Genomic DNA, 54,881 nt, shown 5'->3' on the forward strand with positions numbered 1-54,881 from the left:
CGACAAGATGCCCGCCGGTACCTGACCCGAGCCCCGGCACGGCTGCCACCGGACAGATCCTTGGGGTCAGGGGGTCTGTCCGCTTCCGCCCGCGCGGAACCCCAGAGCACAAGCAGCCGACCTTCCTGCAAAGAGCACCAAGATGACTACCGACGCCAGGTCCGACACCAAGCCCGAAGCGGAGGGGAATCCACCCGACGGTGCCAGCAGTCGTCCTTGGCTGGGTGCGCTGGCCATCGTCATGGTGGGAACCTTCATCACCGTCCTCGACTACTTCATCACCAACATCGCCGTGCCCACCATCGAAGCCGATCTGGGCGCCAATCCCGCCCAGACACTGCCGGATCTGAGCCCGTGGCCGTTATGCGCGATCACCGTGGTGAGCCACGGTGACATCGCCCACCGGGTCGCGTCTTCACCGCCGCCTCGTCATCGACCTCGTCCGGGTCGCGCGGCGCCCGCTTCCCGCCGGGCAGCTCCGGCAGCTGGAAGGAGTAGTGGCCAAGCATGTTCACGTGGTGGCGGACGAACGGCGAGAGCCGGGCGACGTCCTTCTCACGGACATCGAAGCCGTCCGCCTTCGGCTTCGCCACGGCGGCGTCCAGGTAGCGGGCGGTGAACAGCACCAGCGCGTTCAGCACGAGGCCGAGGGCGCCGATCTGGCCTTATCCGAACTTGGCGCGCTGACCGCCTGGGGCCGTCTCTCAGCCGACAGGTCGCTCGCTGAGAGTAGCGACCGAATTTCCTTGAGGATCGGTGGCCTCCCGGGCGTGTCGCCGAGCCGGTTCTCGCGAGGGTGCCCGACGAGGACGTCGCTGGCGCCTTGGAAAATGCTCCGCATGGACGATGCTGTCACGCTGCTTCGGCGAGCGACTGGTCTACTCCCCGAGGGCGCCCGGGCCGAAAACGGTGTGACGGGTGACGACGTGCGCGACTATCAACGGCACCAGGAGTGGGAGCTCGTCCTCGAACTCCTGATGGAGATCGCGGACGAGCAGCCGGTTTCCTTGCGATTCTGGTCGCTACTCGGGGACGCAGCCCGCCAGATGATGCTGGAGCACAGTGCCGACTGGTGCGAGTGGCGGGCCTGGGAGATGCAGCACGGCACCCTCCGGGCCAGGCTGAGCCTGCTGAGCACGAAGGAGGGCGGACGTCAGACCGCCTTCTCCGGGCAGGGGCAGCTGCGGCCGCTCTGGGACATCGGCAACCGGGCGCCCGATGGCGGACGGTCGGTGAACGTAGCGCGACTGTGGGTGGAGGGTGCGCCCGGCCTGGTACCGGGAGAGAGTGCGACGGTCCGTTTGGCGCCACTGAGCCCCGAACAATGGCGCCATGTGCGGCCGGACGATGTGATCACCATGCACGAGGGCAGGCCGGTTGTCGGCACGGCCGTGATCATCGAGGTCACACCGCCTTTCGTCGCTGGGCACGAGGGAGATCTGTAGGCGCGATCTGCAGGGTGTCCGAGCCGCGCGGAGGGTTGCGGGTCAGTCCGGGCTGGTCGCGTAGCGCCCGCAGATGGGAAGATGACCGGCATGACGATCAACAGAAAGGCCCATGCCGCGTAGTCGGCCAGGGCGCGTCCGGGCCGAGTTGCCGCGCCGGCGCCGGAAGCATGACGACAGCACGGCCATCCGTGGCCTCTCCTCGGCCGCACTCGCCGAGGTTCGACGGATCGAGCGTCAGAAGAAGTACCTGTGGCCGGGCTCGATCGGGTCGGCGATGGTGCGCTGGCAGAGCTTTGTCCACCAGCCGAATCGACGGTTGTGGGAGTACGAGAGCGATGGCTGCACGGAGTGGGCCTGTTGCGGTGATCCGTGGCGGGCCCGAGAGTTCCTCGAAGCGGTGATGCTGGCGATGTCCCGCCGCCGGTCGCGCGAACTTCGCAGCCTCGTTGAGGCTTTGGACCGACGGTACTGATGCGAGGCGGCACCGCCGTCACTGCTGGGCATCAAGACGTCCGGCACTGCTGCGGAAGTCGGGCATGCCGAGGTGGACGGTGGTGTGTCGGGCTGCGAGGTCGCGCATGGCGGGGAGTTTCCGCTCGGCGGCGAGGCTGGCCTCGATCGCGGCGACCTCGCCGAGCCAGCTTTGTTCCCTGGCCTCCTGGAGCCGGTCGAGCAGGTTCGTGTGGATTTCCTCCAGGCGGGGCATCTGTTCGGGATCGGGCCGCAGGACGGGGCAGCGGATGCAGGCGTGTTCGTGGACGCAGGGAGTACCGAAGTCGCGTGCGCAGACGCCGAGGGCGACCTTCCGCAGCTCGAAGTGGTCCAGGAAGTCCTGCCATTCCTGCGCGGTGGGTTCGCGGTACTCCTCGCCGGGTCGCAGCGACCGGCGGCGGGCGATGAAGGACCGGTGGTGGTTGATGACGTCCTCGGGAGAGATCGCGGCATAGCCGAGAGTCGTGTCGACCATCCGATGGCCACAGATGCGGGCGGCGATGTGAGGCGGCAGGCCGGAGCGGAGGGCATCGGTCACGAAGATTCTCCGGAAGTCGTGCGGTGTGTAGCGCAGCTGCTCATCGCCGGGCCCGGTCAGCCCGCTGGCGGAGAGGGCGTCGTTGAGGCAGGTGTAGATGTAGTTGCGCGGGATCGTCCGGTCTTCTGGGCCGCAGCGGCGCTGGAAGAGGAACGGCATCGGTGCACTCCAGAGTCGTTCCAGGCTGTCGTGGGCGGAGACCTGCGCGACCGCGACGCGTTCTGGGACCGTCGCGGCCGACTACTCGGCCGCGGGCCGGATCTCAGCGGCGATTCCGGCGTCGATGTCGATCGCATCACTCTGCGCATGTGTGGCCGCGTACCGCTTCAACGCCGCCTCGACCCGCGCCACCGAGCTCGCGCCATGGCCTGCGGGCCGCATCACCGCGCTTGGCGACGCCGTCCACGCGACACCACCCACCGCCGGGATGGGGGCCGGCGCGGCAATCCGCGATGCTGTCGCCCGGCTGCGTCATCGATGATCAATGTCGGCGTAAGCCGCGCGGCTCAGTCCTCGCGGCCGCCGTCATCGTCGTCCAGCTCTACCGCGTCCGGGGCGCGCAGAGGCCGCAGGCCCTCACGCGGGGACGGGAGGCGGTGAAGCTGTACCGGCCGAGCACGTTCGGGGTGCGGTGCTTGAGCGGGGACAGCGGGGGCGAATCTTTCGCGTGAAGGGTGCGGGAGGTCACCTGCCGCGTTTCAGGCGTACGACGACCGGGGCGCCGAAGGGATCGCCGGACTGGTTGACCTGGACGTGTCCGGCGCCCAGCCACTCGTCGGTGCCGGGCACCCGGTGGATCTCCTTCAGCCACAGCGACTGGTTCGACTCCTTGCGGGCACCGGTCGACACGGGCAGGCGGTGGCGCTTGATCTTCACACACCGGCCGTCGTCGGTCAGGTACCAGTTGCCGTCGAGGAACAGGCCCTCGTCGTCCTGACCCACCGGGGTACGCAGAGCGCACCCGCCGGGCACAGGATCCTGTTCGACCCACTTCGAGCCGTCCCAGCGCAGTCGGATGGACTCGTCCGCGGGTTCGTTCTCGACCTCTCCGTGGTTGAAGCCGTTGTTGCCGTATGCGCGCACCTCACCACTGTCGAGCGCGAAGACCTGGGTGAGGCCGGCGCTGGGCTCCGGCGGGATCGGCTCCTCGAAGCGGGCTTGTGGAGTCTCCACCGACTTCCAGGACGTGCCGTCCCAGTGCATCGAGGCGGGCTGGCTGTAGCGCTCGCCGTAGCTCAGTTCGGTGCCCGGCCCGGTCGAGCGGCTGCCGACTGCCCAGACGTCGTCGGGACCGACCACGGCGAGGTCGGAGGAGCCGTACGGCAGGCGGGTCGTGGTCCAGCGGGTGCCGTCCCAGTGCTGGGCGGTCTGCTCGCCGCCGAGGGCCCAGATGTCGTCCGGGCCCGAGGCCTCGAAGTTGCCGACATTGCCTGGCGGGGGGCTCGGTACCGCGGACCAGCGGGTGCCGTCCCAGCTTCTCCAGCGGTTCACGGCGGTGCCGCCTTCAGAGGTCTGCGGCCGCAGCCACAGCACTTTCTGACCGACCTCTTCGAGCAAGGGCGGGTAGACGCCGGCGTCGAGAGCTTCGGGAAGGGGTTCGCGTTTCCACTGCCTACCGTCGTAGTGCAGCAGGTGGGGGTTGGACTTGCCGTTGTTCTCGGTCCCGACCGCCCAGATGTCGTCCTCGGCCAGGGCAGCGACATCGACGAGCTCTCCACTGAAGTCCGCGATGTGCTCGAACTCCCAAGTGAGGGAGACTGCAGGGGCCTTCGGCGCGGCGTCCTTGCCGCCGGAGCCCGCCGTGTCGGCGGAGGCCGTGGTCCGGGAGCCGGTCGGATCGGAGTCCGTTCCGCACCCCGCAGCCGTGACCACAATGGCCAGCACGGCCATGGCCGCAATGCCCGTGTGCCTGATTCCCGCAGCTCTGCACATGATCGCTCCCCATTGCCGCTCCTCCTCGGAGCGGCTCTCAGCGAGCGGCAGCGTACCCCGGCCAACCGGTGCCGCATGCTGCGGCGGGGGACGGCCAGGCCGCCGACCCGCCGGATGCTTCCTGCTGACCAGCCCCCGTCCCGGGCGCGAGGACGCACAGCGCGCCTTCCACGCGGCCCTCCGCCCACGAGGGAACCCCACCCGACCAGGAGGCTTCCGGCTCGGCCATGTCGTGGCCGCCGACAGCCTCGCCAGTCAACTACGGGCTGTGAGTGTCAGGCTCGGCTACCAGTCGGTCGGTATCAGCTGCTCATGCCGCCGGCGAAGGGCGTCATCTGCCAGTGGTCGACCGCCGGCTTGAGGTACTCCATCAGTTCGGGAAGCTGCGGGACCAGGGTGAGGGTGGCGATGACCCGCAGCATGCCCAGGGCGTTGACGAAGGCGAGGACCTCCCCGTCGAGCCGCCTCGTGCCGTTGCGTCGTGCGCCGCGGTTGTAGGCGGCTTCGTGTTCGGGCCCGAGAGCGGCCAGGTCCCACTCGACGGGCCCTAGGGTGACCAGTTCGAAGTCGGCGTAGAGGTCGCCGTCCACCCCGTTGAAGATGTTCGCGGGCGGGGAGTCGCCGTGGATGGGTTGGAGGTCGACGCCGGGGAACCGAGCCTCGAAGGAGCTGCGTGAGCGTACGAGGGGTTCGAGGAACCGCCATTCGCGGCGGGCCCGGTCGAGCTCGGCCGCTCCGATCAGGTCGGGATGCTGGTCGAGCAGGGCGAGGCCATCCGCGATGAACCGCGGGTCGGCCGCGGACAGGAACTCCAGGCGGCGGCCCGGGTAGGCGCGCAGTACCGCATGCAGGTCGGCGACGCTCTCGGCGTTCGCGACGTAGTCGGGCTCCTCGTCCCGGGCCTCCTCGACGAACGACCAGAACGTCATCGAGAACCCGTCGCGCCGCACGGGTTCGCGCGGCACGAGCGGGCTGGGCGCGATGACCGGGATCTTCTGGTCGGCCAACCACCGTGTGACATCCAGCTCGTCCTGCTGGCGACGCGCGAGGGCGGCCAGGTCGTCCGGGCGGGGCAGGACGGTGGGAATCCGGGCCACGACCGGCGAGGGGGCCAGGTGGACGACGACCGAGAAGACGTCGTGGAGCACCGTGGGCTCGGTGACGGTCAGGCCAAGCTCACACCCGGCCGCGACGGCTGCCTCGACGGCGGCGGAGGTGCGGTCGGCGCGCTGTTGTGGTGTCAGGAAGGTGGTCATGGATCCCTTGTCCCAGTGGATTGATGGATGTCAGGCGATTCAGGGCGGGCCGGACCGGGTCAGCGCCTGCGGCCGGCGTGCAGTTCCAGCCGCTCGGCTTCGAAGCGCGCACGGAAGTCGCGATCGTGCGAGACCGCGACCACCGCCCCTGGGTACGCCGCGAGCGCCGCCTGAAGGTCCTCGACCAGGTCGAGTGCGAGGTGGTTGGTCGGCTCGTCGAGGACGAGGAGGTCCGCGGGCCGGGTCACCAGGGTCGCGATCTGCAGCCGTCGCTGCTGTCCCACGGACAGTGCGGCGACCGGGACGTGCAGGTCCTGTTCACGGAACAGGCCCAGGGACAGGAGCTGTTCGGCGTACTCGTCCGGCAGCCCGGGCCGCCCGGTGGCGAACGCGGCGAGCAGCGTCAGCCGCGTGGCGTGCGCGGGCAGTTCCTGAGTGAGGTAGCCGATCCGGGCGGGGCGGCGCGCCGTGCCCGCGTCCGGCAGCAGGTCGCCCGCCAGGACGCGAAGCAGCGTCGTCTTGCCCGCGCCGTTCTCGCCCGTGACAAGGAGGCGCCCTCCGGGCTTGATCGCCAGGAGCCCGTCCAGGCGCAGCCGTTCCCCGACGCGTACGTTGTCGAGCTCGGCGAGGGTGCCCTGGACCGGGCCGCCGGCTGCCGACGGCAGCGCCGTCGTGAACCTGAGCGGTACCGGCGGCTCCGCCACCGGGTTGCGCCGCAGCCGATCCAGGCGCTCCCGCACCGAGCGCACCTGCCCGCCGAGCTTCGCCTCGCTGGAGCGGCGGTGCTTGCCGAAGCCCTGCTTCGGGTCGCGGCTGGTGGTGGCCAGCCTCCTGCCTGCGGCCTCCAGCAGTTCCTGTGTGCGGGCCACCTCCTCGACCCAGTCCGCGTACCGCTGTTGCGCTCGGCGCCGGGCGGCGGCCTTCGCGGCACGGTAGCCGACCCAGCCGTCGCCGTACCTGCGCACGGTGCACTCGTCCCGGTCGACCTCCAGGATCGTGGTGGCGATGCGGTCCAGGAAGCCGCGGTCGTGGGTGACCGCGACGACGGTGCCGCGATGTGCGCGCAGGTGTTCCTGCAGCCAGCGCACGGCCGCCGCGTCGAGGTGGTTCGTCGGTTCGTCCAGGAGCAGCAGTTCGGGGCCGGCGGCCAGGACGCAGGCGAGCGCGAGGCGCGACTGCTCGCCGCCGGACAGTGAGCCGAGCAGGCGCTCCCGGGGGAACCGGGCCAGCCCGAGCCCGTGCATGGCGGCATCCACACGGGCGTCCGCCTCGTATCCGCCGCGTTCCTCGTAAGCGATCAACAGCTCGCCGTACGCGGCAAGTTCCTCGTCCGACGCGTCGGCGAGGGACTCCTCTGCGGCACGGAGCCTTCGCTCCATATCGCGCAGTTCGCTCAGCGCAAGGTCGACGGCGTCCTGCACGGTGCGGTCCACATCGAGGTCGAGGGCCTGGGCGAGGTGGCCGGTTCCGCCGGGAAAACGTACGGTGACCTCCCCGGCGTCCGGCGTCTCGGCCGTGGCGAGCAGCCGCAGCAGGGTGGACTTGCCGGAGCCGTTCTCACCAATGACGGCGGCCTTCTCGCCCGGCCGGACGGTGAAGGAGACCTGGTCGAGGATGGTCCGGGTGCCGTAGGACTTGGTGACGGACTTGACAGACAGCTGCGCCACCGCGGGGACGGTGGTGGGCAGGGCGGTATGAGCGCGGTCGCGCATAGGACTTTCCCTGGGCATACGAAGGGTCTACGGGCAGCAGAAACGGCGGCAGGGGCCGTGCCCGGACTCAGACGAAGAAGAGGAATGCCATGCCCTCACCATAACAAGACGAACCGTCTCGCTTCAATTCGCGCGGGCGCGAAGTCCGTGAGCCGCAGCACCCCGCCCGTCCGGGGACGGTGCGACGTGGGCAGCCCAACGCAGCGGGTACGAGGTGTGACGACGGCCGCCGAACGCCCGGCCCGGTGGCCGTCGGTCGTGCGTACGGTGCCCTACGCGTTGCCCCTGTAGGCATCACATCCAGCAGACGTGACGCCACGGGTCCGTTTCAGCGCCTTCCCGGGAACAGTCCGTGAAGGCGCTCATGACCGGCGTGGAGACGTGCCACGTCAGCTGCCCGGACACCGAACCCAGCCTCTGGCGTTGTACCGACCTCGGCGGTGTAACCAAGGCCGGCCGGGCCAGGCAGCGTCGCGTACACGCGCGCCCGGACGCCCGGCTCTCCAGGCACGCACCGCACGCGGGCGACACCGGAAGTCATCCACAGCGCATCCAGGTCCGCCAGCGCCGCCTGGGCGGTCACCTCATCAGCGGCGGTGATGTCGAGCACCAACAGGCCGGGCTCACCAAGGTGCTGCTCGTCGATTCGATCGTCCATGCGAGCGCGGACGTCGCCAGAGACCGGGCCTGGCTCGATCAGGACGGCCGGCGTGGTGCGACGTGACCGTTATCGCCTGGCGGGTCGGCGTCTGGTCCGGCAGGGTGCCGGGGTGATGAGCGATGAGTACGAGATGTCATACGCCCACCCCGACTCTGTCGAGGGCCTGCTGCAACGGGGGCGTGGGCTGGGCGCGGTCCGAGCGCTCCGGGACCCGCAGGGGTCCGCCGTGCTCGTCCTGGATGGGGTCCGCCGTGACTGGCGATGGGAGGGGACCGACGATCGGTCTGTGTACCTGGCGCGTCTGGTCCAGGACCTGGGGCTGTCCCCAAAACCAGTCTTGGACCAGCTCGCGGGGGACCAGGAGGCTTGCTTGCGGGCCTGCGAGGTACTGGAGCTGCTGGCTCTCGCCGGATCGGATCAGGCCCGGGAGGGGCTTCGGGCGTATATCCGGGAAGGTGAGCACTGGGCCCGTGTACTGGAGTCGGTATCAGCCGGCTGGCCGCCAGAGTGGTGGGAAGACCTCGGCGACATCGCCCGCGCTCGGATCAGCAAAGAAGCAGAGCTTCCGTGGTACTTCGAGCCGTGGGGGCGGTTCGGGATCGAGGTGCACAGTCGCCCGTCCGTTCCGCGGCCATCACTGGCAGGACTCAGCGCCGAAGAGCTCTTCTCCCTGCTCGTCGACAACCGCACTGACGACAACACGAAGGTCGACGCACTGCGTGCACTGAACCAAGAGCCCACTGAGGAACTGATCCCTCTGGTTCCCTCATTGGGCACCCTGGACGGGCGCCGGCCCTTGCCCCTGCTCAGGCGGGCCGTCGAACGCCTCGGCGCCGCCGCGGTACCGGCTGCGCACGGCTGGGCGCAGGACGGACGCCCCTGGCTGGCCCAACTGGGGGCGGACGTCCTGGCCGACCATCCCGGCCCCGAGGCATTGCCCGGACTCGTGAAGGAGCTCGCCGAGCAATGGGCGGCGCGGGCCTGGTGCGGTCCCGACCGGACGGCCCGCCGCCTGGCTCGGTTCGGGCCCGACGCTGCCGGAGCGGTGCCCCACTTGCGGCGCTTCTGGCTGCGCACCCCGCACTCAATCGAGCGGGCCGCGTACCTGGAGGCACTCGCAGCCATCGACCGGAACGGTCTGGACTTCGCGTACACCGAGTCCCTCTGGGACTGTGAGGAGAGCGCACGGCTACTGGGCATCGCCTCGGCACCCGCAAGCGCGGAGGCCATGGAACGGATCGCGGCACTGCGCGATGACCCGATGGAGACGCCCGAAGTGCGAACCGCGGCTCTAGCACGACTGGTGGCCCTTACGAGCCCACATCTGTCCTGACGTGTCCCCTACGAGCCCGCATCTGTCCTGACCCAGCAGGCATGGAAGAGAACAGCTGCCTCGGGAAGCTGACCCAGTGCATCGACCGCCACAACGAGGATCCCGGCCTCGTCCAGGACGAGGTCCTGACGGTCGGTCGACTGCTGGTCGGCCGACACCCGCTTGTAGACCAGGTTGGCCATGCCGCTCCTCGTTCTGGTGGTCGCATTCGACTCTGGCTGTCAGCAAACCCTGTCATCAGCCACCATCGGATGTGATTGGATCCGCGCCGCCGACGGGCCCCGAAGAGTCCGGGTCCATTGGACGTGTACGGCGCCTGTCGTCATTCGTTCGTTTGCCGGCACCACACCAACATCTGTCCGGCAAGGCCCCTGGAAGCGCGGCCATTTCGGTGGATCACACCTGCCAGCACGGACCGGGCGCCGTCGGAACGCCGACGAGCGACGCCTGGCTCACGCTGCGGCGTAGTCGGCGAGTGAAGGCTCCAACAGGCCGAAGGCGCTGTCCGCCTCCGCGATGACAGTGGCGGAGATTCGGGCGTTGTCCTGGCCGGTGAGGGTGAGTTCCTGGATGCGCTGGAACAGGGTGCGGTGCACGGCGGCGAGCAGGGCGGCGGCGGTGCGGGGGGTGATGTCGCCGCGGGGTGCGCCGGTGGCGTCGGCCAAGGCGTCGGCCAAGGCGGCCTCTCGCAGGTCGTGCAGGTCGCGCAGTCGGGCGGAGAGGGTAGGGCTGTCGGCGATCATGCGGGCGAAGTCGGGGCCGGAGAACCCGGCGACCGGGTCGGCAGCAGCGGCCGCGTCGGCGAAGGCGCGGCGCAGGGCCGACAGGGCCGACTCGCCGGCCTGACGGCCGGTCACCGTACCGGCCAGGGAGGCGGTGAAGGCGTCCTGGTGGTCCAGGGCCAGGTCCTCCTTGCGCGGGAAGTAGTTCGTCACCGTCTTCTTCGCCACCCGTGCGGCGGCGGCGATCTCGGCGATGGTGGTCCGCTCGAAACCCTGGGCGAGGAACAAGCCGGTGGCGACGTCCGAGATGAGCTGCCGGGTCTCCTGCTTCTTGGATTCCCGCAGGCCGGTAGGGGGTGTGGACGAGATGGCATCAGTAGTCATGGAGCAATCTTACCCTCGTGGCATTTTTATGTTGACACCCTCAAGGGGGTCAGGTTAAGTTTACGTCCGTCGTAAATTTTCTACGGAGCGAAGAACGGATGTGTCCATGCTCGAACCCCGCCCTGTCGCCCTTCGGATCGCGCCCATCGATATCGGCCCGGTCCTGGCCGGGCGCGGCAACCGCGCCCCGGCTCTGCCCCGTGGCAATCAGCGTCCCGCCCACGCTCTTGCCGCACCTGGTCGGTGGGTCCCCCCGAAGGCCCGCAATCTGCCGCGCCGCTCCGGCTACTGACCTGCACTCACCCCACACCCGCACCCCCACCCGGAATCCAATGAGGAGAAGCGCCTTGCAGATCACCGCGTCCACCGTCTCGCTCACCGTCGACGATGTCGCCGCGTCCCAGCGGTTCTTCACCACCCACCTCGGCTACGCCGAGCAGGCCGCCGCCGACGGATTCGCCTCCCTGTCGCGCGGCGACGCCGCGATGGACATCGTCCTGCTCGCACGCGGCACCGAAGTGCTGCCGGCCGACCAGCGTGACCAGCACGCCTCCGGCCTGATCCTCGCCTTCACCGCCACCGGCATCGAGATCGAGGAGAAGCGGCTGCGCGCCGAGGGCGTTGAGATCACCATGCCGCTGCGCGAGGAGCCCTGGGGCGAGCGCCTTTTCCAGGTCACCGACCCCAACGGCGTGATCGTCCAGTTCGTCGAGTGGGTCACCCCGTCCGCACCCGAGAACGCCTGAGGTCCCACCGCACCGGGCCAAGTCGGTCCGAGCCACGCCCCGGCAACGCCCAACCCGGACCGTGTGCGACGTCGACATCCCGCAGCCCCGCAAAGGACCCCGGCCTTGTCACCTGATCCGACCACCGTTCACCCGCTGCCCGCACACGAGCGCGTGGTGTTCCTCAAGCCACTGGTCACCTCGCCGAACATCGCCGTGGGCGAGGTACACGTACTACGACGATCCGGACGGTGCCACGGACTTCGAGCAACGCAACGTCCTCTACGCCTACGGGCCGGAGCGCCTCACCATCGGCAACTACTGCGCGATCGCCACCGGAACCACATTCCTGATGGCCGGCGCCGAGCATCCGGCGATGGGGGTGTCCACGTACCCGTTCACCATGTTCGGTGGCCGGTGGGCCGAGCAGACCCTGGACATCGTCACCGCCATGCCCAGCCGCGGCGACACGGTCGTCGGCAACGACGTCTGGTTCGGGTGCCGGGCGACTGTGATGCCCGGCGTACGGATCGGCGACGGCGCCATCATCGGGGCCGGCGCCATGGTCACCGCCGACGTTCCGCCCTACACGATCGTCGGTGGCAACCCGGCAAGACCGATCCGACAGCGCTTCACCGACGCCGACATCGAGCGGCTGCTGCGCGCCGCGTGGTGGGACTGGCCCGCCGACCTGGTCACCGAGCACGCCCGCACCATCATGGCCGGAACCCCGGCCGACATCGAACGCATCGCCACCGAGCACGGATTGGGGAAGCCCCTTTGAGTCATGTGACCCAGGTGTCCATCGAAGAGCACACGGTGGCCGCCAGCGAGGCCGGACCCTACGCCCTCACCACGGGACCAGACGGCGCACTGTGGTTCACCCTCGTCCACAGCGGCCAGATCGGCCGGCTCGTCCCCGGCGAGGAGCCGACGAGCCACCGGCTCGACCCCACCTGCGGGCCCACCGTCATCACACCCGGCCCCGACGGCGCGCTGTGGTTCACCGAGTACCGGGCGGACCGGATCGGGCGGATCACCACCGACGGCGTCATCGACACATTCGGCGTGCCCACGCCCGGCTGCGGACCGTTCGGCATCGCGGCGGGACCCGACGGCGCGCTGTGGTTCACCGAGACCGCCGCCGACCGCATCGGCCGCATCACCGTCGACGGCAGCGTCACCGAGTTTCCCCTCCCCGTCACCGGCGCGTTCCCGTCCGCGATCACCGCCGGCGGAGACGGCGGGATGTGGTTCACCCTCAACCAGGCCAACGCCATCGGCCGGATCGACATGAACGGCGCGGTCACCCTCCACTCCCTGCCGACGCAGGAGGCGGCGCCGGTGGGCATCGCCGCGGGCCGCGACGGAACACTGTGGTTCGTCGAGATCGCCGCCGGTCAGATCGGCCGGATCACTCCCGACGGGCAGATCACCGAGTTCCCGCTGCCCAACCGCGCCGCCCGACCGCACGCCGTCACCGTCGACGGACAGGGCGCAGCATGGTTCACCGAATGGGGCGGCAACCGCGTCGGCACGATCACCCCAGACGGCTCCGTCACCGTCCACGACCTGCCCACCCCCCACTCCGAACCACACGGCATCACCGTCGGCCCCGACGGCGCCCTGTGGACCGCGCTGGAGATCGGCGTACTCGCCCGCATCGCTCCGGCGGACGGCACCGCCTGAACGGGCTGCCCCCTTTACACACCATCAGCAGCGACCGCCCGTACGGCGGTCGGAGAGGAACCTCCATGAAATACGCGCTCGTGATCTTCGAAACCGACGAGTCACGCCGCCGGATCCAGGCCGACCGGGCCGCATACCGCAAGGAATACGAAGGCTGGATCGGCAGCCTCGCCGCGGCCGGGAAACTGGTCGGCGGTGAAGCCCTGGAGACGGAGCACACCGCTCCCGCGACCGTGCGCACCACCGCCGACGGGACAACGACGGTGACCGACGGACCCGCGACCGGCGAGGAGACTCTCGGAGGCTGGTTCATCGTCGAGGTGGCCAACCGCGCGGAAGCCGTCGAACTGGCCAGGAGCCTCCCCACCCCGGAGACCGTCGAGGTCCGCCCGATCCTCGAATCCGCCTGAACAACACGGAGGACCGGACCGGCCCGACGGCACAGCGCCCGCCCGCGGGTACGCCGCTGTCGTGCCGCCCGGCTCCGCCCTATCACGCAGCCTGGCCGTAGCCGTGTGAACGGCCTCGCAGCACGCGCACCCCATGGTGCTGGAGCCTGCTACCCGTGCGGTGGCCACAGCCGCGGCCTGTCCATGCCGGCGGCAGCCGGAAGTCAGCGCGATGGGAACGGGGCCAGACAACGATCCCACTCGTCCGCCGCCTGGCGCAGGCCAACGGCGGTGGCCTTGATCTCGATGACGTACTCGTCCGAGCACTCATCACCATCCCGCCATGGGGGCGCCGCCTCCTGAGAGAGATGGACTCGAACGAAGCCAGAGCCAGTGTGGCTGAAGGACAGCACGGGCTCCAGGAAGTAGAGGTCCGACTGTGGGTCCGCCAGCGTTGCTCCACCGACTGCGCGCAGCCACGGCGAGATCTGGCGGGCCTCATCGGTCAGGAGGCAGGGGTCAGTGAAGGACCAACTGCCCTCGGGCGTGGACACCTCACCATCGATGACCAGCCAGTTGTCGTCATACTGGTCGCCGCTGACCACCGGGAACTGATAGCGCAGCGGACGCAGCTTGATGCGATGTTCGTGATCAGCCAGTAGCACCGCTCAAGGATGCCAGGCAGTATCCCGCACCACTAAAGGAATTAGACGGCAGGCCAAGCGCGCGACGTCACAGCCGCCCTTGCCCTCGCCGTATCCGGTAGGGACGGCTTGGGGCACCAGAGCTTGGTGGTGCACACGAAGCCCAGGGTGCGGAGCCCCTCCGCCTGGCAGAGGCGATCGGAGGCGTCACCTACCGGGAAGGCCGAGCTCGGCTACCTGTCAGTGACGCGGCTGGAGACGTTGGGGCGGGTGGCTTCCTGGGGTGGCAAGAAGGGCAACGATCGTGACCACAGCCGGCAGTCCCGGCAACCGTCGCCCCCTGGCCCCGACGGCCCTCGGAACTCTCCCCACTGCAACCAGTCCCACCACTCCCATCAGCTGGCCCGTGAGTGGGCGCGGCCAGCTGCTCGCACCGGTGTCGGACACAGACACAGCGAGTGCACTGTGTGACGACGGCCGCCGAACGCCCAGCCCGGTGGCCGTCAGGCATGCGGACGCGTGCACTACCCGCCGCCCCGGTAAGCGTCACATCCAGCAAGCGTGACGCCACGGGTCCGTTTCAGCGCTTTCCCGGGAACAGGCCGCGAAGACTCTCATGACCGGCGTGGAGACGTGCCACGTCAGCTGCCCGGACACCGAACCCAGCCTCTGGCGTTGTACCGGCCTCGGCGGCGTAGCCAAGGCCGGCCGGGTGACGCAGGGCCGCGTACACGCGCGCCCGGACGCCCGGCTCTCCAGGCACGCACCGCACGCGGGCGACACCGGAAGTCATCCACAGCGCATCCAGATCCGCCAGCGCCGCCCGGGCGGTCGCCTCATCAGCGGCGGTGATGTCGAGCACCAACAGGCCGGGCTCACCAAGGTGCTGCTCGTCGATTCGATCGTCCATGCCTCCCCCCACGACGCCGCAGCGATCCGCGGTTCGCCGTCTCCTGCAGCACCACCCCTGCGGGTGACTGAGGCACCAGGTCCTGGACGAGTTCTGGGCCCGGCCGCGGAGTGGCCAACCGGTCCCCACGTCCGGATCCTCGTCACGCCGGGCAGCGGCGACGGCTGCGGTGACGCTCAAGCTCGCGGGCGAGACCCGGGGCCGGTGGCGGTGAACGGCCGCATCAGGCCGCCAGCCTCTGTGACACGTTCCTGCGCCTGTGGACCACGCCAGGGCGAGCCCCCACGAAACTCGCCTACTCCCCCACCCCGACCGGATGCCCCACCAGATGACGCATCCTCACCAGAGGGTCAGCCATACGTTGAAGAGAACATAGAGCGCTCCGAGGGAGAGCGGTGCCAGAGCCGCAGCGGCCAAACGCAACGTGTTGTGGCGTCGCCGCCACGGCAGAACCCAGCTGACCAGTAGTAGTCCTGCGGGGACCACAAGCCCGTACTCGCAGCACACCTTGAAGATGAGCGAGAAGGTCGGCTCGTTGTGTTTGCTGTGGCACTCGTTGCCGCACAGGGTGGAAGTGATGATGACGAGCCAGCCGAGCACAAATGCCCCAGCCAGAGTCACGCCGGTCGAGATCGCCGGAAGGATGATCGCCCGAGGATCACGGTCGTCCTCCGCTGGACGTCCCGGCTCGGCTCGGCTCCGTACGGAACGGCATCTTCTCCATGACGGCAGCCAACCTTCCCCCGCGCCCGTGCGCATGAGTCCGGGTACTCAACCTCGCACACCACCGGCACCCTGACCTCGGTCCTAACAGCCCACGTACGGGCGACGTGCCCTTGCCGGCGGGTGTTCGTGCCCGCTGAGCTGCAGTTCTGCGGGCGTGTGGATGTGGAACGAGTAGACGGGCGCAGGTAGTGTCCCGCGTGCGACCCGGCCGCGACGGAAGATCGTTGCCATGCGCGTCAGTGAGCGGACATCAAGCAGAACATGCATGTCATGGTCAGGTCATGAAGAAGATCACGGCACTCCTGTCGCCAGTCGCAGCAGCAACGATCCTCATCGCCGGAGCCGCCGCGCCCGCGAACGCGGCACCGTGGTGGAACAAGAAGGAAAGGTGCGGCGCCGTCGACCCCGACGGTCGCCAGATACCGACCCGCATAGGCAACGCCGAACTGGGCTGGAACCACTTCACCGGCCGGCACAACATCCGCAAGTGCGACCTGCTCAACATCCCCCTCGGAGGTCCAGTCGACAAGAAGAACGGGGCCAACCTGGAGTACTGGGGCGTCGCCACCAACCGCCAATACGGAACCGTGAAGATCGTGGTCGTCGTCCGGCACGCACGCAAGACGGACGACGGGCGATATGACGCCGGGAAGGGCAATACGATCGGCGTGATCACCGCATACTGCAAGGGCATGCAGAAGTGCCCGAACTGGGTGAATCAGTGACCTACGAGCACGAAGAAATCGTGGAGCAACAGGCCGACACCACGAGCCTGCTGCTCCACCACGTCTACGCACCCCTCGTCGAGGACCAGCACGTACGGGGCGTCCTGCCCGCGCCTGACGCGACCGACGCCGTGCGCGTCGTCCTCGGCGACAAGGACGAGTACGCCCCCGACCAGCTCACCGCCTACGAGATCCCCCTCCGCACAGGCGACGAACTGCGCACACCCCACGACGTCGCCGCCCTCCTGCGCACCGTCCACACAGGAACCCGCATCTACCCCCGCGACAGAGTCAGCACCGTCATGGGAATGACCCTGTTCACCGTGGACCCAGCGACCGTGGACCCAGCCGCCTTCACCAACGACGACTGGACCCACACGCTCCTGCGCAGCCTGGCTCAACCTTCCACCGAGGAACGCCCACAGACCCAACTGTGCGGCTTCCTGTTCCTGGCCCCAGACCGGCTCCGTCTCTACCTCGACACCGAGGAGACCCCGCCAGGGATCACAGCCGCCGACGTACGCCCCGGCAGCGCCCTCACCGCACTGCTGGCCGCCCTGCCGTCACTGCTCGACGAACAGCGGCTCACCACGACCGGCACCGACGACCCGCACTGCTCACGCATCGTCGACCTCACCAACTGGTGACCACGAGCCACAAAGGGGCCTCGTCGCCGGTGATGACGGCCGCCGCCGAGGCCCCGCGCTGGGGGCCCGACAGCAAGTGACGACACTTCCACCACCCGGTCGTCGGCCCGCTCACCCTCAATTACGAGTCCCTCACCCTGCCCGCCGACCCGGACCAGCGGCTGAGTGTCTACACCGCCGAAGCAGGCTCCAGCTCCGAAGAGGCGCTTCGGCTACTGGCCGCGTGGATACGGCAGCCCGAGACCTCGCACGGGCAGCACGCAGATCTTGAGAAGTCATCTCGTTCGGCGGAGTCAGTAGGCTCTGGCCGGGGTGGGGATCGCTGAGCGGCTGGTCCTGCTTGCAACACGTCTCGAGATGTGGCGCTCAACCACCATACGGGGATGACTCGTGCGCGAGGTGGAGCGGCAGAGGTGGAGGACCGGCCGGCCTTTCCGGCTCGTGTGACGCGGCGGCGCGGCTTTACGAGACGGTTTCGGGCGCACGGAGACACGCCCGCCTGGTCGCGGTACTCGTGGCGCTTGCGCGGGCCGTCACGTGGGGAACCGCTCCGGGCGGAAGTCCGCGAGCAGTTCATTTCGCTTGCCGCTGAGGATCTCCGAAGCAAGCAGCCGGCCGATCACCGGCCCGAGGGTGATGCCGCTGTGGGATACGGCCTCGTAGTAGCCCGGAACGGACGGCACCGCTCCCACCGAGGGGAATCCGTCGCCTGGGATGGCCCGGTGGGCTACCCGTGTCTGTGCGATGCGGGCGTTGCCGAGTTCGCGGACGACCTGCCGCGCCGATTCGTGGAGCAGCCGTGCGAGTTGCGCCGGGTCTTCGCCCGTGTCGATGAGTGCGTCGATCTCGCGGCTGTGGAGGACTACCGAAGCGTCTCCGTCAGGACGGATCTCGATGTGCGGCGCGTGCATGGCCCGGTGAACCGGGACCTGAGCGCAGTCGATCCGGGTGACGGCTCCGGGTTCCCGGCGCATCGGCAAGTGCCGTGCGATGAGCTCGGCGACGTGGGAGGCGCTGGGGCCTGCTGCGTTCACGACGATGTTGACGTCGAGACGGCTCCCATCCGACAGAGCCACCTTCTGGATGCTCCCGTCGGTGCCTGTGCCGATGTCACAGACCGCGGTGCCGGACCGGAGCTCGGCGCCGGATGCAACGGCCTGGCCGACCAGGCGGCTGACGAGATGATGTCCGTGCACCCAGGCTTCGTCGGGGTGGAACACGACTGGAACCTCACGGGGCATCGTGAGAGCAGGTTCGAGGCGGCGGCATACCTCGGCCCCCGTGTACACCTCAGTCCGGTAGTCCCAGTTGGCCAGCTGTTCGGCCGTCTTCAGGAGCTTCGTCTCTGCTGCGGGATCGTCCGCCCAGCGCAGGTGGCCGCTTGGATACCACCATGAGTCTGGCCCGATGGTCCTGGCAAGCTCACGGTGCGCTGCCATGCCCGCGACGTTCAGGTCGAAGTAGGACTTGCGCGTGGTCTTGTTGCTGGCGTTGACCCAGGAGAAAGACCAGTTGGTGACGCCTTCGCCCGGCTGGCCCGCGTCGATGAAGACCACCTTGGCGCCGTGCCGGGACAGGTGCCAGCCCACGCTGGCTCCGAGGATCCCCACTCCGATGACAGCGACACGTTCCGGCCGCTTCACGGACCCGGTCCTCACGAACGACCCCTTCCCAGATCACGGGCGAACTCAACTCCCGTTTCTAGCATGCGGGCATGTGGAACGGTGAGCACTATGAGGTCAGCTCATTTGGTGAGCCTGCCGCACCAGCTGGCCGGACCCGCTCGAGCCGGGGAATCCGCCGCGAACAGCCCATCCCGCCCAGGACCGGCCGGACGCCCCTGGACCGTCGCCATGGCCTGGGCAGTGATGTCGCTGCCCAGGCCAGGCCTGACCAAGCCGGTGTCGGGTCAGTCGGGAAGGAGGCCGGCGGTGCTCTCCAGGACGGCCATGGCACTGGACAGTTTCATCGCGGCCTGGGTCCAGGCGAGGGAGCGCGGCCCGTCCAGTACCTCTCCCGCCACCTCGTCACCGCGGTGCGCGGGCAGGTCGTGCAGGAACGACGCTTCGGGCCACCGGCGCATGAGCGCCGGGTCCACGTGGAAGGGACGGAACACCTCCCGCCACGCCGGGTCCGCTTTGCTGGTTCCGGTGGTCTGCCACCGGGTGGTGTAGACGACGTCCACCTGGTCGGGCAGGTCGGCCAGGTCGTGTGACTCGGCCAGCGAGGCTCCTGTGCCGTCGGCCAGCCGCCGGGCGTGCGTCAGCGTGTCGGCCGGGAGGCCGTACCCCGGCGGCGTGAGGAACGTGGCGTGGGCGCCGGGCACCGTGGCGATGCCGTACGCGAGGGCGGTGGCCGTGTTGTTCCCTTCGCCGATGTACAGCACCCGGATTCCGCTGAGATCGCCGTGGGCGAGGGTGAGCGTGGCGAGGTCGCACACGCCTTGGGTCGGGTGCTCCTCGGCCGCCATCGCGTTGATCACCGGCAGGCCGCCCGCACGGGAGAGCTCCCGCAGCTCGGCGACGGGGCTAGCGGTGCGTACGACGAGCAGGTCCAGCATGGCCCCGAACACGCGCCCGGTGTCACCGACCGACTCCCCGGTGTTGAGCTGGAGGTCGTGCGGACCGTAGGCGATCGGGGTGCCGCCGAGCCGTGCGGCACCCACCTGGAACGCGGTCCGCGTGCGCGTGGAAGTACAGCTGAACAGGAGACCGACGACGCGCTCGCGCAGGGGCCGGTCGTGCGCCTGCCGATTGTGGAAGAGCTCGACCGACCTCGCGACGAGCTTGCGCAGGGCGGCGGGCTCCAGGTCCGTGAGCGAGAACAGCCCGCGCTCGTGTGCTGGGCCTGGTCGGCCGTAGAGGTCGTTCACAGGGTCTCTCCCTTTGTCAAGGCACGTCCTTCAGGCGCCAAGGCGCCTCCGTCAGGCGTGCGAGCACATCCGTCAGGTCTGAGGGAACATCCGTCAGTACAAACGCAGCCGCTGTCCGAGCCCGCGGCGCACGGCGACCTGGTGCACGGCGTCCAGCAGGGCGACATCCAGGATCGCCATGCCGAAGGGGTTGCTGATGACATGGCCGTCACGAGGCCGAACGGCCGGCACCTGACCGGTCAGCACCTGGCCGAGGGTCCCGTTCACCACGCGCGCGGTGCCGTCCGCGCCGGTGGCGGCATGGCCGACTCCGGGCTCGATGCCGGCTGCGCCGACCAGCCCGTCCCGCAGCAGGGCCCCCAGGACTCGCCGGGGGTTGTCCGCCACCAGGGAGATGTCGTCCACGTAGAGGGCCTCGGCCTTCAGGAAGGCATCGGGCAGCAGGTCGGCGAGGGACACATGAGCGACGAAGGTGCCCGGCTCGAGCCACTCGGCGGGCAGATACCCGGCGTCCGCGGTCGTCGTGGTCACGATGACCTGTGCGGCTCCCACGGCCGCCCGCGCGCTCGGCGCGATGTGCGGCACCAGCTGCGGGCAGTGCCGTGTGAGCCACTGCGCCAGGCGCTCGGCACGCGCGGGATCGGTGTCGTACAGGTGCACGGTCTTCGCCTGTGGGAAGGCGGTACCGAGCATCTCGAGGTGGAGGCGGGCCAGCGTGCCGCAGCCGACGACGCTGAGCGTGTCCCACTCCACCGGTCCGAGGTGGCGCAGGCTCACCATGGTGTACCCGGCGGTGCGCGCGGCGCTGAGCCAGCCGGCCTCGGCGAGCACGACAGGGCGGGCCGTTTGGTGGTCGAAGAGCAGACTGATGCCGGCCGCGCGCTCCATGCCGAGTCCGGGATTGCTGGTGGCCGCGTTGATGAGCTTCACGCCGCGCACCGGAGTCTCGCCGTCGGCCTCCACCGCCCCCAGCATGGCCAGCGAACGGCAGTAGGCGCCCGCCTCGTTGGTCCAGGGCAGGTACCCCTCCGGCGGCATGCGGATGGCGCCCTCGGCGTGGTGCCGGAGGGCCCGGGCGATCGTGTCGCACACGTCCACGTCGCTCGCGCACGCCAGCATGGCCGCGCGGTCGAGAAAGAGCAGCTCTTCGGTCACGTGCCGCACTCCTTTGGCTCATGGGTCCGCACGGTGTCGCGTGCGCCGGTCGGCAGGCGGGGGTCCTTCGACGTGTGGTCGCTCACGGGCTCGGCTCGCCGAGGAGCGAACCGGCGGAGGCGGCCCTGGGCGGCCGTAGGAGTGGTGCGGAGACGACGTCCACCTCGTCGCCGGCGTCCCGGTCGCCGATCCCCTGGCCGCGCCGCCAGGTTCCGGAGTACACGGTCTCCTCGTAGCGGTCGGCGCCGTCCGGGCACACGCACGCCGCCGCCGTTCGCCCGGGGTCGCTACGGAAGAGGCGCAGCGCCGCCGCGACGAGCGCCCCAGAACTCGCTCCGATACCAAGGCCCGTCTGCTCGCGCAGCCACAGGCAGGTCCGCACGGCCTCCTGGGGCGTGACGTAGAGCGTCGGACGGTGCCCTTGAGGCAGGAAGGACGAGGTGCAGCTCGCTCCGATCCCGGAGAGCACTCGCCTGCCCGGGGCACCGCCGAGGGCGGCCGACCCGTTGACATCGACGCCGATCAGTTCCCAGTCGGGCTCGGCCCCGGAGAGGTAGCTGCGGAACCCGGCGAGCGTGCCGCCCGTGGAGACCGCGACGAGGACACTCATGGGGGCACCTGAGGTCTGACGGTGCAGTTCGGGTGCCGTCCAACGGGCATGGGCGGCTGGATTGGCGGGGTTCGTGTACTGGTCGGTCCAGACGAGCCGGGGGTCGTGGCGCAGTCGGTCCCGTATGTACTTCAGGCGGTTGAGCAGGTACCCGCCGGCGTGATCGGGGATATCCACGCTCACCACCCTGGCTCCCAGGGCCCGGATGTCACGGACCAGCGAGCCGCTGACGCGTGGGTCCACCACCGCCGTGAAGGGAACCCGGCGCGACGCCGCGATGGCGGCCAGGGCCAGACCGAGGTTGCCGGAGGTCGACTCGATGACCCCGGCCTGCGCATCGATACGCAGGGCGACGTCCTGCCACAGCGCCAGAGCGGTACGGCCCTTGATCGATCCGTACGGGTTGTACGCCTCGAGCTTCAGCCACAGGGTCCGCGGCACGCCGTCGATCCGGAGACGGACGGGAACAGCGGGGGTGGGTGCCCAGTCGAAGGCAGCACACGTTGGGCGCCGCGGGTCCGTTAAAGCGCTCTCCTCGTGCCGGCCGGACGTGGACATGGCCGCTCCTTGCTGCCGTTCGCGGTCTGGGGCGAATCGAATGCCGGTGGCACCCGAACGCGCTCGGGTTCGAGCATCTCAGCGCGCCGCCACGCGGTCATCAGCGTGAATTCGCCTTGGTGGGCCGGGTAGTGATGACCGGAAATCATGGTCCCGCGGACGGTGGCCCCTCCCCCGCCCTTGACGAAAGCAGAATGAGCCGGACACACACCGAAACGGCGAATTTCTCACCATGAACGCATTACTCGCCGAGGCCAAACCTCCTGCACCGCGAGGGAAACGGGCACCCACTGGTGCCGGCCGGCCGAAGCCAGGCCGATCTTGACCGCGATTTCACGCCAATGGGGCCTGGCTGACCACATGTTGCTTCTTCTGCCCCACTGACCCCGTCCGTCAGGCTGCCGACGGCGCCGGCCGTGCCGCAGAACATGCCCTGCGAATCGCCTCTGAGCAGTTCAACCGTGCCGGACGCCGCCTTCTCCGCCACGGCTGCGCGGCCCGCCTCGGCCATGACGCCGTGGCGGTCGAGCGGTGCGAGAAAATTTCCGGCACACGGCCGCCGTCTTCCGTCCCGCCAATTCGGTCTGATGTCATTCGACGGGGTTTTCCTCTCGGGTCCGGCCTGTTCGCGGTTTAGCATGAGGAGCTCGGTCCTGACACCTCTCCATAGCTCGGTCCTAACACATCTCCATAGCTCGGTCCTGACACATCTCCATAGGAGGTCTGGTGGGCGTCCCGCTGTCGAACGACGCGACACACCTCACCGCAGAGTCGGCCACTGACGAACGCCAAGGGCGCGGCGCCGGAGCGCCCCACGCGCCATCACCTGAACCGGACGCCCCCACGCTGCGGGTGTCCGCCTATCACCATCTCCGCCCGGCGGACCGGGTTCCGCCGGGACGGCCCCACGTGTTCTTCGACCCGGTGGACACCGAGATCGGTGTGTGGGCGACCACCGACCTCATCCGCCCCGGCTGCACCGTCCTCGACCTCGGCTCGGGCAGCGGCGCGGCGGCCGCGGCGATGGCCAGGGCGGGCGCCCACCGGGTGCACGGCGTCGACATCTCCGACGACAGCCTGACGTGGGCGAACGAGCACCACGCCGGGGCGGACGGCGACAGCCGTGTGTCCTTCGGCCGCGCCGACTACACCGCGCTCTCATCCGCCGAACTCCTCGAGACCTGCCCGTTCTCCGCACCGCCGAGCGTGATCACCAGCAATCCGCCCTACGTGCCGCTGCCCTCCCATGAGGAGGCGAGCAGAACGTCCATCGACGGGGGAAGCGACGGCCTTCGACTCGTCAGGTATGTGGTCGGGCACGCGGAGGCCCTGCGGTCCGACCTCGCGATCACCATCGGCAGCTACACATCGCCGCGCCGTGCGGCGGCCCTGCTGCACGACCACGGCTTCCGGCTCTGCGCCCTCACGCTCGGCGCGCTGCGCCTGGGGGACCACACCCGCGACAACATCGCCAGGGTCCGTGAGTTGGAGGCCAACGGCGAGGGTCCCCTGTTGAGACTCGACGACGGCACCCCCTACTACCTCGTCCTCGGGCTGTCCTGCCGCCGTCAGGACCGCGCACCGGCCGCCGCGGCCCTCCCACCGGACGACCTGCTGCCGCTGCTTCAGACGGCCTGCCGCTCGCGGACACCGATGCTGGAAGCACTGGACACCGACCCACTCCGGGGGCGCGTTCCCGTGCGCATCGTGAACCTGCCCGACGACCCCCGGCGCCGCCATGTCTGATCCGGCGCCACAGGGTGCCACCGGCTCGTGGACCCCGAGCCGACCGCTGTCGGTGGGGGTCGAGGAAGAGTTCTTCGTGGCGGACGCGAAGACTCACGAGCTGTGCGACATCACGCCCTTGCTCGACTCGATGGCGGGGAACGGCAGCCGGCACGGCACCGAGGACTACGGTACGGAGCTGCGATCCTGCATAATCGAAAGTCGTACCGCGATCTGCTGGAGCATGTCCGGGCTCCGGGCCGAGCTCCGGACCCGGCGCGACGCCCTGGTGCGGGCCGCCACGGAGGCAGGGTGCGCGATCGTCGCCGCCGGTACCTACCCGTCCGGTGACTGGCGGCAGGTGGGTTTCACGCCCCAACCCCGGTACGACCACATCGCCGGCACCTACGCACGGCTCGCCGCCGAGCATCTGGTCTGTGCCTGCCACGTCCATGTCGGGGTGGAGGATCGCGACACGGCTGTGGCGGTGATCAACCGGGTGCGCCCATGGCTTCCCGCGCTGTTGGCGCTGGCAGCGAGTTCACCGTTCTGGACAGCCGAGGACACCGGCTACGCGAGCTACCGGACCATACTCTGGGCGCGCTGGCCGATGGCGGGCATCCCGCCGACCCTGTCCTCCTACGCCGACCACCGCGCCCGGGTGCGCCGGTTCATCGACATCGGCATCAGCGCCGACGCCGGTCAGCTCTTCTGGGACGTCCGACCGGGCACCCGCTACGACACCGTGGAGTTCCGCATCGCCGACGCCTGCACCACGGTCGACGAAGCCGTTCTCCAGGCCGGGCTGTCCCGGGCGCTGGTCCACCGCTGCCTGACCGAGATCGCACGCGGCGAACCGGCTCCGCCGGCGGACCCCGAGCTGCTGGTGATCGCCAAGTGGCGAGCGGCCAGGTTCGGGCTCAGCGGAGAGCTGGTCGACCCCCTGGCGGCCGAACTCGTCCCGGCCGCCGTGCTCGTGGACCGGTTCCTCGACCACGTGCGAGGCCCGCTCACGGACGCCGGCGACTGGGCCGAGACCACCGGCCTGGTGAACCGAGCATTCCGTCGGGGCAACTCCGCCGACCGCCAGCGTCGCGCCCTCACCCGCAGCCGCCGCGTCGCCGACGTGGTCGAGCTGCTGATCACCGAGACCATGGCCACCGAGTCCCGCTGAGGGATCACGAGCAAGGAGGAAACGCCATGCCGAACCTGCCCGAATGTGTGATCACCGCCTACCCGGACGGGCCGCTCCTGGTACGCGGTGCACACAGCATCGTCGACGTCGACGGCAACGAGATCGAGGTCACCCAGCCGATAGTCGCACTGTGCCGCTGCGGACACTCCGGCCAGAAGCCGTGGTGCGACAGCACGCACAAGCTGACCCGCTTCCGTGACCCGGCCCACCGCCGCCGACGCGACTCGGACTAGAAGGTGTCCGGTGGTCTCCTTGGCGACCACCGGACACCCCTGACCTGCTCTACCCGCTCTACCCGCTCAGCCCACTGAGGACGTCCCGGCCGCACGGTCGGGCGTCCGCAGGGAGGCATCGCCGTCCGCCCAGCGGTTGAGCAGGTACTCGGCGGACATGCCGTCGAGGCCGGTCCACGCCGACGCGCCGAAGAGCACTTCCGCCGCGAGGGAGGGGTCCTGCTCCAGCACGGCGCCGACCAGGTCGTGCAGAGCGATCATGTCGTGCACGGAGTCGGCGATCACGTGCTCGTCGAAGAAGCCGGTGGCCTGCGGGCCGAGGCCGAGCCTGCGCATTCCCTCCGCGACCTGCTTGTTCGCCAGCGCCGAGGTCATCTCCGCGACCGCGAGATGGCCCGCCAGGGCTCCGCGCAGCCGCCGGTGCAGCCCGAACATCGACATGATGTTGACCGTCGCCAGGATCGGGCCGGGGATGCGGTCCAGATAGGCGCCGTAGCGGCCGTCCAGGCCCAGCGCGTCCATGGTGTTCCGGTAGAGCACCGCATGTATGCGCTCGGCCCGTCCGCTGCCGAACTCGTCGAACTCGATCTCCAGCAGGGCCGTTTTGGCCTTGCCCGTCATGCGGGGAATGCCCCAGGCGTGCGGATCGGCCTCCTTGAGCTGATACGCGGAGCGCTGCATGACGTAGTCGCGCATCTCCGCCAGGCCGGCGTCGTCGCGAAGGTAGCGCGACAGCGGCGGCCCGGACTGGTTGGCGATCCCCGTCAGGGCAGCCACGACGTCCGGCTCGTCCATCGCTTCGGAACCGCCGAACCGCTCCCGGAGCGCGGCCTCGAACCTCTCCTCCAGCCGTCCGCGAAGCCGCATCAGCGCGGGGTGCCACTCCCAACGATCGTCCACTCCGGAAAACCCGCGGTAGTGCAGCTCGTAACACACGTAGAGGGCGAGATGCAGATCGTCGTCGACCAGCGCGTCGCCCTCGACGATCTGGGCGCAGATGAAATCTTGCGGACGGCCCGTCAGCGCGTGGAACAAGTCCTCCGTGACCGGCCCCCGAGGCTCCGGCAGCACCGCGATCTCGTGCTCCGACGGTCCGACAGAAGCAGACGACACATCAACCTCCCCATACGGCACCCGGTGCGCCCACACGAGCTCAAAGCGCCCACCGACAGTAGATCGGAGTTCCCACGTCGATCAACACCGCGCCAGGGCCCCGCCGGAGCGTTCCGGCGGGGCCTGTGTGTCTCTCGCGCTCTCACACAGGCCTCACCGGTCGCACGAACTCCCCCGGACTTACCAGGCCCTGACCTGGTATGACATTCCGGCACCGGTCGGCCGGCGGGCTTCTCCGCATCAGCTCGACCGACGTCGTCCGCCGGTCTGTGGAACGAGATCACATGACGCGCTCTTGGCGAGAGGTCTCAGCCACATGGGGCTGAAATACGAGCGTCGAGACCACTTTTGTCGAGGCCACTCTGCCGGTCCCTACCAGCGTCCGCCAGGACGGCCCCCGTGGCGGCTTTCACCATGGCAGCCAAACTCAGCGAGGCCCCGCAAGGTCCCGCGGCCCGCCGATACCGAGAGGCCAGCGCAGGAGCCTGCGCCGCCGACGAAGGAGGCCCGCGTCATCCCTGCCGGGGATCGGCACGACGGGCGCGGGTGTTTCTGCCCAGCTCGCCGAGGTCGTGGAATCGCACGGGTCCTCGTGCCCTACGGCGACGTCGAAGTCGGGCCGTAGGAGCCGAAGTTGCCAGGTCGGACCGATGGCCTGGTCGGTCAGCCCAAGGGTTGACGGGTGCCCGTGTCGGCGGAGAGCTTGATCGCGTCAAGGAGACGGTGCAGTCGCAGGCCGGTTTCGCAGTCGGGGACGCTGTGTGAGCCGGTGCCGAGGTCGGATGCCAGCCGGGCATACATCTGCGCGACGTCCGAAGCCCTCCGCGGCCGGGGCGATTCCTGAGGTCCAGCGGTATCGGCTGGGAATGGGCAGTTCCTGATAGGTGCCACCCGAGTCGCCCGTTCCCAGCAGGCGCAGTCCGCCGATCTGGATGCCTGCCGGGCCGCCTGCTCCGGTCGAGACGATGGCCAGGTCTCCGTCGGTGCCGGAGATCTCCAGCCGTGTGCGGGCCCCCGTGACCTTGGGGTCGTGGATATGTGCCGAGACCAGGACGCCGTTGGTGCGGGTGGCGTCAAGGAGGAGGTGGTCAGGGCTCGTTGCCTCGACCGTGTCGCCGGATTCGGCGATGGTGTACGTCGGCCGCTGCACGGACAGGGTGGCCGACAGGTCGCTGATGTCGCCGAGTATGTACTGCAGGGCCGCTGGGAGCCGCCGCCGGAGAGGGCGTCGCACAGATCACCGGTCGCGGCCAGGCCGACCTCACCGACGTCGACGGACTGCGTCCCTACGTCCGCGACGAGGACGTGAGCGTGCTGGGCATCCGTGACGCGGACGAGGACCAGGGAGAGTTGACCGAGCTCGGCATCCGCCACACCCCCGTCGGGGACATCCGGCGGCGCGGACCGGAGGCGACGGCCCGCGCAGTGCTCGACCACCTCCAAGGACCGGCGCTCGACGGCTTCTGGATCCACCTCGACGCGGACGTCCTTGACCCCTCCGTGATGCCGGCGGTCGACAGCCCCGCCCCGGGCGGACTGCTGAGCGACGAACTGCGGGCACTGCTGGCCCCGTTGGCCGCCTCGTCGCGCCGGTCGTTCGGCCGGGCACTCTGGCCGAGGGCATCGAGCGCATGGGCGCCGACGATCGGACCGGGATCGTCGACGGCACGCAGATCGGCGTGCGCCGCCCGGCCGTAGGACGCAAGGACCGGTACAAGTTCGTCTCAGGCAGGTACGTTCCGCTCGGCCACCGAGGACGACGCCACTCGCGTGGGTCTCGCGGGATCTACCGGGCTGCACTCGTGATCTCACCGCGGCTCGGAGACTCCTTGTCATCGCTACCAGCGTTCGGCTCGGCGTCCCGGTCTTGGCCGCCATCAGGCCAGGTGAGACCTCGTGCGAAGTGAGCCCACGCCGCCAAGACCGTGCAGGCGGCGATGATTCCGCCAAGCGTCATGACCATGGACGGGGAACTGTGGTCCACGACGACTCCGCCTGCCAGGGCTCCAAGTGAGAAGGTCGCCTGGAAAGAGGCCGTGAACAGCACTGAGGCGGCCTCGGGTGCGTACGGTGCCGCTTTGGCGAACCAAGTCTGGGACGAGACGGGAACAGCCCCGTAGGCGACACCCCAGACGGTCAGCAGAGCAATGGCGCCGATCGACGAGCGGCCCAGGATCGGCAAAAGCAAGGTGACCCCCGCGATCAGGCCGGCTGCCAGGCCGAAGGCGACACGCGGTCGGCGGGTGACCATGGCACCGCCCAGGAAGTTGCCGGCGACCCCCGCGGCGCCGTAGATCAGCAAGAACAACGTGATCTGCTTCGAGCTCGAGTGTGTGACCTGTTCCAGGAATGGGGTCACATAGGTGTATGTCCCGAAGTGGGCCAACACGACGAGGAATGTCAGCAGGAGCGCGAAGCGGAGGTTCACGCCGCGGAACATGGTGCGCAGGATGCTCAGCCGCGTGGCTCCGGCGGGCGGGAGTGCCGGCATGACCAGGAGCAGCATGATGAGTACCCCGATGGTCAGGGCGCCCATGACGACGAACGTCACCCGCCAGCCCGCCAGATCACCGATGAAGGTCCCGGCCGGGACACCCAGCACGGAGCCCAGGGGAACTGCGGAGAAGGTGACTGCGGTCGCTCGGCCAACGGATTCAGCGGGTACCAGGCGTTCGGCCAGCCCGGCTCCGATCGACCAGAAGCCGCCGATAGTGATGCCGACCATGATGCGAGAGACCAGAAGGAGCCAGTAGTTGGATGCGGCAGCTGCCAGGAAGTTGGCCATGGCCAGCAGGACCATGAACACACAGAGCATGAGGCGGCGGTCGATCCGTGCGGTCGCCACTGTGACCAGGGGCGCGGAGATTGCCGCGAGAAGTCCGGGCATGGTCATCATCAGCCCGGCCATCCCGTCTGAGACGGTGAAACTGGATCCGATCGATGTGAGCAGACCAATCGGCAGGATCTCAGTCGTGACGATCGAGAAGAGCCCCAGCATCACCGAGGCGACGGCTAGCCAGCCGACAAGAGGCGATCGTGCCGGGAATCCGGTAGCGCCGGAATGAGTGGTGGCGGTGGGCGTCGAGGCCATGAATTCCATCCTGTGGAGCGCCAGTCATTGCGTGATCAATTCACCAGGTTCCGCTCCTCAGGGGCTGGCAACTTTGCGACCTCATCTTTGTCAGCAGGGGTAATGTCGCAGAACTGCCATTCCGGTCCTCTGCCCTGCATAGCTGGTCAGGAGCTTGAAGGAGGGGGCTTTGCGCCGTTGATCCGGCTCGCTCGGCTCCACAGCCGTCGGCGACTTGAGCAAGTCGGCCGCCAAGCGGCTCAAGAAGACGTCGCCGCAAGCGAGGCTGGCAGCGTCGTTTCCGCCTGGGCCGCTCGCGCGACGGTTTCACCGGCAGGATTCGCCTGAGCGCCGACGGGCGTTGCCGCCCACTGTCCATGCTCATCACCGCAGGACAGCGGGCGGGCTGCACCAGTTCGTGCCGGTGCTCGAGAAGATCCGCGTTCCACGCTTCGGCTCGGGCGGGCCCCGCAAGGAGCCCGACTCCGTCGCGGCGGAAAAGGGCCGTTGCCACCCGGCACGACAAGCGCGGCTACGTCTTCCGGCACCGTCACCGCTGCTGCCCTGGCCGCCCGTCCGGGAGCGCCGACGGCCTGAGCCGGATCTCGGCGGAGGGCGCCGCAGCTGCCTTGGTGGGCGAGGCGTAGCCGCCCCGGCTTCGTCCGACGACGCTTCACCACTCGCTGTTGATCGGCTGTTCGGCGCGAGGGCGCCGGGCGGGCGGCGGCTCAGATGACCAGGACCCGGCGCCCCCGGGTGTGGCCGGCGCGGCTGTCGGCGTGCGCCGCCGCTGCCTCGGTGAGCGGGTACGACTTCTCGACCGGGATGTGGAGCCTGCCCCGGGCGATGAGGTCCACGGCCTCGGCGAGCGCGTCCGGCACGCTCCCGGCCACGCCGGAGAACCGTACGCCCAGCTGCGGCGCGCCGAGGTCGGCGATGGAGACGACCTTGCGCGGGTCCCCGGTCAGCTCGACGAGTTCGCGGATCACGCCCGAGCCGGCCAGGTCGAGGGCCGCGTCGACCCGGCCCAGGTGCCGCACCCGGTCGACCCAGCCCTCGCCGTAGGTCGTGGCGAGGGCGCCCAGGCCGCGCAGGTAGTCCTGGTTCGCGGCCCCGGCCGTGCCTATCACCGTGATGCCGCGCTCGCGGGCGATCTGCAGCACCGCCGACCCGACGCCGCCGGACGCGCCGCTGACCAGCAGCGTCTGCCCGGGCCGCACGCCGACCTCGCGGATGATGCGCAGCGCGGCCTCCACCACCGACGGGTACCCGGCCGCCTCGTCGAAGGTCAGCCCCGCGGGCATGCGGGCCCAGGCCGACAGCACGGCGAATTCGGCATACGTGTCGGCGCCTTCGCCGAACACGCGGTCGCCGACCTCGACCCCAACGACGCCCTCGCCGACCTCGTCCACCACCCCGGCGGCGTCCAGTCCGACCCCGGCGGGCAGCTCGACCGGATGGGCTGCCAGGACTTGGCCCTCCCGAATCCTCCAGTCGACGGGGTTGACACCCGCCGCTCGCACGGCGATGCGTATACGACCGGGGCCCGCGTGGGGCTCCTCGGCTTCCACCAGTTGCAGGACCTCGGGACCGCCGAACTCGGCGAAGCAAATTTTCCTCATGGGACCGAAAGTAACCCTAACCGTTAGTGTTTCACAACAGTTAGGAATCCGTACCTGGTAGTGTCATGGCATGACCGAGCCGCCCGGACGCCGCGAACGCAAGAAGGCCGCGACCCGTCAGAAGATCGCCGACACCGCGCTGCGGCTCTTCCTGGAGCGCGGATACGACGCCGTGGGCATCCGCGACGTGGCGGCCGCATCCGACGTGGCCGTCACCACGGTTTTCGCCCACTTCGCCTCGAAAGAGGCCCTGGTGTTCGAGCGCGACCAGGACTTCGAGCAGCGCCTCACGCGGGCGGTCACCGACCGCCCCCCGCACGAGCCGCTCATCCCGGCGCTGCATCGCGAGGTCCAGGCCCTGGTGCGGCACTGCACGGCGGAGGGCAGCGCCCCCGTCCGACGCATGATCGAGGGATCACCCGCCCTGCGGGAGTACGAGGAGTCGATGAGCCTGCGTCACGCGCAGGCACTGGCAGCGGCCTTGGCCGCCGATCCCCAGCTGTCCCGGAGCGCGACGGCCTGCCGGGCGACCGCGCGGTTCGTCATCGACGCCTACGCGCTGGCCTGCCAGGCGGACGATCCCGGGGCCACGGCGGACGAGGTCTTCCGGATGATCAAGGCAGCCTGGGAAGCCACCGCGCCCTGAGCCGGGGCGCCGGGCCGCTGCGGCCGGGGCCGGGGCACGACACGTGCGGGTTGTCCTGGGCAGGCGGTGACGTGTGGCACGGCGGCGCACAGCGCGATGCATGTGGAGCGCGGGCTCATCGTGTGATCGGTGTGCTGCCGGTCGCCGCGAGGGACAGGTCCCAGAGCCGCGCGGCAGCGTCGGGAGCGATGGCGTACGCGCGGACACCGCCGTCGTCCATGGGCCGTTCAGGGGTGGAGACGCGTGCGACGTCGCAATCCTCCAGGTAGAGCCCGCCGCGGCCCTCGAGGAGGGGCGACGTGGCTGCCCACAGGCCAGTGGCGGCACCCTGGGAGGGGGTCTTGAAGTCGGCACCGATCACATTGCCGCGCTCGTCCACCCACCCGCGGTCCATCTGCTCCTGGAGACTCATCTGCCGTTGGAGACCAGTGATGATCTTGCCGGGATGGAGGGCGAACGCCCGGACGCCGTCGCCGCGTCCGAGAGCGTCGAGGTGCACGGCGAACAGGGCATTGGCGGTCTTGGCCTGGCCGTAGGCCAGCCACTTGTCATAGCCGGTACGGAAGTGCGGGTCGTGCCAGCGGATGTCGGTCAGAGCGTGTCCGGCGGAGCTGTTGACGACGACGCGCGCGCCGTCCGCGGCGGCTAGGAGCGGGTAGAGCTCGCTGGTGAGGGCGAAGTGCCCGAAGTGGTTGGCGGCGAGCTGGCCTTCCCAGCCGGGCCCGACTCGCCGTTCCGGGGTGGCCATGACGCCCGCAACCGCCATCAGAATGTCGAGCCGGTCGAGCCGGTCGCTGATCCGTACGGCGGCGGCGCGCACGCTGCCGAGGTCTGCCAGGTCCATGGCGATGACTTCGCAGCCCGCCACATCCTGGAGAACGGAGCGAGCGGCGTCGGGACGGCGTGCCGGAACCATGACATGGGCCCCGGCGGCCGCCAGGCCCCGGGTGGTCTCCAGCCCGAGTCCGGAGTAACCCCCGGTCACCACGGCGGTCATACCAGAAAGGTCCAGGTCGGCCATGACCTCCTCGACGGTGGTGGAGGAGGAGAAGGGCGAGCCGAACGATCGCTGATCAGTAGTGGTCATACCGCTGACGCTACGATCTAGAGCGAGGTCTAGATCAAGTCCTAGACTGAGCGGCATGCCGCTCTCCGACCTCCAGCGGTTCGCCGAACTGGTGCGGCACGGTCCCGGCAACGAGGCCGAACGCCTGCGGCTGCTCGACGCCCATCGACAGCGCGTCGACGCACAGATCCAGGCGCTGGAGGAGTGCCGCTCCGTCATCGCCTGGAAGGTCGACGTCTACGCCGAGCACCTCGCCCGTGGCGAGGCCAGCGGGCTCTGGGACCCAACGGCCTGAGGCAAGCAGGGACAGCCGTGCCGTGTGGGACGTACCACGGGCCTCGTTGTCGGCGTACACATGAAGGTGCTCACCGCGGTACGCCGCTACGTGCCCACCCCGCCCCTGGAGCGGGCTGCTCAGGGCACGTCGGAGAAGCGCACCCGTACGGCGAGGAGATCTCCCGAGGCATCAAGATCGGCGATCACCGGGAAGTAGCCGTCGCCCCACGTCGTCATTGCGCAGAGCACTCGCGCATCGCCCAGTTCCATGGATCCGGCCTCGACTTGCGAGGCACGTACCTTGCGCATGATCTGCCAGTGATGGGAGTGCGGCCGGAAGTCCACGGCCATGCGCCGTCCGGTCTCGTCCTTCCATTTCGACAGAGCACGTGCCCTGTCCATGGCCTCCGAGACGGGCAGGCCGGTCCACCCACGGGTGCCGTCCTCGCCGGGCTCCCCCAGTTCGGGTGCGGCAAACTTTTCGGCTGCTTCGTCTGCCGCGGCACCCCAGAATGCCACGTCGGCCAGGCCGTCCACGGGCTCGTCGTGCTGCCAGGTACTCAGGGCGTCGGCATCGCCGAAAAGCACACGCGCCCAGTCGACGCCGATGTCACCCAACGACACCGATGACTGCACCTGGCCCTCGCGCATCCGGATCGAGATCTCGGACCAGCGCGCCCCGACACCATCGCCGTAGTCGACCCGTGTCGCCAGCACCGACAGGTGTCGGCCACGGGGCACGCCACCGACCGCAACGACGGGCACGCCGTACATCAAAAAGCTGCCGCCGCCGCCATCGGCTGTCCGGCGCGCTCTGTGAGCATGTGGTTCCCGAACCGGCAAGGCCTCCAGCCGTGCGTCAAGACCGGCTGTTCGGCAGTGCTCATCGAAAGCCGCCTCCAATTCGGCGGCTTTGGAGGCCGGGATGTCATGGAGCCTTGATCCCGGCTGCCGGTCGAAGGTCCGAACAGCTTCGGAAGCGTCCGGCCCGGTGACCTCGAAGTCAGCGGCGCCCAAGACGTCGGCAGCTATTACGGGGTCTTCGATGCCCAAGGAAGCCGGATCGACATCCGCCGGCGACCGCTCTCCGCTCCACAACCCCAGGTACCCGGCGTCAATGAGGACCAGGGTGCCGGACGGGCAACTGATGGCCCCCAGCTCGAACATCCCTTCCATGGCGCGGGAGTCTACGGCCACCGGGCAAGTCGTCAGTAGGCGGATAGGTCGGCTGTGGGGCGCGATCTGTCTTGCCGCCCTTGTTCTGGGTTGCCGACCGGGGTGATCGCGGGAGACGCGACCGCCCCGGACGACTACGATCGCGCCTGTGCGGTGGACGATCCGGTCGGCGTGATCGCCGTCGGTGAGAGCGGTACGCAGGCCCTGGTACTGGCGGACGAGCCGGCCACCAGCTGCTACTTGCCCGAGCACCGGACTTTCCTGCGCCGGCTCGCCACGGACTCCGCGGCCGAGCTGAAGATCATGGCGGAGGCCGTCCTTGCCGACCCTGCCACCGAGTGGGCGGAGTACTGCACTTGGACGACGGACGGCCCGGCCGTGCTCATGGACTCCGCCGAGGCAGGCACTGAATTGAGCGTCGGGAATCCCGGCGGTGGGCTGCCCGAACAGGCACCGGTCCCGCTGCCCACCGGCCGCTGGAGGGTCCGTGCCGTCGACACTGAGGCTGATGAGGCGAACCTGATCGGCTTGGTCCAGCTCGTCGCCGTCGATACCTGAACAGGCAGTCGCTTCAGAGGAGTGCGGTGATGTACTGCGCGCACGGTTGCGCAGATGGACGGTGCCGAGCATCGCGTGGTGGACGCCGTCGCCCCTCAGGAGACGGTTCCCCGTCCGCGATGAGTACGTCGTGGCTGGCCGTTCCGCCCTTGACCCGTGTGAGCCGCGCTCAGGCCGCGAGGCCGTCGATCGCCACGGGGAGGTGGCGCGGGGGCCGCGCAGGACGGGGTTGACGCGGTATGGCGGCGGATCCGCCAGCAGCCGTGGGTTCTTGATGCGTCGGAAGAGCTGGGGCAGGGCGAGCTGCGCCCCCATCCGGGCCAGCGGAGCGCCGAAGCAGTAGTGGATGCCGGTGTAGAACCCGAGGTGCTTGTTGTCCTCGCGGTCGGGATCGAACCGGTCGGGGTCCTCGAAGCGCTTCGGGTCTCGGTTGGCCGAGGCCGGCAGAAGCCAGACCTGCGCGCCCTTGGGGATGGTGGTCCCGGCGATGTCGATGTCGGCCAGGGCGGCGGTGAAGGGGATGAACTGCACCGGCGGTTCGTACCGCAGCACCTCCTCGATGAGCGGGACGACCAGGTCCGGTTCGTTCTGAAACCGCTTGAGGACGTCGGGGTGGCGCAGGAGCGTGAGCGTCGCGTTGCTGATCAGGTTGACGGTGGTCTCGTGGCCCGCGATCAGGAGCAGTATCGAGGTGCCCACCAGCTCCGCGGTCGACATGCTGCCACCGGGGCCGGTTTCGCGGGCGAGGGGGCCGAGGATCCCGCTGCCGGGGTGGCGGCGCTTGGTGTCGATCAGGTCGGACAGGTAGGCGGGCACCGATGGACTCTGCAAGCTCCAGAGCAGCAGCCGTGGACAGACCGACCGCCGGCTTGACTCATGCAGGTGTCGCCCTGGCCCGTGGGGGGAGTTCGCGACCCCCCCCCACGGGATCTGCTGTGGGCTGTCAGTAGCCGATGGTGAAGCGACGCTGGACGAAGCGGGGCAGCTCCGCCTCGTCGATCAAAGCCACAGCCGCATCTTCCACCGAGATCCGGCTACGACCCTCAGCATCCAGAACAGGCTGGTCACCTCCGACCCTGAAGCGCCCAGTGCGCTCGCCGGGGGCGATCTCCTCCGCGGGGCTGAAGTAGGTCCACAGCCGGTTCGAGACCCGCAGGACGTCGAGAGCGTCGCGGTGACCGCGTACCGCTGCGGCGTATTCGCGGGGCAGCCCGAGCTGGTCGAGGGTGGTGTGCAACAGCTCGTCGGAGTCGGCGCGCACCACGCCCGGTGCGATCTCCAGGCTGCCGGCGCCGCCGATCACGATGAGCCGGGTCCGCGGACGGCTCTCCAGAGCCTTCAACAGGGCCCGCGCCGCCGTCGCGTAGACGGTCGGATCGGCGATCGAGCGCCGCACGGTGTCCGTGAAGTCCTTGGCGGCGTTGCCCGGCTGGAACCCGCTGATCAGGACGTCGAGGCCGGGCAGGGCGCCGGCGATGCTCTTCGGGTCCAGGGCGTCGACGCTCGCCCACGTGATGTTGTCCCGGCGCTCGTCACGCTGCGCCTCAGTGGCGTCACGGCTGAACGCCCTGACGTGGTGACCGCGGTCGAGTGCCTCGCTGACGACCCGGCTGCCGATGGTGCCGGTGGCTCCGATGACTCCGATGTGCATGGTTCTCCCCTTGTGCATGCAGATGCCGAACGCCACTGAGAGGTGACGCCGTGCAGAAACTATACGCCGTGAAGTTTCGCTACCGCACTAACTAAATGAACGCTGTAGAGTCTCTGTTGTGACAGTCACGGGCAGCAGGGGACGGCGCGAGCGGCTACGAGCCGAGACCACGGCGGAAATCAAGAAGGTGGCACTGGACTTGATGGCCTCGGGCGGGCCGAACGCCATCACCTTGCGGGCCATCGCCCGCGAGATGGGCATGACGGCCAACGCCATCTACGGCTACTTCGCGACCCGGGACGACCTGGTCACCACGCTCATCAACGACGTGTACACCGCGTTGGCCGACGCCGTGGACGCTGCCTGGGAAGCCGCTCCCGCCACGGATCCCGCCGTCCGGATCGAGGCATGGGCCAACGCCTTCCGGACCTGGGCCCTGGTGAATCCGCAGGGCTTCCGGCTCATCTACGGCGACCCCGTCCCCGGCTACCAGGCTCCCGCAGGCGGCCCGGCCCCGGATGCCGCACGCCGCGTCTGCACCGGACTCACCGCCCTCGCGGCTGCCGCATGGCCCCACGCCCAACGCCTCTACCAGGACAGCACCTTCACCTGGTCCGACTTCGACCCCGGGCTCCTCGACAAGGTACGCCCCGCCTTCCCCGACCTGCCGCCCGCGGCCGTCGCCCTCGCCTTGCGCATCTGGGGGCACCTGCACGGCCTCGTGTCACTGGAGGTCTACGGCCACCTGCGCACCCAGACCGCCAGCCCGGAGAAGCTCTTCCAGGAGGAACTCGCCCAGCTCATTCAGACGCTGGACGTTCCGCGCCGACGCTGAACGCCCGAAGCGCCAAGTGACGGACGAGATCGGCGAAGGGCGGACCGCGGATCGGGTCTTGACGGCCCGTCTGATGAATTCAGGCTCCCAATTGCCGTCCGTCGCGGCAGTGTGGGCCGGCAGCACCCCGAGTGACCGAGCTACGTTCGGTGTGGAGCGTCACCTGTTGTCACGGTGGGGTCGTTCCGAGTGCTGTGCGTCTGGATTGCTCCTGGCGCTGTGGCTCACCGTCCACGGCCGGAGCTTTTCGGGGTTGCGTACGGCCCAGATGTGCGTGATCCGGTCGCCTGCGATGTCGAACGCGTACACGGTCACGATGACGCCGTCCCGCTGGGCGACCAGGCCGGGCTGTCCGTTGACGGTGCGCTCCAGGATCGTCAGGTCGGCCAGCCTGCCGACGAGATCGACGAGGCCGCGCGCCAGCTGCTCGGCGCCTTCGACCGGGCGGCGCACGAGGGTGGCGAGGCCGCCGCCGTCGCCGGTTGCCGTGACACCCGGATCGAGGAGGCCGACGAGGGCGTCGATGTCCTTGGCTTCCCAGGCCTGCTTGAAGTTCCGGACGATGGCGGCCTGGCGGGCGGTCGGGGGCGCGGGTGTCTGCGAGGTGCGGATGCGCCGGCGGGCCGATGAGGCCAGCTGACGGCAGGCCGCCGGCGTGCGGCCGACGATGTCGGCGACTTCGGTGAAGGGGTAGCGGAAGACGTCGTGGAGGACGAAGGCGACGCGTTCGGCCGGGGTCATCGATTCGAGTACGACGAGGAAGGCCATGGTGACCGACTCGTCGAGGGTGACGCGGTCGGCGGGGTCGATCGTCGTGCCGTTCGACTGGCCACCCGACCACTCCGCGGATTCGGGCAGGGGCTCGGGAATCCAGTCGCCGACGTAGTTCTCCCGTCGGGCTCGTGCCGAGCCGAGCAGGTTGAGGCAGATGCGGCCTGCGACCCTGGTCAGCCAGGCGCCGGGGGACTCGATGGCTTGCCGCTGCTGTGGGGGCAGGGTGTACCAGCGCGCGTAGGTTTCCTGGACGGCATCCTCGGCTTCGGCGAGGGAGCCGAGGAGCCGGTAGGCGAGGTTGATCAGCTGACGCCGCTCGCTCATGATCGCGCTCAGGGTCGGGTCGGGGCGGCCGTCTCCCGGCTCGGACGGGGTGGTCATGGTGTCGCCGGCTCCCTTGCTCGCGTCTGTCCTCATCACTTCGACAAGACAGCGCCTCTCAATGTGATGTTGACGTCCCCCGCCTCACATTCCGAGTGCCTGTGTTGTCGGACTGGTGAGACACCATCCGGCACACAGGAAGGAAGACCCCGCCATGTCCACGCGAACGACGACCGATACGACGACGGAGCAGGACGGCATCCCGTCGCGTCTGCCCGACCTCACCCAGCTCTTTCCCGAGCTGGCGAAACTCTCCGGAGCCGTGCGCAACGCCGTCCGGAACGGGCCGGTTTCACAGACCACCATCGGCCTGATGCTGCTCCGCGCCGCGCAGATCGTCGGCAGCACCTACCACGCCGTCTCGTTGACCGACGACCTCCGCAGGTCAGGGGAGACCGAGAAGCGCATCACCGCCGTGGCGACATGGCAGGACGCCCCGTACTACACCGACGCCGAACGGGTCGCACTGGAGCTCGTGGAGGCCGTCCTCACCCCGAACCCGTTCGGTGAACGCGTCCGTGACGAGCTGTTCGCCAAGGCATCCGCCCTCTACGACGACGAGGCGCTCTGGACGCTCACCATGGCGATCGGCCACTTCTGCTTGTTCGTCCCGGTCGCTCTCATCGGCAAGCCGATCCCCGGCCGGCCCCCCGGGAAGAACTACAGCAAGTAACGCCACCGGGCTCGAGGGGAGGACACATGTCAACAGACCAGAAAGCCCCACCTTCGGACCGGTGACCCTGGTGCGGGGCCCCGCAGCTGGCGGTGCCACCACTGTGGTGAGGCGGGCGCTGAGCCGGCAGCACCCGTGCCGCTACGTAGTGTCGGACCCGCGGCCCCGCTGCCCGCAGCGCCTGCCCAAGCCGACGACCGGGGAGTTCCCGGCCGGATGGCGGCGAGGGACCCCAAGCCGTCGGAGGCGGAGCACTACAACCGCGAGGAGTGGGACCGCCGCGACGCCCTCAACAGCGCCGTACGTCGAGGCGCCGTCGAGGCGGCCCACACGGACCTGTACCGCTTCCGATCAGGTGTCTTCGGGATCCAGTTCGATCTAGCCTCCCTGCCTGCGTTCTTGCAGGTCAAGGGCGTCTTCCTGCTCTACGGCGAGACACGTGCCCGGGCAGCACTCCCCAGCCATTTCAGGACTCATGCTGACCACTTGCCAGCTCCTCTGCCGCTTCGCCAGGTCGGACCGGGAGGGGTGCGTCGCTGCCTCCACTCCCCTGCCGCGAAGGCGACGCCGGCCTACGCGACGCCCACCGGAGGGTCGCCGTGATCGCCGTCATTGCGACAAACAGTGGCGAGACCCCCTGTCCGATCAACACCGGTCGACGGCTCGAGGACCGGCCGTGCCACCTACGCTCGTGAGCGCTGCCGTTCATGCTGACGAGGAGGAATTGCATGACCGAGCCCGACGCGGTGATGGCCGAGATCGGCCGTGGTATCGAGCTGAGCCACAGCGGCGAACGGGAAGCGGCCCACCGCTTGTTCGCCGTTCTCTGGGACGCGATCGGCGCCACCGGCGACGCCTTCCATCGCTGCGTGCTCGCCCACTCGATGGCCGATGTCCAGGACGATCCGCGCGAGGAACTGGTCTGGGACCTGCGGGCGTTGGAGGCGGCGGACCTGATATCGGACGAGCGGGCACGGCAGGGGGGTGTCCGCGGCACGGTCGCGGTCTTCTATCCGTCCCTGCACCTCAACGTCGGGGACGTCTACCGAAGGCTCGGCGACCTCGACCGTGCCCGCGATCACGTCGCGCGCGGACGTGCCGCGGTCGGTGAACTCGGTGACGACGAGTACGGGCAGCTGATCAGGGAAGAACTGGACCGGCTCGCGCGGCGGCTGTCGACGGCCTGAGGGACGGACCCCTCGCAGAAGCACGATCGCATCCATGACGGCGCTGAAGGCCTGGCGACTACATGCGGCTCCACACCGGGAAATGAGCGGCAGAGCCCCCTGCTATGGTGCGCCGATGTCATCGATCAAGCAGTTCCAAGTCACCTTCGACTGCGCAGAACCCGCGCGCCTCGCCGGCTTCTGGTGCGAGGTGTTGGGGTACGTCGTACCGCCGGTCCCGGAGGGATTTGCCACTTGGGAGGACTACCACCGCTCGCTGCCGCCTGAGGATCAGGTCGTCTACTTCGCATGCAGTGATCCCTCGGGTGTGGGCCCGCGCCTGCTCTTCCAGCGCGTTCCCGAAGGGAAGATCGTCAAGAATCGGGTGCATCTTTGCGTGCGGGCCGGCACCGGACTCGTGGGGGAAGAGCGCCTCGCCACCCTGGAGGCCGAATGCGCACGACTGGCCGCGCTCGGTGCGGTACACGTGCGAACGCTGCTGGCCGATGGCGAGAACGAGTCGTGCATCGTGATGCAGGACATCGAGGGCAACGAGTTCTGTCTCGACTGAGCGTCCTCCGCGGCGGCGAGAGCAGGGGGAGCGAGCCGTCCCCCTTGGGCCCCTTTCAGCCGTCCGCGAGGGCGGTGGTTGGTCCGGCCGACGGCGATGACGAGTCGAGGGGGGGTCGGCGCCCCGTGGCAGGCAGCGCATCGCCCGCCGCGGTGCGCACGGCGGGCGATGATTCCGGCTCCGACAATTGCGGAGAACGGAAGCGGATCAGCTCTTCATCCGGGTGATCACCGGGCGGAGGTCCCCTTGCCGGGCGATTCCGGCGACCCAGAGGTCCCCGCTCTTGGGCACCGTGGCGAGGCCGCGTACGACCACGTCCGGGTCGGCGGCCCGCTCCCACCGGCCGTGCTGTGCGTCCCAGCGCAGAGCGACCGGGGCGGCGCCCTTGCCGCCCACCGCCCAGAGCTCCCCGTTGCCGGTCCGGCCGACGGCACGCAGCCGCCCGTCCGGGACGTCCGGGGTCTTTGCCGCCGACCACTTCGCACCGTCCCAGTGCACGGCATAGGGGCGCTCCGCGCTCCCGGAGGTGCTGCCGCCCACCGCCCAGATGTCATCGGCGGCGAAGGCGGTGATCCCCCCGAGCCAGGCGTGGCCTGCCGGCGGGCCGCCCCCGTCCACCCGCTTCCAGCTCGTGCCGTCCCAGTGCAGCAGCAGGGCGGTCTGCGGCGACTTCTCGTCCGCGGCGTAGGCCGCGCCCACGGCCCAGATGTCGTCGGGTGCCAGTGCCGTCACACCGTTCAACTCGCCCTTGCCCAGGTCGGGAAGGGCCTGCCGGTGCCAGCCCCTGCCGTCCCACGACTGGACGGCGGGCACGGAGTCCTTGATCGACCGGCCCATCGCCCGGCCCACCGTCCACGCCTGCCCATCGGTGGTCGTCGTCACGGCTTCGGGGACCACCCTGCCGTCGGGATCACGGTCCAGGGGGCGCGTGGTCCACTTCTTGCCGTCCCAGTGCGCGGTCGCGCTGCCGACCTCCCAGATGTCGTCGGCGGACCGTACGGTGAGGGCCTGCGGGAAGCTGTTCTCCGGGAGCGTGGACTCCTGGTGCCAGGACGTGCCGTCCCAGCGGAGCGCTATGGCGTCGAGTTCGGTCGCGCTCTTCAGCCGGTATCCCACAGCCCATGCCTGCCGATCGCTCAGCGCGGCTATCGCGGTCAGGTCGCCCTTCGTCACCGGCACCGGGGTCTGCTGCCATTGACCGGCGCGGGAGGCGGACGACGCCGGCCGGGGCGGTGCGGCGGTGGCGGTCGGCTGACCGCCGAGGGCGACCACGGCCAGGCTCCCGGCCGCGATGGTGGCGGCCAGCGCCGCCATCAGGGGCACCCGACCGGGCGTCGGTCCCCGGGACGACGACGTGCTCGACGGCTTCACTGACCTCGCTGACATCACATATGTCCTTTTCTGATGAGGGAGTTGGGCTTGGAAGGCGGAGCTAGGCCGTGGTCTTGAGGACGAAGTCGAAGGCGCCCGTGTAGTGGGCTTCTCCCTGGGCTTCTCCCTGGGTGGTGAGCCCGATGGTGCAGGCACGGTTCAGCAGCCGGTCAGCGGCGTTGAGGGCGGCGAAGTCCCGGCCGTACGCTTCGGTGTCGTCGGGGAAATACAGCTGGGTGACGAGCACGGGACCGCCGGGTGACTGGACCTGGGTGTGGATGTGCGGTGCCCGCTGGCCCCAACGGCCCCAGTAGTCCCGGGGGATGATCGTCCGGAGCAGGTAGCCGCCCCGGCTGTTGGTGTACTGGTGACCGCGGAGCGAGAATCCCGAGGTGTCGTAGTCACCGTTCTGGTCGCACTGCCAGAACTCGATCAGTGTCTCCGGCAGTGGTGTGCAGGACGTGTCGTAGACGACCCCGCTGAGGTCCAGTAGTACGCCGCGGGTGCCGGGGGTGCGGACATCCGACCGTTCCGGGGATCGGGGCTTGAAGAGGGGGCCCTCGATGGAGGCGGGTGTCTCGTGCCCCGAGCAGGCGGGGGTGACGGCGAGCGGGAGCCGGCGCGCTGTCGCCGGCTCGGTCGCGGAGGCCGTCGGGCCGGCCGAGGCGACCAGGGCCGTCGCCCCGATGGCGACCGATGTCACGCCCGCAGAAGTGGTCTTGATGAACGCTCGCCTTGAGCTCTTCTCGTCGCCGTAACGCATCCGTGTCTCCTTCTCGCCGGGGCCGGCGGTCCGGTCGTCCGGTCCTCGTCCAGTCGTCCGCCCGCCGTCCGGTCGTCCTCCGGTCGTCCAGTCCCGAGCCGTGTGCATCGGCTCGCTCGACCAGCCTCCGTAGCCGTGCGGTCCCGCACATGGGTCGGATGACCGGCGACTTGCGGGCGTTACGAAACCCCGGGGCCGTGCTGCGGACGGGGCTGCGCGGCGACCCACAGGGCGATCTGGGTACGGGACCGCAAGCCCAGCTTGTCCCGGATCCGGTCGAGATGGCTGGCGACGGTGCTCTTGGACAGGCCCAGGTGCGAAGCGACCTGACGGTTCGTCAGGCCAGAGGCGACCAGGTGAGCGACCGTCGACTCACGCTCGGTCAGCGGGGACTGGGACAGCTTGCCGGCGGCGCCGGAGGCGTTGCGGTGCCCGTCGCGCGTCCCCTGTAGCGCATAGCTGACCAGAGCACGCCCGCGCAGCCTCCGGCCCGCCGTCAGCGCCGCCTCCGCCCCTGAGGGGGTCAGCCGGTCCCTCGCCCGCGCGGCCGCCGCCTCCACCTGGCTCCGCCAGTGCGCCTCGGGCTCCGTATCGAGCCGCCGTCGCGCGGCCGCGGCTGCCGCGAACAGCCGGAGTGAACGCCGCATATCGCCCCGCTCGCCCGCCACGATGGCGAGCCCCTCCAGCGGATAGAGCGCATGGAAGCTCTCCCCGGACACCGTCCCACCGGATGTCGTACCCCCGGACGCCATCTCGCCGGATGCCCTGCGGAGCACCTCCGCGAACATGTCCTCAGCGGCGTCGAAGTCCCGCTGCATCAGCCGGATCGCGCCAACGGTGTGCAGCGCCGCCATCAACTGGCCCGAAGGGGCCTCCGCTCTGAGCTCGGGCAGAGACCGCGCCATCAGCTCATCGGCCTCGGCGGCCCGGCCCGTGTGCAGCATCGCCCAGGCCAGGTGATGCCGGCAGAGCGCGGTGTCCAACGGGCGGCCGAGCGTACGGACCACGCAGAGGCACTCGGCGAAGACCGCGACGGCTTCGAAGAACTCGCTCCGGCACAGCCGCGCGGCCGCCATCGCGTCCAGCGCGTTGGCCAGCCCGCCCGGACGCTCCCCCGCGCGCTCGACGGCCACCGCCTCGTCGGCGAAGGCCAGCGCGGCGGTGTGATCCGCCTGGAGACATGCCGAACGGGCGGCCAGCGCCAGTGCGACGCCCCGGTGCACGCCGTCCGAAGCCCGCTCCAGCACCGCCGTCAGCAGCGTCCGCGCCGCCGTCAACTGCTCCTGCTGGTAGTGCAGTCGGGCCAGCGCGATCGCGAGCGGGACGTAACGGTCGTCGCAGCGGCCGGAGGTGTAGGCGACGGCCGCCGCGAGGTTCTCCCGCTCACCGCTCAGTGGTCCCTCCGCGGTGTCGGCGAACACCGACCCGGCAGGCCCCGCCGCCTGGCCCGCCAGCCTGTCGAGCGCCCGGTCCCAGGTCGTATGCAGCTCTCCGCACTCGCCGAGCCGGTCCATGGCGTACGCACGGATCGCGCTGAGCTGCCGGAACCTCGCCGTGTCCGGATCGTCGTCCCGCATCCGTACGATCAGGGACTTCGCCTCCAGGGCGCAGACGACCTGCAGCACCTGTTCCGGCCGCACCCCGGGGTCCGCGCCGTCACCCCCGCCGTCCGCGCAGACCTCGGCCGCTCCCCGGGCGTCGAATCCACCTCCGAGGACGGAGAGGCGCCGGAACACCGCCCGCTCGACGGGGTCGAGTAATCGATGGCTCCAGTCGATGGCGGCGCGCAGCTCGCGGTGCCGGCCCGGCCCCGTTCTGGTGCCGTGGGTGAGCAGGGTGAGCTGGTCGTCCAGTCCCCGCAGAATGTCGCCCAACGGGAGGGAGCCGGTGCGGCCCGCGGCCAGTTCGATCGCCAACGGAAGGCCGTCCAGCCGTCGGCAGATCTCAGCGACGGTACCGACGTTGCCGGGTTCGAGCGCGAATCCGGGATCGGCCGCGCGGGCCCGATCGGCAAAGAGGCGGACCGCCTCCGAGCGCTGTAGCGCCTTCGCGTCCTCGCCCTCGCCCTCGCCGGCCGACGACAGCGACAGCACCCCCACCCGGAACACCACCTCGCCGGGCACCCGCAACGTCTCCCGGCTGGTGGCGAGAATCCGCAGGCCCGGGCAACGGGCGAGCAGGGTCGCGGCCAGCTGCGCGCACGCCTGTGCCAGATGCTCGCAGTTGTCCAGGACGATCAACAGCGTACGGGTGCCCAGCGCATGGACCAATGCCTCGACGCCCGCCCGGCCACCGCGCTCCCCCACCCCCAGGGCCGCGGCGACGGCCTGGGGCAGCTGCTCGCCCTCACGGAGCGCCTCCAGCTCGACCAGCCGGACGCGGCCGTCCCGGCCGCCGCGCACCCCCTTGGCCAACTCGACCGCCAGCCGCGTCTTGCCCACCCCGCCGGGACCGGCGAGGGTGAGCAGCCGCGAGGACTTCAGCAGCGTGCGCAGCCGTGCCAGCTCTCGTTCCCGCCCCACGAACGAGTCGAGCGCATACGGCAGTCCAGGGCCCGACACCGCAGACCCGTCCGGCGCAGGCCCGTCCGGTGCAGGCCCGTCCCGCGCGGGCCCCGCCCTGTGCTCCCGCGCCGCACGCTCCCGGAACGCGCGCTGTCGGCAGGCACCGGAGCAGTACCGGGCCGGGCGGCCGCCCGAGGGCGTACCGTTTCGCGCCCGGCCACCACGTGCGGGGAGTTCGGTACCGCACGCCTCACACGTCCGCGTCGTCGTCACATGCCGCATCCTGCCCGCGCGGCAACTCCCGCACCACCAGGTGGCCGAGTACCCATGCCCCACCGGCGGGCTCCGACATCTCGCGGAACCGGCGGCCGAAGAGGTACGCATCGCCCGGCCATCGGGCCGGACCCCGTGGGAGGGGCGCCGCTCACGCCCCTGTGTGTGACAGGTGCGCGGGTGGCTCGGCCGCCGCCCCGCGATGCTTGATGTTGACGGCCGAAGCCTTGGCCAGTACCACGGGGTTCAAGAAACGCAGCGGACTGATCAGGCGGGCCGCGAACAGATGCATGTGCCGCGCCACCGACTCATCGCGCGCTGCCGCCGCATACATCAGCCGTTCCAAGGGGTTGAACGGGCGGGCCTTGGCGTAGTCGGCGGCCAGGTACTGGTGACCGCTCAGCCGGCGCCGGTGCCGGCGTGCGTACACCGCGAGCGACCTGTCGAGGTCGCCCCGACCGGTCGCGGCCGGGGCGACCGCCTCAGCCAACCATTGCGCGGACTGCAGGGCCCACCCGCATCCCACTCCCCACAGGGGATCGCCGGTCAGGGCGGCGTCACCGATCAACGCCACGCCCGGCGCCGTCGGCCTACGGCTGTGAAGCGGGTAGTTCACCGTGCCGGTGATCTTCGTGATGCGCTCGGCGGAGTCGATGGGCGGTGCCTCGGGCAGGGCGCGGACGAACTCGAGGAAGCTGCCCTCCAGGTCTTCCCGGAAGGCCGGCAGCCGCTTCTTGTCCGGGAGTACGGCGAGGACCGTCACCCCGTCGTCGTTGGGAAACGCGTACGCCATGTCGGGCTCGAGGAACCAGGCATGGGCGATCCCGCCGTGCAGCGGGAGGTTGCGGAAGTGCGCGAGATACCCGAACCGCGCGTTCTCGTACAGCCGGGCAGGCAGCCCGGCGGACTTCGCCACTGCCGAGTCCTTGCCATCGGCGCCGACCACCAGGCGGGCCCGGATCTCGCGCTCGCCCCGCGGTGTCGACGCGCGCACCCCCATGGTTCGCCCGGCTTCCCGGACCAGCCCGGTCACCTGGTGACCGAGCAGCAGGTCGACGCCGGGGGTCTCGGCCGCATGGGACCTGATCAACGGGTCGAGGGTGCTGCGCCGAATGTTGTACCCGTACGGCAGCTCGGGGCCCGCCGATGCGGCCCTCGGCTCGATCCATCCCCAGCGGGTGTACCAGCGGGCGTGGTTGCGGACGGCTCCGGCCTTCTCGAGAGCGGGGACGAGACCGAGTTCGTCCAGCACCGGGTAGGCGCTGGCCATGAGGGAGTGGGTGCACAGCACCTTGTACGCCGCGGGGTCCGAGCGTCGTTCCAGCAGTGCGACGCGGGCACCTCGTCGAGCGAGCAGGATCGCCGCGGTGCTGCCGGCGAGACTGGCTCCGCTGATGACGACGTCGTAGTCGTATCCCGCGCTCTCAGGCCTGGTCATGCGCTGATCGCCCCCTTCGGAGTGTGGTGCCGTTCGTGGGAATGGTGCGGCGCCGCTCCTGTCAGGCGCATGACCATGCGTCAAGAGTCGCGGATCGAGTCCCACCCACCACAGATCCTGCCGTCATGTACACGCTGGAGCCAGAGCACGCACGCCTCCTGTCCCAACTGGTCAATGGCCACGGCGACTCACGCGGTACTCTGCCCGCCGACACGGGAGCGAGGAAGCCGATGACGCACGCGACGACGCCGGACGGGATCCGCATCGCCTACCAGCTCCAAGGCCAGGGAGCGCCGCTGGTCCTGCTGGCCGGCCAGGCCAACAACCACCACTGGTGGGACGCGGTCCGAGCCGACTTCCACCCCGCCCGCAGCACCCTCACCCTCGACTACCGCGGCACCGGTGCCAGCGACAAGCCCGACCGCCCCTACAGCACGGAGCTGTTCGCCCAAGACACCATCGCCGTCCTCGACGAACTCGGCATCGAGCGGGCCGACGTCTACGGCACGTCCATGGGCGGACGCGTGGCCCAGCAGCTCGCGGCCCGCCATCCGCACCGCGTGCGCGCCCTGGTCCTCGGCTGCACCTCACCCGGCAGCCCGCACGGCGTCGAACGCGGCAACGACGTACGCCAGGCTCTGGCCCACCCTGACCCCGCAGTCGCGCGACAGAACCTGCTGGAGCTGATGTACACCCCCCGCTGGCTCGCCTCGCATCCCGGCCCGCACCACACTCTCGGCGATCCCGGCATGCCCGCCCACGCCCGGCGCCACCACCTCGCGGCCAGCAACCGGCACAACGCCTGGGACCTGCTGCCGGACATCAGCGCACCCACACTGGTCGTGCACGGAAGCGACGACCTGCTCAACCCCACCGCCAACGCGATCCTGCTCGCCGACCGCATCCCCGGCGCCCGGCCGCACCTGATCCCCGAGGCCCGGCACGCCTACTTCGAGGAGTTCCGCGGCACCGCCGGCCCGCTCGTCCTGGACTTCCTCACCACCATCGCGGACAAGCGGTAGCAGACCCGCAGTCGAAGCCAGGGCTCGCTCCGTTGTCGGTCCTCGTCGCTACGGTGCCTGTCATGAGCGACATCTCTTTCTGGACGTGTCCGCCCGAGACGGCCGTCCGCAGTGCGAACTCCGACGAATACCTCATCACCCTCCTGGACCCGCCGCGGCCCGACAGCACCGACGAGTTGCCGCCGCACGACCGCTCGCGGGCACGCGCGTTCGCCGAAGCCTTCCCTACGGTCGACGCGGTGCTGGAAGAGCTTCCTGCCCTGCCTGCGTCCGAGGTTCTGCATGCGGAGACGCTCTCGGACCTGGATCTGATCACGATTGGCTGCTGGGGCGCCGTGACCCGCATATCCGATCCGGCCCTTGCCACTTACGACGCCGGCATGACTCCGGTTCTGGAGCAGGTCACGGCCCTCCACGAGCGCCACCCCAGCGCCCTGATCGTGGGCTCCGCCGCGCCCGACTTCGGCGAGACGCACACGGAGGACGTGATCTGTCTTCCCGACGGTCTGACGCTCTTCGCCTCCGGGTTCCCCGCATACGAAGACCCGTGGGACGTCGACGGGGATCCCCGGACCGTCCTGAACGCTCTCGGCATCGACCTGGCCGATCTGACCGATGAGGACCGCGAGTTCCTCTGCTTGGACGAGGAACCCCACGTCACCAACTGGGGGATGCTGGGCGGACTGGTCCTTGAACGCTGTGGCCGCAGATGGCGAACAGGGCTTGAGATGTCCGTCTTCCGCGTCCGCCACACCGAGGACCACACCGCGATGATGGAGGAGATGTGGACGTGGACGCGCTAGTGGACGCACCAGGTGGCGACGTGACGTACTGACCCGACGCGTCCCCGCGCCCGCGTAACCGTTGGTCACCGTGGGTAGTTGTCGTGGCATGCACGACGTACGCACAGTAAGGGCGCCCTCCATGCTGCGGCTCGCGACCGCCTCGCTCGCCGGGACGGCCATCGAGTTCTACGACTTCTTCGTCTACGGGACCGCTGCGGCGCTGGTCCTGGGACCGCTGTTCTTCCCCACGTTCTCATCGGTCGCCGGCACGCTGGCCGCCTTCGGAACCTTCGGCGTGGGCTTCGTCGCCCGGCCACTCGGCTCGGTGCTGTTCGGACACATCGGGGACCGGCACGGCAGACGTCCGGTTCTCATCGCGTCATTGCTCCTCACCGGCGCCTCCACGGTCGCGGTCGGCTGCGTGCCGACGTACGACACGATCGGGGTGACCGCTCCCGTACTGCTGCTCGTCCTGCGGTTCCTGCAGGGGCTCGGGCTCGGCGGGGAGTGGGGCGGGGCCGTGCTGCTGACCGCGGAGCACGCGCCCGCCGAACGGCGCGCGCTGTGGACGAGCGTTCCGCAGGTCGGGCCGTCACTGGGGTTCGTGCTCGCCAACGGCGTGATGCTGGCGCTGTCGGCGACGCTGTCCGACGCGCAGTTCGCGTCCTGGGGGTGGCGCGTGCCCTTCTGGGCGGCCGGGCTGCTGGCCGTGGCGGGGCTGTGGCTGCGGTCGTCGGTCACCGAGAGTCCGCGTTTCCGCGAAATCGAGGACCATGTGCGCTTGCCGCTCGCCAAGGTCGTGCGCGACCACTGGCGGCTCGTCCTGCTGACCGCCGGCGCGCTCGCGGTGGGTTACGCGATCTTCTACGCCGTGACGACCTGGTCTCTCGCCTATGCGACGGAACGACTGGGCGTGAGCCGGACCGCCATGCTGACCTGCATCATGGCCGCGGTGGTGGTGAAGGGTTCCTTGACACCGCTGGCGGCGCTGCTGGGTGACCGCTTCGGCCGGCGGCCGCTGTGCCTGGTGGGATGCGCGGCCTCCGCCCTGTGGATGTTCCCGATGGTCGCGCTGCTCGCCACGGGGGCGCCGCTGTTGATGTTCCTCGGCTTCCTGGGGTCGATGCTGTCGTTCATCACGATGTTCGCCGTGATCGCCGCGTATCTGCCGGAGCTGTACGAGCCGCGGGTGCGCTGCACGGGGGCCGCGGTCGGCTACAACCTCGGTGGGGTCCTCGGCGGGGCGCTGACGCCGATCGCGGCGACGGCGCTCGCCGAGCGGGGCGGCCCGGTGCCCTGGGGCGTCGCCGCGTATCTGACGGGGATCGCGCTGCTCAGTCTGGGCTGCTTCGCACTGCTGCCGGAGACGCGCCCGGTGCGTGCGCTGACGCCGGAGCCCGCAACGGGGTGACCGATCAGGCGTGTTCCCTCAGGCGGGACCCGCCGGACCGGCCCTGGACCCGGCCTTCGGCCCGGGGACGTCTTCGGAGAAACCCTGTGAGAGTCGGGACCGGTTCCACGCGTAGCTGCCTCACGGGGCGGCCTTCGGGTAGACGAGGTACATCGGTGGACACAGACCTGCTCTCAAGGAGGCTCCCTATGGCCGTTGCCAAATACAGCACCCTGGTACTGGACGCTGCTGAACCTGAGGAGCTCGCCGAGTTCTACGCCCGTTTCCTCGGAGGTACTTCGCGCATCGGCAGCCATCCGGACTACATCGAAATCGTCGAGGCCGCGGGCGTCCGCATCGTCGTTCGACGGGACCACGGCGCCGCGCCGCCGAGCTGGCCTCGACCGGAGACCTCACAGCAGGCACACCTCCACTTCCTGGTCTCCGAGGACACCATGGACCAGGCGGAGCGCGAGGCGATCGAACTCGGGGCACGTCCCCTGCAGACGCGGGACAACGGCGGCCGGTTCGATATCCGGCGCTATGCGGACCCCGCCGGACACCCCTTCGTGCTGGCTGCCCGCGAGGGACACGGAATCACATGAGCGAGGTGACGAGGTCGCGCGAGCCGGCCGCGGGCGCCGAGGTGCCTTGGAAATTCCCCGCTCGCGCATACGTACGACGTTCGCGGGGCACCCGCTCTTTCATCGACCCGAAACGGCCTGACAGCCGTTCGACGGAACCGACTTCGGCAGATGGCCTCTATGAGGCACGACAGGCGGGATCATGACGACCGAGGAAAGCACCGTGGAAAGGGTGGAAGCGGGCGCGGCGGGTGCGGAAAGGCTCGCGCCGACCGAAACGGAAGCGGTGAACGGCCGGCTGGACCGGATCGCCGCCCCCGCGGCAATGCGCCTCGCCGCGGGGCAGCTCGCTGAAATGCTCAACTGCCCACCCGGCTCGGTGTCCGCGCTGAAGGCCGCCGGTACCGGCTGGCTGGCGGACGTGGAAGTGGTGGAACTCGAAAGGGTGCCGGACACCGCGAGTGTGATGGCGTCCTACCGCGTCCGCCTCGACGAGCAGGGCTATCTCATGGAATACGAGCGCACGCGCCGCTACGGGCGGGGCCAGGTCGACCGTTAGGGCCACAGCCCCGCAGCGCGAATTCCCCCAAGTGCATGGCCCGCTCCAGTCAACTGGAAGGGACATACAAGACCGTGACTGCCATTCAGCAACAGACCCAGGCACCACCGGTCGGCGGCATCGGCTCGGGCACTCTCTACGACGTCCTGGAGCTCATTCTCGACCGCGGGCTGGTCATCGATGCCTTTGTGCGGGTCTCACTCGTCGGCATCGAAATACTCAAGATCGACATACGCGTCGTGGTCGCGAGCGTGGACACCTATCTGCGTTTCGCGGAGGCGTGCAACCGGCTGGATCTCGAATCCGGCCGCAAGGCACCGGAACAGCTCACCGATCTCGTCGGCGAGGCGACCGAGAGCGGCGCCAAGGGAAAGTCGAAGGGCGCGCTGGCGGGCGCCGTCGAGGCGGTCGGCGAATCCCTCCGCAAGGGCCACGGCGAATCCGAGGAAACCGCGAAGCGCCCGTCGCCCAAGGCATCGTCGACCGCCGACCGCCGCAGCGCACGCCGGGAGGGGTGAGCCCATGACGACGTACGTCTACGCCATCACCGACGCCGGCCATCCGCTGCGACTGTCCGGCGTCGCCGGGGTCGGCAACCCCGCGGCGCCGCTGCGCACCGTGCGGACCGTGGACCTGTGCGCGGTGGTCAGCGACGCCCCGGCGGAGCTGCGCGCCAAGCGCCGGGACGTGGCGGCCCACCAGGACGTCCAGGAACACCTGCTGGCCGACGGCAGCTGTCTGCCGATGCGCTTCGGGCTGGTCGGGCCGGACGACGAGCAGGTCGCCGCCGTGCTGGAGGAGCAGCACGACACCTACACCCAGCGGCTCGGTGAGCTGGCCGGGTGCCGGGAGTACCACCTCAAGGTGGCGCGGGACGAGGAGGACCTGCTGCGGGAGATCGTGCGGGACTCCCCCGAAGTGCGCCGGCTGAACGACCGTACCCGGCACCACTCCGGGCCGTACGACGACAAACTGGTGCTCGGCGAGCTGATCTCACACGAGGTCCGGGCCCGCCAGGACCGCGCCCGCACGGACATCCTGGCCCGGCTCGCACCGGCCGCGGTACGCATCGCGGACGGGGAACCCACCAAGCACTACTTCCTCGCCACCTCGTTCCTGGTGGCGCGGGAGCAGGCAGCCGCCTTCTCTCAGGCGGTCCGCACGGAGGCGCAACAGCGCGGCCACCCGTACGCCTTCCGGCTCTACGGCCCGCTGCCGCCGTACAGCTTCGTCTGACCGCACCCGGTTCGTCCGACCGCACCCGGGCCGCGCCCTCGGCACCGGGAGACCGATCGGGCGGGAGGTTTTTCTCGATGGGGCTGCTCACCCACCTGCTGACCCTGCCGATCGCCCCGCTCAGGGGCGCCGTCCGGGTCCTCGACCAGGTACTGCTCACCGCGGAGCACGAGTTCTGCGACCCGGAGCCGGTGTACGAGCAACTGGCCGAACTAGAACGGCAGTTGGTGGACCGGCGGATCGGGCCGGAGGAGTTCGACGCCCGCGAGGACGAACTGCTGGACCGGCTGGAGTGGCTCCAGGCCCGCCGACGCCAATCACGAGGAGGCTGAACCGCATGTCCGACCCGCCGACCGGGCCGGGGGGAACCGCCGCGCCCATGAGGACCTCCCCCGCGCCGCCCCCGTACGGCCGGCCGGGGGCCGGGCCCGGCTCCTCCGCCAACCTCGCCGACATCCTGGAACGCGTCCTCGACAAGGGCGTGGTCATCGCCGGCGACATCCAGATCAACCTGCTCGACATCGAGCTGCTGACCATCAAGATCCGGTTGCTCGTCGCCTCCGTGGACAAGGCCAAGGAGATGGGCATCGACTGGTGGGAGCACGATCCCTCGCTCTCCTCCGGGGCCCGCGGGCCCGCGGCCCGGCCCCTCTCCGCCGGGGAGGAGCAGCCGGCGGCCGGAGGGGAAGCAGCCCCGGAAGCCGGCCGGCAGCAGCAACCGCAAAGGGAGGAGAACCGGTGAACGGACCGTGGCACAGCTATGTCTACGCGGTCGGACGGGGCGGCGGCGACCTCGACGCGGTGGCCGCCGCACTGACCGGGCTGCGCGGCGCCCCCCTGCGGACCGTCGCCGGTTCCGGGCTGACGGCTGTGGTGTCCTCCGTCCCGGCCGACGACTTCGGTACGGACGGACTCACCGAGCGGATGGCGGACCTGGCGGAGCTGGAGGCGCTGGCCCGCACCCACCACGAGGTCGTGGAGGCGGCGCACGCCCGGACGACGGTGTTGCCGATGCGGCTGGCGACGGTGTACCTGGACGACGCCCGGGTACACGCGATGTTGTCCGAACACGCCCCGGATCTCGATGAGTTGCTGTCCTGGCTCCACGGCCATGCCGAGCTCGGAGTGAAGGTGTACGCGGACCCGGTCCGCGCGCACGCCGAAGCCGCCCCCGCCGCGCCGTCGGCCGGCTCGGGCCGCGCCTACCTGCGCCGGCGCCGGGACCAACATCGCCGGCGGGACGAGGCGTACCGCGCGGCGGGAGTCGTGGCCGGCGCGGTCCGGGACACGGTGGCACCGCTGACGCGGGGCATGGTCGCCCACCGCCCCCAGCAGGGCGAACTGGTCTCCGGCCCGGGCGAGAACGTCGCCAACGAGGCGTATCTCGTGCCCCGCACCCGCGTGCGGGAGTTCCACCAGGCACTGGCCGGTCTGTCCGGTGGCGACGCCGGCGTACGGGTCGAGATCACCGGCCCGTGGGCGCCGTACTCCTTCGCGACCCGGCCGGCGCAAAGCGGGACGGCATGACGGCCGGTGAGGTCGCGGCGCCCGCCGGAGGCTCGTCCGGACCGGGCGGGCCCGTCGGAGTGGCCGGTCCGCGGATCGCCCTGATCGATCTCCTCGACCGGCTCCTCAACGGCGGTGCGGTCCTCACCGGGGACCTGGTCCTGTCCGTCGCCGACGTGGACCTCGTGCGGATCAGCCTCCGTGCCGTCATCCACTCGATCACGCAACAGGAGGCACTCCCTTGGCAGGAGGAATCCCTTCAGGAGGCGTTCCCTTATGAGGCAGGACCCCACCTGGCCGACGGCGCCCGCGACCCTCGCCCAGCGGCTGGAGAGCGACCCGGAGACGGTCGAACGCGATCTGATCAGACTCGTGCTGACGATCGTCGAGCTGCTGCGGCAGCTCATGGAACGCACCGCACTCCACCGTGCGGACCAGGGCGATCTGACGGAGCACCAGGAGGAGCGGGTCGGTATGACGCTGATGATCCTCCACGACCGGATGTCGGAACTGTGTGAGCGCTACGGCTTCACGATGGCCGACCTCAATCTCGACCTCGGGCCACTCGGCTCCCTGCTCCCGCGGAACTCC

At 69.8% G+C, this 54,881-nt stretch carries 54 protein-coding genes and 7 pseudogenes (1 of these 61 running past the window's edge); 33 read left to right on the forward strand and 28 right to left on the reverse strand.

Annotated features, from left to right (window positions below; translation table 11 throughout):
- Nucleotides 1-371: 371 nt before the first annotated feature.
- Nucleotides 372-662: pseudogene (locus AC0680_RS11765) on the reverse strand (Tn3 family transposase); the annotation flags it as partial.
- A gap of 177 nt (nucleotides 663-839) precedes the next feature.
- Here AC0680_RS11765 and AC0680_RS11770 point away from each other — a divergent pair.
- Nucleotides 840-1,445 (forward strand): hypothetical protein, encoded by a 606-nt coding sequence (locus AC0680_RS11770; protein WP_478627132.1) that lies wholly within the window; start codon nucleotides 840-842, stop codon nucleotides 1,443-1,445.
- Nucleotides 1,446-1,938: 493 nt separating this feature from the next.
- On the opposite strand, the gene AC0680_RS11775 is transcribed toward AC0680_RS11770, so the two are convergent.
- Nucleotides 1,939-2,637: a tyrosine-type recombinase/integrase gene (locus AC0680_RS11775; protein ID WP_478627134.1), complete on the reverse strand. Its 699-nt coding sequence runs from the start codon at nucleotides 2,635-2,637 to the stop codon at nucleotides 1,939-1,941.
- Nucleotides 2,638-2,788: 151 nt separating this feature from the next.
- Between AC0680_RS11775 and AC0680_RS11780 the strand changes: the two genes are divergently transcribed.
- On the forward strand, nucleotides 2,789-2,959 hold the full coding sequence (locus AC0680_RS11780) for an FAD-dependent monooxygenase (RefSeq protein ID WP_478627136.1): 171 nt from the start codon (nucleotides 2,789-2,791) through the stop codon (nucleotides 2,957-2,959).
- A gap of 203 nt (nucleotides 2,960-3,162) precedes the next feature.
- Here AC0680_RS11780 and AC0680_RS11785 read toward each other — a convergent pair whose 3' ends face one another.
- The 4 genes from AC0680_RS11785 to AC0680_RS11800 all read right to left on the reverse strand — a co-directional run bounded on the left by AC0680_RS11785 (nucleotide 3,163) and on the right by AC0680_RS11800 (nucleotide 8,036).
- Complete coding sequence (locus tag AC0680_RS11785) at nucleotides 3,163-4,410, reverse strand: hypothetical protein (protein ID WP_478627137.1); 1,248 nt, start codon at nucleotides 4,408-4,410, stop codon at nucleotides 3,163-3,165.
- A 302-nt stretch (nucleotides 4,411-4,712) separates the two neighbouring features.
- Complete coding sequence (locus AC0680_RS11790; RefSeq protein WP_478627139.1) at nucleotides 4,713-5,666, reverse strand: aminoglycoside phosphotransferase family protein; 954 nt, start codon at nucleotides 5,664-5,666, stop codon at nucleotides 4,713-4,715.
- 59 nt (nucleotides 5,667-5,725) lie between these two features.
- Nucleotides 5,726-7,378, reverse strand: coding sequence for a ribosomal protection-like ABC-F family protein (gene abc-f, locus AC0680_RS11795; protein WP_478627141.1), 1,653 nt, complete (start codon nucleotides 7,376-7,378; stop codon nucleotides 5,726-5,728).
- 328 nt (nucleotides 7,379-7,706) lie between these two features.
- Nucleotides 7,707-8,036, reverse strand: coding sequence for a DUF6207 family protein (locus tag AC0680_RS11800; RefSeq protein WP_478627142.1), 330 nt, complete (start codon nucleotides 8,034-8,036; stop codon nucleotides 7,707-7,709).
- 373 nt (nucleotides 8,037-8,409) lie between these two features.
- Between AC0680_RS11800 and AC0680_RS11805 the strand changes: the two genes are divergently transcribed.
- Entirely contained in the window at nucleotides 8,410-9,372 is a 963-nt protein-coding gene (locus AC0680_RS11805; RefSeq protein ID WP_478627144.1) for a hypothetical protein, read from the forward strand.
- 8 nt (nucleotides 9,373-9,380) lie between these two features.
- On the opposite strand, the gene AC0680_RS11810 is transcribed toward AC0680_RS11805, so the two are convergent.
- Nucleotides 9,381-9,554, reverse strand: coding sequence for a hypothetical protein (locus AC0680_RS11810; RefSeq protein WP_478627146.1), 174 nt, complete (start codon nucleotides 9,552-9,554; stop codon nucleotides 9,381-9,383).
- Between the two features lie 270 nt (nucleotides 9,555-9,824).
- The gene (locus AC0680_RS11815) at nucleotides 9,825-10,478 is read right to left on the reverse strand and encodes a TetR/AcrR family transcriptional regulator (protein ID WP_478627148.1); all 654 of its coding nucleotides are present in this window, start codon (nucleotides 10,476-10,478) and stop codon (nucleotides 9,825-9,827) included.
- Nucleotides 10,479-10,825: 347 nt separating this feature from the next.
- Between AC0680_RS11815 and AC0680_RS11820 the strand changes: the two genes are divergently transcribed.
- The 4 genes and pseudogenes from AC0680_RS11820 (at nucleotide 10,826) to AC0680_RS11835 (ending at nucleotide 13,302) form a co-directional block, all read left to right on the forward strand.
- Nucleotides 10,826-11,224, forward strand: coding sequence for a VOC family protein (locus AC0680_RS11820; protein ID WP_478627150.1), 399 nt, complete (start codon nucleotides 10,826-10,828; stop codon nucleotides 11,222-11,224).
- Nucleotides 11,225-11,329: 105 nt separating this feature from the next.
- Nucleotides 11,330-11,987, forward strand: a pseudogene (locus tag AC0680_RS11825) (CatB-related O-acetyltransferase).
- Nucleotides 11,988-11,992: 5 nt separating this feature from the next.
- Nucleotides 11,993-12,892: a Vgb family protein gene (locus AC0680_RS11830; protein WP_478627653.1), complete on the forward strand. Its 900-nt coding sequence runs from the start codon at nucleotides 11,993-11,995 to the stop codon at nucleotides 12,890-12,892.
- Between the two features lie 65 nt (nucleotides 12,893-12,957).
- Entirely contained in the window at nucleotides 12,958-13,302 is a 345-nt protein-coding gene (locus AC0680_RS11835; RefSeq protein WP_478627152.1) for a YciI family protein, read from the forward strand.
- 203 nt (nucleotides 13,303-13,505) lie between these two features.
- On the opposite strand, the gene AC0680_RS11840 is transcribed toward AC0680_RS11835, so the two are convergent.
- The 3 genes from AC0680_RS11840 to AC0680_RS11850 all read right to left on the reverse strand — a co-directional run bounded on the left by AC0680_RS11840 (nucleotide 13,506) and on the right by AC0680_RS11850 (nucleotide 15,456).
- Entirely contained in the window at nucleotides 13,506-13,946 is a 441-nt protein-coding gene (locus AC0680_RS11840; protein ID WP_478627154.1) for a WapI family immunity protein, read from the reverse strand.
- A 559-nt stretch (nucleotides 13,947-14,505) separates the two neighbouring features.
- Nucleotides 14,506-14,835, reverse strand: a complete 330-nt coding sequence (locus tag AC0680_RS11845; protein WP_478627155.1) for a DUF6207 family protein — start codon at nucleotides 14,833-14,835, stop codon at nucleotides 14,506-14,508.
- A gap of 339 nt (nucleotides 14,836-15,174) precedes the next feature.
- Entirely contained in the window at nucleotides 15,175-15,456 is a 282-nt protein-coding gene (locus AC0680_RS11850) for a hypothetical protein (RefSeq protein ID WP_478627157.1), read from the reverse strand.
- Between the two features lie 386 nt (nucleotides 15,457-15,842).
- Between AC0680_RS11850 and AC0680_RS11855 the strand changes: the two genes are divergently transcribed.
- The 3 genes and pseudogenes from AC0680_RS11855 to AC0680_RS11865 all read left to right on the forward strand — a co-directional run.
- Nucleotides 15,843-16,286, forward strand: coding sequence for a hypothetical protein (locus AC0680_RS11855; RefSeq protein ID WP_478627159.1), 444 nt, complete (start codon nucleotides 15,843-15,845; stop codon nucleotides 16,284-16,286).
- Nucleotides 16,283-16,933, forward strand: coding sequence for a hypothetical protein (locus AC0680_RS11860; RefSeq protein ID WP_478627160.1), 651 nt, complete (start codon nucleotides 16,283-16,285; stop codon nucleotides 16,931-16,933). Before AC0680_RS11855 ends, AC0680_RS11860 begins: the two co-directional genes overlap by 4 nt.
- 95 nt (nucleotides 16,934-17,028) lie before the next feature.
- Nucleotides 17,029-17,259, forward strand: a pseudogene (locus tag AC0680_RS11865) (MmyB family transcriptional regulator); the annotation flags it as partial.
- A gap of 207 nt (nucleotides 17,260-17,466) precedes the next feature.
- Here the strand turns inward: AC0680_RS11865 and AC0680_RS11870 are convergent.
- From AC0680_RS11870 to AC0680_RS11885, 4 genes are all read right to left on the reverse strand, one after another.
- Nucleotides 17,467-18,576: an NAD(P)/FAD-dependent oxidoreductase gene (locus tag AC0680_RS11870; protein WP_478627163.1), complete on the reverse strand. Its 1,110-nt coding sequence runs from the start codon at nucleotides 18,574-18,576 to the stop codon at nucleotides 17,467-17,469.
- Between the two features lie 266 nt (nucleotides 18,577-18,842).
- Nucleotides 18,843-19,805, reverse strand: coding sequence for an ornithine carbamoyltransferase (locus AC0680_RS11875; protein WP_478627165.1), 963 nt, complete (start codon nucleotides 19,803-19,805; stop codon nucleotides 18,843-18,845).
- 93 nt (nucleotides 19,806-19,898) lie between these two features.
- Nucleotides 19,899-20,960 carry an ornithine cyclodeaminase family protein gene (locus AC0680_RS11880; RefSeq protein ID WP_478627168.1) on the reverse strand — a complete coding sequence of 354 codons (1,062 nt, stop codon included), beginning with the start codon at nucleotides 20,958-20,960 and terminating at the stop codon, nucleotides 19,899-19,901.
- A gap of 82 nt (nucleotides 20,961-21,042) precedes the next feature.
- Nucleotides 21,043-22,128, reverse strand: coding sequence for a pyridoxal-phosphate dependent enzyme (locus AC0680_RS11885; RefSeq protein ID WP_478627171.1), 1,086 nt, complete (start codon nucleotides 22,126-22,128; stop codon nucleotides 21,043-21,045).
- A gap of 909 nt (nucleotides 22,129-23,037) precedes the next feature.
- On the opposite strand from AC0680_RS11885, the gene AC0680_RS11890 reads away from it, so the two are divergent.
- Genes AC0680_RS11890 through AC0680_RS11900 form a run of 3 tightly spaced genes read left to right on the forward strand, consistent with a single transcriptional unit; the run spans nucleotide 23,038 to nucleotide 25,281 of the window.
- A complete protein-coding gene (locus AC0680_RS11890; RefSeq protein ID WP_478627173.1) occupies nucleotides 23,038-23,874 on the forward strand; it encodes a methyltransferase domain-containing protein in 837 nt (278 codons plus the stop codon).
- Nucleotides 23,867-25,027 carry a carboxylate-amine ligase gene (locus AC0680_RS11895; protein WP_478627176.1) on the forward strand — a complete coding sequence of 387 codons (1,161 nt, stop codon included), beginning with the start codon at nucleotides 23,867-23,869 and terminating at the stop codon, nucleotides 25,025-25,027. The genes AC0680_RS11890 and AC0680_RS11895 overlap by 8 nt, the downstream gene beginning before the upstream one ends.
- A gap of 26 nt (nucleotides 25,028-25,053) precedes the next feature.
- Complete coding sequence (locus tag AC0680_RS11900) at nucleotides 25,054-25,281, forward strand: CDGSH iron-sulfur domain-containing protein (RefSeq protein ID WP_478627178.1); 228 nt, start codon at nucleotides 25,054-25,056, stop codon at nucleotides 25,279-25,281.
- A 66-nt stretch (nucleotides 25,282-25,347) separates the two neighbouring features.
- Here the strand turns inward: AC0680_RS11900 and AC0680_RS11905 are convergent, their stop codons facing one another.
- Together AC0680_RS11905 and AC0680_RS11910 are read right to left on the reverse strand one after the other, a co-directional pair.
- On the reverse strand, nucleotides 25,348-26,394 hold the full coding sequence (locus tag AC0680_RS11905; protein ID WP_478627180.1) for an iron-containing redox enzyme family protein: 1,047 nt from the start codon (nucleotides 26,392-26,394) through the stop codon (nucleotides 25,348-25,350).
- Between the two features lie 712 nt (nucleotides 26,395-27,106).
- Nucleotides 27,107-27,628, reverse strand: a complete 522-nt coding sequence (locus tag AC0680_RS11910) for a hypothetical protein (protein ID WP_478627183.1) — start codon at nucleotides 27,626-27,628, stop codon at nucleotides 27,107-27,109.
- On the opposite strand from AC0680_RS11910, the pseudogene AC0680_RS11915 reads away from it, so the two are divergent.
- Nucleotides 27,592-27,984, forward strand: a pseudogene (locus tag AC0680_RS11915) (arginase family protein); the annotation flags it as partial. The gene AC0680_RS11910 and the pseudogene AC0680_RS11915 overlap by 37 nt on opposite strands.
- A 196-nt stretch (nucleotides 27,985-28,180) precedes the next feature.
- On the opposite strand, the gene AC0680_RS11920 reads toward AC0680_RS11915, so the two are convergent.
- Both AC0680_RS11920 and AC0680_RS11925 read right to left on the reverse strand, forming a co-directional pair.
- Nucleotides 28,181-29,485, reverse strand: a complete 1,305-nt coding sequence (locus AC0680_RS11920) for an MFS transporter (protein WP_478627184.1) — start codon at nucleotides 29,483-29,485, stop codon at nucleotides 28,181-28,183.
- Nucleotides 29,486-30,192: 707 nt separating this feature from the next.
- Complete coding sequence (locus tag AC0680_RS11925; RefSeq protein WP_478627187.1) at nucleotides 30,193-31,086, reverse strand: NADP-dependent oxidoreductase; 894 nt, start codon at nucleotides 31,084-31,086, stop codon at nucleotides 30,193-30,195.
- Nucleotides 31,087-31,156: 70 nt separating this feature from the next.
- On the opposite strand from AC0680_RS11925, the gene AC0680_RS11930 reads away from it, so the two are divergent.
- Nucleotides 31,157-31,732, forward strand: coding sequence for a TetR/AcrR family transcriptional regulator (locus AC0680_RS11930; RefSeq protein ID WP_478627190.1), 576 nt, complete (start codon nucleotides 31,157-31,159; stop codon nucleotides 31,730-31,732).
- Nucleotides 31,733-31,847: 115 nt separating this feature from the next.
- On the opposite strand, the gene AC0680_RS11935 is transcribed toward AC0680_RS11930, so the two are convergent.
- The gene (locus tag AC0680_RS11935) at nucleotides 31,848-32,819 is read right to left on the reverse strand and encodes an SDR family NAD(P)-dependent oxidoreductase (protein WP_478627192.1); all 972 of its coding nucleotides are present in this window, start codon (nucleotides 32,817-32,819) and stop codon (nucleotides 31,848-31,850) included.
- Between the two features lie 43 nt (nucleotides 32,820-32,862).
- Here AC0680_RS11935 and AC0680_RS11940 point away from each other — a divergent pair.
- A pseudogene (locus AC0680_RS11940) lies at nucleotides 32,863-33,093 on the forward strand (MerR family DNA-binding protein); the annotation flags it as partial.
- A gap of 119 nt (nucleotides 33,094-33,212) precedes the next feature.
- Here AC0680_RS11940 and AC0680_RS11945 read toward each other — a convergent pair.
- Nucleotides 33,213-34,250 carry a hypothetical protein gene (locus AC0680_RS11945; RefSeq protein WP_478627194.1) on the reverse strand — a complete coding sequence of 346 codons (1,038 nt, stop codon included), beginning with the start codon at nucleotides 34,248-34,250 and terminating at the stop codon, nucleotides 33,213-33,215.
- A gap of 171 nt (nucleotides 34,251-34,421) precedes the next feature.
- Between AC0680_RS11945 and AC0680_RS11950 the strand changes: the two genes are divergently transcribed.
- Nucleotides 34,422-34,808 carry an Imm21 family immunity protein gene (locus AC0680_RS11950; protein WP_478627655.1) on the forward strand — a complete coding sequence of 129 codons (387 nt, stop codon included), beginning with the start codon at nucleotides 34,422-34,424 and terminating at the stop codon, nucleotides 34,806-34,808.
- Between the two features lie 169 nt (nucleotides 34,809-34,977).
- Here the strand turns inward: AC0680_RS11950 and AC0680_RS11955 are convergent.
- Nucleotides 34,978-35,615 (reverse strand): annotated as a pseudogene (locus AC0680_RS11955) (cytochrome P450); the annotation flags it as partial.
- A gap of 136 nt (nucleotides 35,616-35,751) precedes the next feature.
- The gene (locus tag AC0680_RS11960) at nucleotides 35,752-36,459 is read right to left on the reverse strand and encodes an NAD(P)-dependent oxidoreductase (RefSeq protein ID WP_478627196.1); all 708 of its coding nucleotides are present in this window, start codon (nucleotides 36,457-36,459) and stop codon (nucleotides 35,752-35,754) included.
- A 118-nt stretch (nucleotides 36,460-36,577) separates the two neighbouring features.
- Here AC0680_RS11960 and AC0680_RS11965 point away from each other — a divergent pair, with 118 nt between their 5' ends.
- A complete protein-coding gene (locus tag AC0680_RS11965) occupies nucleotides 36,578-37,294 on the forward strand; it encodes a TetR/AcrR family transcriptional regulator (protein ID WP_478627199.1) in 717 nt (238 codons plus the stop codon).
- A gap of 159 nt (nucleotides 37,295-37,453) precedes the next feature.
- Here AC0680_RS11965 and sigJ read toward each other — a convergent pair whose 3' ends face one another.
- The gene (sigJ, locus tag AC0680_RS11970; RefSeq protein ID WP_478627201.1) at nucleotides 37,454-38,449 is read right to left on the reverse strand and encodes an RNA polymerase sigma factor SigJ; all 996 of its coding nucleotides are present in this window, start codon (nucleotides 38,447-38,449) and stop codon (nucleotides 37,454-37,456) included.
- Nucleotides 38,450-38,603: 154 nt separating this feature from the next.
- On the opposite strand from sigJ, the gene AC0680_RS11975 reads away from it, so the two are divergent.
- The 3 genes from AC0680_RS11975 to AC0680_RS11985 all read left to right on the forward strand — a co-directional run bounded on the left by AC0680_RS11975 (nucleotide 38,604) and on the right by AC0680_RS11985 (nucleotide 40,859).
- Nucleotides 38,604-39,122: a carboxymuconolactone decarboxylase family protein gene (locus AC0680_RS11975; protein ID WP_478627204.1), complete on the forward strand. Its 519-nt coding sequence runs from the start codon at nucleotides 38,604-38,606 to the stop codon at nucleotides 39,120-39,122.
- A gap of 728 nt (nucleotides 39,123-39,850) precedes the next feature.
- Nucleotides 39,851-40,309, forward strand: a complete 459-nt coding sequence (locus AC0680_RS11980; RefSeq protein ID WP_478627206.1) for a hypothetical protein — start codon at nucleotides 39,851-39,853, stop codon at nucleotides 40,307-40,309.
- 115 nt (nucleotides 40,310-40,424) lie between these two features.
- Complete coding sequence (locus AC0680_RS11985) at nucleotides 40,425-40,859, forward strand: VOC family protein (protein ID WP_478627208.1); 435 nt, start codon at nucleotides 40,425-40,427, stop codon at nucleotides 40,857-40,859.
- 207 nt (nucleotides 40,860-41,066) lie between these two features.
- On the opposite strand, the gene AC0680_RS11990 is transcribed toward AC0680_RS11985, so the two are convergent.
- From AC0680_RS11990 to AC0680_RS12005, 4 genes are all read right to left on the reverse strand, one after another.
- Complete coding sequence (locus AC0680_RS11990) at nucleotides 41,067-42,173, reverse strand: hypothetical protein (RefSeq protein ID WP_478627657.1); 1,107 nt, start codon at nucleotides 42,171-42,173, stop codon at nucleotides 41,067-41,069.
- A 118-nt stretch (nucleotides 42,174-42,291) separates the two neighbouring features.
- Entirely contained in the window at nucleotides 42,292-42,993 is a 702-nt protein-coding gene (locus AC0680_RS11995; RefSeq protein WP_478627210.1) for a dioxygenase family protein, read from the reverse strand.
- Nucleotides 42,994-43,172: 179 nt separating this feature from the next.
- Complete coding sequence (locus AC0680_RS12000) at nucleotides 43,173-45,554, reverse strand: ATP-binding protein (RefSeq protein ID WP_478627212.1); 2,382 nt, start codon at nucleotides 45,552-45,554, stop codon at nucleotides 43,173-43,175.
- A gap of 367 nt (nucleotides 45,555-45,921) precedes the next feature.
- Nucleotides 45,922-47,208, reverse strand: a complete 1,287-nt coding sequence (locus tag AC0680_RS12005; RefSeq protein ID WP_478627215.1) for an NAD(P)/FAD-dependent oxidoreductase — start codon at nucleotides 47,206-47,208, stop codon at nucleotides 45,922-45,924.
- 230 nt (nucleotides 47,209-47,438) lie between these two features.
- On the opposite strand from AC0680_RS12005, the gene AC0680_RS12010 reads away from it, so the two are divergent.
- The 12 genes and pseudogenes from AC0680_RS12010 to AC0680_RS12065 all read left to right on the forward strand — a co-directional run.
- Nucleotides 47,439-48,230, forward strand: coding sequence for an alpha/beta fold hydrolase (locus AC0680_RS12010; protein WP_478627216.1), 792 nt, complete (start codon nucleotides 47,439-47,441; stop codon nucleotides 48,228-48,230).
- 62 nt (nucleotides 48,231-48,292) lie between these two features.
- Nucleotides 48,293-49,033, forward strand: a complete 741-nt coding sequence (locus AC0680_RS12015; RefSeq protein ID WP_478627218.1) for a DUF6333 family protein — start codon at nucleotides 48,293-48,295, stop codon at nucleotides 49,031-49,033.
- Between the two features lie 121 nt (nucleotides 49,034-49,154).
- Entirely contained in the window at nucleotides 49,155-50,426 is a 1,272-nt protein-coding gene (locus AC0680_RS12020) for an MFS transporter (protein ID WP_478627220.1), read from the forward strand.
- A gap of 188 nt (nucleotides 50,427-50,614) precedes the next feature.
- The gene (locus AC0680_RS12025) at nucleotides 50,615-51,010 is read left to right on the forward strand and encodes a VOC family protein (protein ID WP_478627223.1); all 396 of its coding nucleotides are present in this window, start codon (nucleotides 50,615-50,617) and stop codon (nucleotides 51,008-51,010) included.
- Nucleotides 51,011-51,191: 181 nt separating this feature from the next.
- Nucleotides 51,192-51,548: a gas vesicle protein GvpO gene (locus AC0680_RS12030; protein ID WP_478627226.1), complete on the forward strand. Its 357-nt coding sequence runs from the start codon at nucleotides 51,192-51,194 to the stop codon at nucleotides 51,546-51,548.
- Nucleotides 51,549-51,622: 74 nt separating this feature from the next.
- Nucleotides 51,623-52,066, forward strand: coding sequence for a gas vesicle structural protein GvpA (locus AC0680_RS12035; RefSeq protein ID WP_478627659.1), 444 nt, complete (start codon nucleotides 51,623-51,625; stop codon nucleotides 52,064-52,066).
- A gap of 4 nt (nucleotides 52,067-52,070) precedes the next feature.
- Nucleotides 52,071-52,784, forward strand: coding sequence for a GvpL/GvpF family gas vesicle protein (locus AC0680_RS12040; protein WP_478627227.1), 714 nt, complete (start codon nucleotides 52,071-52,073; stop codon nucleotides 52,782-52,784).
- Between the two features lie 77 nt (nucleotides 52,785-52,861).
- On the forward strand, nucleotides 52,862-53,116 hold the full coding sequence (locus AC0680_RS12045) for a gas vesicle protein GvpG (RefSeq protein ID WP_478627230.1): 255 nt from the start codon (nucleotides 52,862-52,864) through the stop codon (nucleotides 53,114-53,116).
- Nucleotides 53,117-53,163: 47 nt separating this feature from the next.
- The gene (locus tag AC0680_RS12050; RefSeq protein ID WP_478627233.1) at nucleotides 53,164-53,526 is read left to right on the forward strand and encodes a gas vesicle protein; all 363 of its coding nucleotides are present in this window, start codon (nucleotides 53,164-53,166) and stop codon (nucleotides 53,524-53,526) included.
- A complete protein-coding gene (locus AC0680_RS12055; RefSeq protein ID WP_478627235.1) occupies nucleotides 53,523-54,311 on the forward strand; it encodes a GvpL/GvpF family gas vesicle protein in 789 nt (262 codons plus the stop codon). Before AC0680_RS12050 ends, AC0680_RS12055 begins: the two co-directional genes overlap by 4 nt.
- Nucleotides 54,308-54,506, forward strand: a pseudogene (gene gvpJ, locus AC0680_RS12060) (gas vesicle protein GvpJ); the annotation flags it as partial. The gene AC0680_RS12055 and the pseudogene gvpJ, both read left to right, overlap by 4 nt.
- Nucleotides 54,507-54,566: 60 nt before the next feature.
- Nucleotides 54,567-54,881: the 5' portion of a gas vesicle protein K gene (locus tag AC0680_RS12065; protein WP_478627238.1), read on the forward strand. It continues 6 nt past the right edge of the window; only the first 315 of its 321 coding nucleotides appear in the window; the start codon lies at nucleotides 54,567-54,569; its stop codon lies off the right edge, out of view.

It is taken from the genome of Streptomyces sp. NPDC043738 (genome assembly GCF_056436545.1).

Excerpts from the sequence above, each read along its gene's own strand:
- AC0680_RS11770 (WP_478627132.1), top strand. The coding sequence starts at position 840 with ATGGACGATGCTGTCACGCTGCTTCGGCGAGCGACTGGTCTACTCCCC.
- AC0680_RS11775 (WP_478627134.1), bottom strand. The coding sequence starts at position 2,637 with ATGCCGTTCCTCTTCCAGCGCCGCTGCGGCCCAGAAGACCGGACGATC.
- AC0680_RS11785 (WP_478627137.1), bottom strand. The coding sequence starts at position 4,410 with ATGTGCAGAGCTGCGGGAATCAGGCACACGGGCATTGCGGCCATGGCC.
- AC0680_RS11790 (WP_478627139.1), bottom strand. The coding sequence starts at position 5,666 with ATGACCACCTTCCTGACACCACAACAGCGCGCCGACCGCACCTCCGCC.
- abc-f (WP_478627141.1), bottom strand. The coding sequence starts at position 7,378 with ATGCGCGACCGCGCTCATACCGCCCTGCCCACCACCGTCCCCGCGGTG.
- AC0680_RS11800 (WP_478627142.1), bottom strand. The coding sequence starts at position 8,036 with ATGGACGATCGAATCGACGAGCAGCACCTTGGTGAGCCCGGCCTGTTG.
- AC0680_RS11810 (WP_478627146.1), bottom strand. The coding sequence starts at position 9,554 with ATGGCCAACCTGGTCTACAAGCGGGTGTCGGCCGACCAGCAGTCGACC.
- AC0680_RS11815 (WP_478627148.1), bottom strand. The coding sequence starts at position 10,478 with ATGACTACTGATGCCATCTCGTCCACACCCCCTACCGGCCTGCGGGAA.
- AC0680_RS11835 (WP_478627152.1), top strand. The coding sequence starts at position 12,958 with ATGAAATACGCGCTCGTGATCTTCGAAACCGACGAGTCACGCCGCCGG.
- AC0680_RS11845 (WP_478627155.1), bottom strand. The coding sequence starts at position 14,835 with ATGGACGATCGAATCGACGAGCAGCACCTTGGTGAGCCCGGCCTGTTG.
- AC0680_RS11855 (WP_478627159.1), top strand. The coding sequence starts at position 15,843 with ATGAAGAAGATCACGGCACTCCTGTCGCCAGTCGCAGCAGCAACGATC.
- AC0680_RS11885 (WP_478627171.1), bottom strand. The coding sequence starts at position 22,128 with ATGTCCACGTCCGGCCGGCACGAGGAGAGCGCTTTAACGGACCCGCGG.
- AC0680_RS11895 (WP_478627176.1), top strand. The coding sequence starts at position 23,867 with ATGTCTGATCCGGCGCCACAGGGTGCCACCGGCTCGTGGACCCCGAGC.
- AC0680_RS11900 (WP_478627178.1), top strand. The coding sequence starts at position 25,054 with ATGCCGAACCTGCCCGAATGTGTGATCACCGCCTACCCGGACGGGCCG.
- AC0680_RS11920 (WP_478627184.1), bottom strand. The coding sequence starts at position 29,485 with ATGGCCTCGACGCCCACCGCCACCACTCATTCCGGCGCTACCGGATTC.
- AC0680_RS11925 (WP_478627187.1), bottom strand. The coding sequence starts at position 31,086 with ATGAGGAAAATTTGCTTCGCCGAGTTCGGCGGTCCCGAGGTCCTGCAA.
- AC0680_RS11930 (WP_478627190.1), top strand. The coding sequence starts at position 31,157 with ATGACCGAGCCGCCCGGACGCCGCGAACGCAAGAAGGCCGCGACCCGT.
- AC0680_RS11935 (WP_478627192.1), bottom strand. The coding sequence starts at position 32,819 with ATGACCACTACTGATCAGCGATCGTTCGGCTCGCCCTTCTCCTCCTCC.
- AC0680_RS11945 (WP_478627194.1), bottom strand. The coding sequence starts at position 34,250 with ATGGAAGGGATGTTCGAGCTGGGGGCCATCAGTTGCCCGTCCGGCACC.
- AC0680_RS11960 (WP_478627196.1), bottom strand. The coding sequence starts at position 36,459 with ATGCACATCGGAGTCATCGGAGCCACCGGCACCATCGGCAGCCGGGTC.
- sigJ (WP_478627201.1), bottom strand. The coding sequence starts at position 38,449 with ATGACCACCCCGTCCGAGCCGGGAGACGGCCGCCCCGACCCGACCCTG.
- AC0680_RS11975 (WP_478627204.1), top strand. The coding sequence starts at position 38,604 with ATGTCCACGCGAACGACGACCGATACGACGACGGAGCAGGACGGCATC.
- AC0680_RS11980 (WP_478627206.1), top strand. The coding sequence starts at position 39,851 with ATGACCGAGCCCGACGCGGTGATGGCCGAGATCGGCCGTGGTATCGAG.
- AC0680_RS11985 (WP_478627208.1), top strand. The coding sequence starts at position 40,425 with ATGTCATCGATCAAGCAGTTCCAAGTCACCTTCGACTGCGCAGAACCC.
- AC0680_RS11990 (WP_478627657.1), bottom strand. The coding sequence starts at position 42,173 with ATGGCGGCGCTGGCCGCCACCATCGCGGCCGGGAGCCTGGCCGTGGTC.
- AC0680_RS11995 (WP_478627210.1), bottom strand. The coding sequence starts at position 42,993 with ATGCGTTACGGCGACGAGAAGAGCTCAAGGCGAGCGTTCATCAAGACC.
- AC0680_RS12005 (WP_478627215.1), bottom strand. The coding sequence starts at position 47,208 with ATGACCAGGCCTGAGAGCGCGGGATACGACTACGACGTCGTCATCAGC.
- AC0680_RS12010 (WP_478627216.1), top strand. The coding sequence starts at position 47,439 with ATGACGCACGCGACGACGCCGGACGGGATCCGCATCGCCTACCAGCTC.
- AC0680_RS12015 (WP_478627218.1), top strand. The coding sequence starts at position 48,293 with ATGAGCGACATCTCTTTCTGGACGTGTCCGCCCGAGACGGCCGTCCGC.
- AC0680_RS12020 (WP_478627220.1), top strand. The coding sequence starts at position 49,155 with ATGCTGCGGCTCGCGACCGCCTCGCTCGCCGGGACGGCCATCGAGTTC.
- AC0680_RS12025 (WP_478627223.1), top strand. The coding sequence starts at position 50,615 with ATGGCCGTTGCCAAATACAGCACCCTGGTACTGGACGCTGCTGAACCT.
- AC0680_RS12030 (WP_478627226.1), top strand. The coding sequence starts at position 51,192 with ATGACGACCGAGGAAAGCACCGTGGAAAGGGTGGAAGCGGGCGCGGCG.
- AC0680_RS12040 (WP_478627227.1), top strand. The coding sequence starts at position 52,071 with ATGACGACGTACGTCTACGCCATCACCGACGCCGGCCATCCGCTGCGA.
- AC0680_RS12045 (WP_478627230.1), top strand. The coding sequence starts at position 52,862 with ATGGGGCTGCTCACCCACCTGCTGACCCTGCCGATCGCCCCGCTCAGG.
- AC0680_RS12050 (WP_478627233.1), top strand. The coding sequence starts at position 53,164 with ATGAGGACCTCCCCCGCGCCGCCCCCGTACGGCCGGCCGGGGGCCGGG.